This window comes from Photobacterium sp. (assembly GCF_057456235.1).
Genome location: NZ_JBVCPH010000001.1, coordinates 173,014 through 230,684, shown reverse-complemented (window position 1 = coordinate 230,684; position 57,671 = coordinate 173,014). Strand labels below are relative to the sequence as shown.

The 57,671-nt window shown below is 46.0% G+C and carries 53 protein-coding genes and 1 CRISPR repeat array (1 of these 54 running past the window's edge); of the genes, 30 read left to right on the top strand and 23 right to left on the bottom strand.

The annotated features are described in order from the left end of the window. Both AC2204_RS00900 and AC2204_RS00895 read left to right on the top strand, forming a co-directional pair. Positions 1-60: the 3' end of a response regulator transcription factor gene (locus tag AC2204_RS00900; RefSeq protein WP_318923436.1), read on the top strand. The gene continues 318 nt to the left of window position 1, outside the view; 60 of the gene's 378 nt are visible here — the last part of the coding sequence; the start codon falls outside the window, past its left edge; it ends in the stop codon at positions 58-60. Between the two features lie 222 nt (positions 61-282). Then, the gene (locus tag AC2204_RS00895; protein WP_318923435.1) at positions 283-588 is read left to right on the top strand and encodes a hypothetical protein; all 306 of its coding nucleotides are present in this window, start codon (positions 283-285) and stop codon (positions 586-588) included. A gap of 95 nt (positions 589-683) precedes the next feature. On the opposite strand, the gene AC2204_RS00890 is transcribed toward AC2204_RS00895, so the two are convergent. The 4 genes from AC2204_RS00890 to AC2204_RS00875 all read right to left on the bottom strand — a co-directional run bounded on the left by AC2204_RS00890 (position 684) and on the right by AC2204_RS00875 (position 5,344). Further along, complete coding sequence (locus tag AC2204_RS00890) at positions 684-1,334, bottom strand: LutC/YkgG family protein (RefSeq protein ID WP_318923433.1); 651 nt, start codon at positions 1,332-1,334, stop codon at positions 684-686. After that, on the bottom strand, positions 1,331-2,776 hold the full coding sequence (locus AC2204_RS00885) for a LutB/LldF family L-lactate oxidation iron-sulfur protein (RefSeq protein ID WP_318923431.1): 1,446 nt from the start codon (positions 2,774-2,776) through the stop codon (positions 1,331-1,333). The genes AC2204_RS00890 and AC2204_RS00885 overlap by 4 nt, the downstream gene beginning before the upstream one ends. A gap of 1 nt (position 2,777) precedes the next feature. Beyond that, positions 2,778-3,530, bottom strand: a complete 753-nt coding sequence (locus AC2204_RS00880) for a (Fe-S)-binding protein (RefSeq protein ID WP_318923430.1) — start codon at positions 3,528-3,530, stop codon at positions 2,778-2,780. 116 nt (positions 3,531-3,646) lie between these two features. Then, a complete protein-coding gene (locus tag AC2204_RS00875; protein WP_318923429.1) occupies positions 3,647-5,344 on the bottom strand; it encodes an L-lactate permease in 1,698 nt (565 codons plus the stop codon). 165 nt (positions 5,345-5,509) lie between these two features. On the opposite strand from AC2204_RS00875, the gene AC2204_RS00870 reads away from it, so the two are divergent. After that, positions 5,510-6,412 carry a LysR family transcriptional regulator gene (locus AC2204_RS00870; RefSeq protein ID WP_318923923.1) on the top strand — a complete coding sequence of 301 codons (903 nt, stop codon included), beginning with the start codon at positions 5,510-5,512 and terminating at the stop codon, positions 6,410-6,412. Between the two features lie 17 nt (positions 6,413-6,429). Here AC2204_RS00870 and AC2204_RS00865 read toward each other — a convergent pair whose 3' ends face one another. Beyond that, entirely contained in the window at positions 6,430-6,783 is a 354-nt protein-coding gene (locus AC2204_RS00865; protein ID WP_318923427.1) for a YcgJ family protein, read from the bottom strand. Positions 6,784-7,104: 321 nt separating this feature from the next. Between AC2204_RS00865 and AC2204_RS00860 the strand changes: the two genes are divergently transcribed. From AC2204_RS00860 to AC2204_RS00850, 3 genes are all read left to right on the top strand, one after another. Further along, the gene (locus tag AC2204_RS00860; protein WP_318923425.1) at positions 7,105-7,491 is read left to right on the top strand and encodes a DUF805 domain-containing protein; all 387 of its coding nucleotides are present in this window, start codon (positions 7,105-7,107) and stop codon (positions 7,489-7,491) included. Between the two features lie 199 nt (positions 7,492-7,690). Further along, positions 7,691-9,079: a sensor histidine kinase gene (locus AC2204_RS00855; protein WP_318923424.1), complete on the top strand. Its 1,389-nt coding sequence runs from the start codon at positions 7,691-7,693 to the stop codon at positions 9,077-9,079. Next, positions 9,079-9,711, top strand: a complete 633-nt coding sequence (locus AC2204_RS00850) for a response regulator (RefSeq protein WP_318923422.1) — start codon at positions 9,079-9,081, stop codon at positions 9,709-9,711. The genes AC2204_RS00855 and AC2204_RS00850 overlap by 1 nt, the downstream gene beginning before the upstream one ends. Before the next feature lie 221 nt (positions 9,712-9,932). On the opposite strand, the gene AC2204_RS00845 is transcribed toward AC2204_RS00850, so the two are convergent. The 7 genes from AC2204_RS00845 to AC2204_RS00815 all read right to left on the bottom strand — a co-directional run bounded on the left by AC2204_RS00845 (position 9,933) and on the right by AC2204_RS00815 (position 16,096). After that, positions 9,933-10,388, bottom strand: coding sequence for a cytochrome c3 family protein (locus tag AC2204_RS00845; protein ID WP_318923421.1), 456 nt, complete (start codon positions 10,386-10,388; stop codon positions 9,933-9,935). A gap of 45 nt (positions 10,389-10,433) precedes the next feature. Then, the gene (gene nrfD / locus AC2204_RS00840; protein WP_318923419.1) at positions 10,434-11,420 is read right to left on the bottom strand and encodes an NrfD/PsrC family molybdoenzyme membrane anchor subunit; all 987 of its coding nucleotides are present in this window, start codon (positions 11,418-11,420) and stop codon (positions 10,434-10,436) included. Continuing rightward, positions 11,417-12,094 carry a 4Fe-4S dicluster domain-containing protein gene (locus tag AC2204_RS00835; RefSeq protein WP_318923417.1) on the bottom strand — a complete coding sequence of 226 codons (678 nt, stop codon included), beginning with the start codon at positions 12,092-12,094 and terminating at the stop codon, positions 11,417-11,419. The genes nrfD and AC2204_RS00835 overlap by 4 nt, the downstream gene beginning before the upstream one ends. Further along, entirely contained in the window at positions 12,094-12,681 is a 588-nt protein-coding gene (locus AC2204_RS00830) for a cytochrome c3 family protein (protein ID WP_318923415.1), read from the bottom strand. The genes AC2204_RS00835 and AC2204_RS00830 overlap by 1 nt, the downstream gene beginning before the upstream one ends. Positions 12,682-12,779: 98 nt before the next feature. After that, on the bottom strand, positions 12,780-13,826 hold the full coding sequence (locus tag AC2204_RS00825) for an ethylbenzene dehydrogenase-related protein (RefSeq protein ID WP_318923414.1): 1,047 nt from the start codon (positions 13,824-13,826) through the stop codon (positions 12,780-12,782). Between the two features lie 337 nt (positions 13,827-14,163). Beyond that, positions 14,164-15,867, bottom strand: a complete 1,704-nt coding sequence (locus AC2204_RS00820; protein WP_318923412.1) for an FAD-dependent oxidoreductase — start codon at positions 15,865-15,867, stop codon at positions 14,164-14,166. Positions 15,868-15,910: 43 nt separating this feature from the next. Continuing rightward, the gene (locus AC2204_RS00815; RefSeq protein WP_318923410.1) at positions 15,911-16,096 is read right to left on the bottom strand and encodes a YgaP family membrane protein; all 186 of its coding nucleotides are present in this window, start codon (positions 16,094-16,096) and stop codon (positions 15,911-15,913) included. A 153-nt stretch (positions 16,097-16,249) separates the two neighbouring features. Between AC2204_RS00815 and AC2204_RS00810 the strand changes: the two genes are divergently transcribed. From AC2204_RS00810 to AC2204_RS00790, 5 genes are all read left to right on the top strand, one after another. Beyond that, entirely contained in the window at positions 16,250-16,573 is a 324-nt protein-coding gene (locus AC2204_RS00810) for an ArsR/SmtB family transcription factor (RefSeq protein WP_318923409.1), read from the top strand. Further along, a complete protein-coding gene (locus tag AC2204_RS00805) occupies positions 16,570-16,986 on the top strand; it encodes a YeeE/YedE family protein (RefSeq protein WP_318923407.1) in 417 nt (138 codons plus the stop codon). Before AC2204_RS00810 ends, AC2204_RS00805 begins: the two co-directional genes overlap by 4 nt. Before the next feature lie 35 nt (positions 16,987-17,021). Next, positions 17,022-17,483 (top strand): YeeE/YedE family protein, encoded by a 462-nt coding sequence (locus AC2204_RS00800; protein WP_318923406.1) that lies wholly within the window; start codon positions 17,022-17,024, stop codon positions 17,481-17,483. A 141-nt stretch (positions 17,484-17,624) separates the two neighbouring features. Continuing rightward, a complete protein-coding gene (locus AC2204_RS00795) occupies positions 17,625-20,996 on the top strand; it encodes an efflux RND transporter permease subunit (RefSeq protein ID WP_318923404.1) in 3,372 nt (1,123 codons plus the stop codon). Further along, positions 20,993-22,045 (top strand): efflux RND transporter periplasmic adaptor subunit, encoded by a 1,053-nt coding sequence (locus tag AC2204_RS00790; protein WP_318923403.1) that lies wholly within the window; start codon positions 20,993-20,995, stop codon positions 22,043-22,045. The genes AC2204_RS00795 and AC2204_RS00790 overlap by 4 nt, the downstream gene beginning before the upstream one ends. A 41-nt stretch (positions 22,046-22,086) precedes the next feature. Here the strand turns inward: AC2204_RS00790 and AC2204_RS00785 are convergent, their stop codons facing one another. Then, entirely contained in the window at positions 22,087-23,700 is a 1,614-nt protein-coding gene (locus AC2204_RS00785) for an NAD(P)/FAD-dependent oxidoreductase (protein ID WP_318923401.1), read from the bottom strand. A gap of 406 nt (positions 23,701-24,106) precedes the next feature. Here AC2204_RS00785 and pnuC point away from each other — a divergent pair, with 406 nt between their 5' ends. From pnuC to AC2204_RS00760, 5 genes are all read left to right on the top strand, one after another. Then, positions 24,107-24,856: a nicotinamide riboside transporter PnuC gene (gene pnuC / locus AC2204_RS00780; RefSeq protein ID WP_318923400.1), complete on the top strand. Its 750-nt coding sequence runs from the start codon at positions 24,107-24,109 to the stop codon at positions 24,854-24,856. Beyond that, the gene (locus AC2204_RS00775; RefSeq protein ID WP_318923399.1) at positions 24,853-25,584 is read left to right on the top strand and encodes a nucleoside phosphorylase; all 732 of its coding nucleotides are present in this window, start codon (positions 24,853-24,855) and stop codon (positions 25,582-25,584) included. The genes pnuC and AC2204_RS00775 overlap by 4 nt, the downstream gene beginning before the upstream one ends. A gap of 172 nt (positions 25,585-25,756) precedes the next feature. After that, complete coding sequence (locus AC2204_RS00770; protein WP_318923398.1) at positions 25,757-26,437, top strand: Crp/Fnr family transcriptional regulator; 681 nt, start codon at positions 25,757-25,759, stop codon at positions 26,435-26,437. Positions 26,438-26,913: 476 nt separating this feature from the next. After that, the gene (locus AC2204_RS00765; protein ID WP_318923397.1) at positions 26,914-28,092 is read left to right on the top strand and encodes an amino acid permease; all 1,179 of its coding nucleotides are present in this window, start codon (positions 26,914-26,916) and stop codon (positions 28,090-28,092) included. Positions 28,093-28,605: 513 nt separating this feature from the next. Next, complete coding sequence (locus tag AC2204_RS00760) at positions 28,606-29,391, top strand: ATP adenylyltransferase family protein (RefSeq protein ID WP_318923395.1); 786 nt, start codon at positions 28,606-28,608, stop codon at positions 29,389-29,391. Between the two features lie 16 nt (positions 29,392-29,407). On the opposite strand, the gene AC2204_RS00755 is transcribed toward AC2204_RS00760, so the two are convergent. From AC2204_RS00755 to AC2204_RS00745, 3 genes are read right to left on the bottom strand one after another with little or no spacing between them, the layout of a single operon-like run. Continuing rightward, on the bottom strand, positions 29,408-30,928 hold the full coding sequence (locus tag AC2204_RS00755; RefSeq protein ID WP_318923393.1) for a PhnE/PtxC family ABC transporter permease: 1,521 nt from the start codon (positions 30,926-30,928) through the stop codon (positions 29,408-29,410). Beyond that, the gene (locus tag AC2204_RS00750; RefSeq protein ID WP_318923392.1) at positions 30,925-31,575 is read right to left on the bottom strand and encodes an ATP-binding cassette domain-containing protein; all 651 of its coding nucleotides are present in this window, start codon (positions 31,573-31,575) and stop codon (positions 30,925-30,927) included. Before AC2204_RS00750 ends, AC2204_RS00755 begins: the two co-directional genes overlap by 4 nt. Next, positions 31,575-32,423, bottom strand: coding sequence for a putative selenate ABC transporter substrate-binding protein (locus AC2204_RS00745; RefSeq protein ID WP_318923921.1), 849 nt, complete (start codon positions 32,421-32,423; stop codon positions 31,575-31,577). Before AC2204_RS00745 ends, AC2204_RS00750 begins: the two co-directional genes overlap by 1 nt. A 458-nt stretch (positions 32,424-32,881) precedes the next feature. On the opposite strand from AC2204_RS00745, the gene AC2204_RS00740 reads away from it, so the two are divergent. Genes AC2204_RS00740 through AC2204_RS00725 form a run of 4 tightly spaced genes read left to right on the top strand, consistent with a single transcriptional unit; the run spans position 32,882 to position 35,036 of the window. Next, positions 32,882-33,325, top strand: a complete 444-nt coding sequence (locus AC2204_RS00740) for an Hsp20/alpha crystallin family protein (RefSeq protein ID WP_318923391.1) — start codon at positions 32,882-32,884, stop codon at positions 33,323-33,325. A 16-nt stretch (positions 33,326-33,341) separates the two neighbouring features. Further along, the gene (locus AC2204_RS00735) at positions 33,342-33,710 is read left to right on the top strand and encodes an Hsp20/alpha crystallin family protein (RefSeq protein WP_318923389.1); all 369 of its coding nucleotides are present in this window, start codon (positions 33,342-33,344) and stop codon (positions 33,708-33,710) included. Between the two features lie 54 nt (positions 33,711-33,764). Beyond that, positions 33,765-34,715 carry a DnaJ C-terminal domain-containing protein gene (locus tag AC2204_RS00730; RefSeq protein WP_318923388.1) on the top strand — a complete coding sequence of 317 codons (951 nt, stop codon included), beginning with the start codon at positions 33,765-33,767 and terminating at the stop codon, positions 34,713-34,715. Positions 34,716-34,718: 3 nt separating this feature from the next. Further along, complete coding sequence (locus tag AC2204_RS00725; protein WP_318923387.1) at positions 34,719-35,036, top strand: chaperone modulator CbpM; 318 nt, start codon at positions 34,719-34,721, stop codon at positions 35,034-35,036. A 76-nt stretch (positions 35,037-35,112) separates the two neighbouring features. Here the strand turns inward: AC2204_RS00725 and AC2204_RS00720 are convergent, their stop codons facing one another. The 4 genes from AC2204_RS00720 to AC2204_RS00705 form a co-directional block, all read right to left on the bottom strand. Further along, a complete protein-coding gene (locus tag AC2204_RS00720; protein WP_318923386.1) occupies positions 35,113-37,119 on the bottom strand; it encodes a cation:proton antiporter in 2,007 nt (668 codons plus the stop codon). A gap of 256 nt (positions 37,120-37,375) precedes the next feature. Then, on the bottom strand, positions 37,376-37,717 hold the full coding sequence (locus AC2204_RS00715; RefSeq protein WP_318923384.1) for a phasin family protein: 342 nt from the start codon (positions 37,715-37,717) through the stop codon (positions 37,376-37,378). 66 nt (positions 37,718-37,783) lie between these two features. Further along, positions 37,784-38,524: an SDR family oxidoreductase gene (locus tag AC2204_RS00710; RefSeq protein WP_318923920.1), complete on the bottom strand. Its 741-nt coding sequence runs from the start codon at positions 38,522-38,524 to the stop codon at positions 37,784-37,786. A gap of 475 nt (positions 38,525-38,999) precedes the next feature. Further along, positions 39,000-39,431: an Hsp20/alpha crystallin family protein gene (locus AC2204_RS00705; RefSeq protein ID WP_318923383.1), complete on the bottom strand. Its 432-nt coding sequence runs from the start codon at positions 39,429-39,431 to the stop codon at positions 39,000-39,002. Between the two features lie 227 nt (positions 39,432-39,658). On the opposite strand from AC2204_RS00705, the gene AC2204_RS00700 reads away from it, so the two are divergent. Then, positions 39,659-40,858, top strand: coding sequence for a patatin-like phospholipase family protein (locus tag AC2204_RS00700; protein ID WP_318923382.1), 1,200 nt, complete (start codon positions 39,659-39,661; stop codon positions 40,856-40,858). Positions 40,859-41,060: 202 nt separating this feature from the next. Here AC2204_RS00700 and AC2204_RS00695 read toward each other — a convergent pair whose 3' ends face one another. After that, entirely contained in the window at positions 41,061-41,525 is a 465-nt protein-coding gene (locus AC2204_RS00695) for an RNA methyltransferase (protein ID WP_107282747.1), read from the bottom strand. 333 nt (positions 41,526-41,858) lie between these two features. Here AC2204_RS00695 and cas3 point away from each other — a divergent pair, with 333 nt between their 5' ends. The 8 genes from cas3 to cas2e are packed head-to-tail and all read left to right on the top strand — an operon-like array spanning position 41,859 to position 50,512. Then, positions 41,859-44,543 (top strand): CRISPR-associated helicase Cas3', encoded by a 2,685-nt coding sequence (gene cas3, locus AC2204_RS00690; protein ID WP_318923379.1) that lies wholly within the window; start codon positions 41,859-41,861, stop codon positions 44,541-44,543. A gap of 21 nt (positions 44,544-44,564) precedes the next feature. After that, on the top strand, positions 44,565-46,169 hold the full coding sequence (casA, locus tag AC2204_RS00685; RefSeq protein ID WP_318923378.1) for a type I-E CRISPR-associated protein Cse1/CasA: 1,605 nt from the start codon (positions 44,565-44,567) through the stop codon (positions 46,167-46,169). Then, positions 46,169-46,750 carry a type I-E CRISPR-associated protein Cse2/CasB gene (casB, locus tag AC2204_RS00680; protein ID WP_318923376.1) on the top strand — a complete coding sequence of 194 codons (582 nt, stop codon included), beginning with the start codon at positions 46,169-46,171 and terminating at the stop codon, positions 46,748-46,750. Before casA ends, casB begins: the two co-directional genes overlap by 1 nt. 12 nt (positions 46,751-46,762) lie before the next feature. Continuing rightward, positions 46,763-47,800: a type I-E CRISPR-associated protein Cas7/Cse4/CasC gene (cas7e, locus tag AC2204_RS00675; RefSeq protein ID WP_318923375.1), complete on the top strand. Its 1,038-nt coding sequence runs from the start codon at positions 46,763-46,765 to the stop codon at positions 47,798-47,800. A 14-nt stretch (positions 47,801-47,814) separates the two neighbouring features. Next, a complete protein-coding gene (gene cas5e / locus AC2204_RS00670; RefSeq protein WP_318923373.1) occupies positions 47,815-48,567 on the top strand; it encodes a type I-E CRISPR-associated protein Cas5/CasD in 753 nt (250 codons plus the stop codon). Next, on the top strand, positions 48,567-49,265 hold the full coding sequence (gene cas6e, locus AC2204_RS00665) for a type I-E CRISPR-associated protein Cas6/Cse3/CasE (RefSeq protein WP_318923372.1): 699 nt from the start codon (positions 48,567-48,569) through the stop codon (positions 49,263-49,265). The genes cas5e and cas6e overlap by 1 nt, the downstream gene beginning before the upstream one ends. Positions 49,266-49,289: 24 nt before the next feature. Further along, positions 49,290-50,210, top strand: a complete 921-nt coding sequence (cas1e, locus tag AC2204_RS00660) for a type I-E CRISPR-associated endonuclease Cas1e (protein WP_318923371.1) — start codon at positions 49,290-49,292, stop codon at positions 50,208-50,210. A gap of 2 nt (positions 50,211-50,212) precedes the next feature. Then, positions 50,213-50,512, top strand: a complete 300-nt coding sequence (gene cas2e / locus AC2204_RS00655; protein WP_318923370.1) for a type I-E CRISPR-associated endoribonuclease Cas2e — start codon at positions 50,213-50,215, stop codon at positions 50,510-50,512. Between the two features lie 88 nt (positions 50,513-50,600). Further along, positions 50,601-52,948: direct repeats of the CRISPR family, unit length 29 nt; unit sequence GTGTTCCCTGTATCCACAGGGATGAACCG. Positions 52,949-53,109: 161 nt separating this feature from the next. On the opposite strand, the gene AC2204_RS00650 is transcribed toward cas2e, so the two are convergent. Further along, positions 53,110-55,944, bottom strand: coding sequence for an FAD-binding and (Fe-S)-binding domain-containing protein (locus tag AC2204_RS00650; RefSeq protein WP_318923369.1), 2,835 nt, complete (start codon positions 55,942-55,944; stop codon positions 53,110-53,112). Positions 55,945-56,227: 283 nt separating this feature from the next. Between AC2204_RS00650 and AC2204_RS00645 the strand changes: the two genes are divergently transcribed. Then, entirely contained in the window at positions 56,228-57,130 is a 903-nt protein-coding gene (locus AC2204_RS00645) for a LysR family transcriptional regulator (protein WP_318923368.1), read from the top strand. A gap of 137 nt (positions 57,131-57,267) precedes the next feature. Here AC2204_RS00645 and AC2204_RS00640 read toward each other — a convergent pair whose 3' ends face one another. Further along, positions 57,268-57,489, bottom strand: a complete 222-nt coding sequence (locus AC2204_RS00640; RefSeq protein WP_318923367.1) for a hypothetical protein — start codon at positions 57,487-57,489, stop codon at positions 57,268-57,270. Positions 57,490-57,671 lie beyond the last annotated feature (182 nt).

Sequence of the window (57,671 nt, the reverse complement as noted above, 5' to 3'; positions counted from 1 at the left end):
ATCCTGGAAGCGCGGACTAAAGCCATGCTACGTCGTCGTAAGACGCTGTTGCAAGTTTAATCTCTGATCGTTTTAAACGATGGGTACATATAGATCTATCTGGCAGGCCGATCATTGCTATGTATACCCTATCGCCAAACAGTAAAATAACAGACTTTTACTTGTTGTTTTAAACGATGGCTAGTTAGATTGTCTGAATCAAATATTAACCGCCCTAAAAATCTCACAGTGATATCTATCATCTATACTTTAAGTGATTCTATAGTGATCAGGGTGAGAGACATGTACGCAAAATATCGATCTTATACCTTAGCCGGAAAAGAGCATCTTCATGTACATCTTGCGGTCAACCCTACCGGGTTTATTGATGTCGAGATTATGGAGAAGCACAAACAACTAAATGCTGAGTTCGAGGATTTATGCTTTGAAGATCATGGCAATACAACCGAATTAGATTGTGTTGAACACTGCAAGCGCAAGCATAAACTTTGGCATCTTTATCTTTCTTGTAAGGATGCCGAAGAACTCAACAAGTTAATTGATGAAGCCAAAGAGGAATACGAAATTCTAATGCGGGATCTTTGTTGATTGTTCACACAACCGACAATAACGTACCTTACACAAACGCCGATCCACACCACTCGTACTGATATTCATCATACATCTGTATGATGTTTTTTTTGCTACCTATCCTCAATGACAATCACTACCAGTTGGCTTGGACCATGGGCACCGTAGGCCAGGGTCTGCTGAATATCCGCTGTTTTTGACGGGCCGGAAATCAGTACGGCATTGGTCGGCATACCATTTTGCCATGCCTGCTCTGTCATCAGTGAGGTAAAATTATCTGCGATTGTCGATTGTTTAATTAACGCAATATGGCATGGCGGTACTAATGACAGAGTACGAGGCTCGTCATATCCGGGCCACAGTACCAGTGCGCCGGTATCGGCAATGCCTGCGAGGCTATGGGTTATCCCCCCATCCACATTATCAAAGAGATCTTTTTTCCAGTCACTGATATCACGATCAAATATCACGGTATCGACATGCTGGGTGGCTTTAAGGAGATCCTGATGAAATTCCCCCCCAGTTCCCAGTGCGATACGCTGAAGTGATTTGCTGGCAATCACATTTTCAACCACATCGACCAGATGACCGTTATTGGTGGAAATGATCTCAGCATGGCTGGCAGTTAAGCAGTCGATAAATCGCTGCTTCTTGACGGTGTCTGTTCCCGAGTGCCATGACTGATAGACGATTGTTTCTTGCGGTTTCGGTTGCGCCCCGGCAGCACGCAGGCGGGATAAAATCGCATTTCTGGCGTTGCTCATGATTTGCCACCTCGTTTCTGTGCTTTGATTAACTGGTGCAAGGTATTGTCTGCAGGCTTAGGTGCTGTTCGGCATTGGGTCCAGGCACCTAAGTTTTTCGGGATCAGGGCTTTCATCTTCGTTGCCGACCAGGTGCCTACGTGATAAATCGACGGATGTGATGCGGCAAAGGCAAAGCCCTTCATGGCGAGTGATTCGATAGTGCTTGCCGCCGATTGCTGTCCGATAATGGCTTCGGTTCCCGGATTGGGCGGGTTTTTGGCTTCGTGACGTAAGCGTTGCAGCAATTCAGGGATCGGAATACGCACCGGGCACACTTCACCGCAGGCACCACACAGGCTTGAAGCGGTAACTAAGTCTTTGGTTTTATCCAATCCCAGCATATGTGGCGAAATGATCTTCCCAATCGGGCCGGGGTAGACAGTACCATAGGCGTGACCGCCAATACGGGTATAAACCGGGCAATGGTTCATGCACGCACCGCAGCGAATACACTGCAAGGTTTTTCGCATTTCTTCATCGCGATAAGCTTGAGAACGGCCGTTGTCGAGCAGCACCAAGTGGACTTCTTCCGGGCCGTCTAGTTCACTTTCTCTGCGTGGCGAACTGATCATATTGAAATAGGTTGTAATCGCCTGTCCCGTTGCCGAGCGGGTCAGGGCGCTATAGAGCGGCGGAACGTCAGTAAGAAATTCCACTACTTTTTCGATCCCGGTAATGGCTATATGCACGTTAGGCACAGTGGTACACATGCGGCCATTGCCTTCATTTTCCACCAGACACAGGGTACCGGTTTCGGCGACAGCAAAGTTAACGCCGGATAAGCCGATATCGGCATCGCGAAATTTCTCTCTTAGTTTACGGCGACCGGTTTGGATCAGCTCGTCGACATCGAGGGTCGGGGTAAAGTCATCAAGGTTTTCTGCAAAGGTGTCGCAGACTTCCTGTTTGTTTTTATGGATTGCCGGCATGATGATATGGGATGGTTTGTCGCCATCAAGCTGGACAATATATTCACCCATATCACTTTCCAAACACTCGATGCCAAGCTTGGCCATTTCATGGTTGAGTTCTATTTCTTCGCTCACCATGGATTTGCCTTTAATAATTCTTTTCGCGTGGTGCTTCCGGGCAATTGCAGCAATGATGCTGTTGGCTTCAGTGTCATTTTGTGCCCAGTGCACTTGAATGCCATTGCGGGTACAGTTGGCTTCCAGTTGTTCCAGTAAGTCGGGCAGTTTGCTCAGGCACCGCTGGCGAATGGCTTCAGAGAGATCTCGAATATGCTTTTCTTCATCAGGATCGGAAAAGGCCGCCTTGCGTTTATCTTGCAGGTAATCCATCGCGCCACGAAAGTTCTGGCGCAATTGCTGATCGGCAAGTGCTGCTTTGGCTTGCGTATGGAATAATTGTGGTGTCGACTCTGGTTTATGCGCTGCCATGTTATTTTCCTCCCGTCCGTTCCAGCAAGAAACTGGCAAGGTGACGCCCGCGCATCGGTTTGCCCTGATATTCCAGCGCGCCGTTGATATTCAGCAGGCAACCCCAGTCGGCACTGACTAGCTGGCTGGCCTGGGTGTCAGAGAGATGTCGGGTTTTGTCTTCTACCATCGCTTGGCTGATGTTGGGATGGCGCACGGCAAATGTGCCGCCGAACCCGCAGCACTCACTTTCGTAGGCTTGTTCTCGCAGCTCTACGTTGTCGAGCTGATTGAGTAGTTGAGTCGCGGTAACGTGGACATTCATTTCCCGACGGGCCGCGCAGGATGTATGCATAACGACGGAAGTGGCTTTACCGTGATCGCTGAGCTTCACCCGGCAGACATTGACCAGAAATTCTGTCAGTTCAAATACGCGGTCGCAAAAAGCATCGACTTGAGCCTGGTTATCGTCAGCTTTAAACAGGCGGCGATAGTGGTGATGCATCATGCCGCCGCAAGAACCGGATAAGACAATGACGGGCCAGTTTTCTTCAAACAGGGCCATCTGGCTGATGGCCACTTGCTTCGCTTCGTGATCGTAACCTGAGCTATAGGCGGGCTGGCCGCAGCAGGTTTGTTTTTCAATAAAGATGACCTCGATCCCTTGTTGTTCCAATAGGGTGATGGCATCAAGACCGGCTTGTGGATCGAACATGTCGATCAGGCATGTGGCGTAAAAGTACACTTTTTCCGGCTTTGCAGGGTAGATACGCATTCTATTTCTCCTGATATCTTTGTTGCTGATATCTTTGCAACAGCGCGGCTCAAGACTATTTTTTCAATTGCTTGAGCCGCTCAGTAACCATTTTTTCTGAATTATTTTTTGTCTGGTTACTTGGGTAGCATCAATGCATCAGAGATATTAAAGCTGTAAATAATGGTTAAACCAATCAGTCCCGTCATTACAAGATAGTAGAATGTCGGGATCACGGTTTTACGTAATGTCGCCCCTTCGCGCCCGAGCAACCCGACAGTGGCTGATGCTGCAACAACATTGTGAATGGCGATCATGTTACCGGCTGCTGCGCCTACCGCCTGTAGTGCTACCATTGCCGCACTGGATACGCTTAAGGTTTGTGCTACTTCAAACTGAAACTGACTGAACATCATATTTGATACAGTATTGGAGCCGGCGATAAATGCACCCAATGCACCAATGGTGGGGCTTATCGCAGGGAAGAAACTACCCACCAGATCAGAGGCGAAGTCTGCTGTAGTAACCGGCATACTGGCCAGATCCGCGGCATTGATCCCGGAGTTAATGAAAATACGCACCATGGGGATGGTAAAAATCAGTACAAACCCCGCCCCGACCAGGGTCTTGCTCGATTCATGAAAGGCTTTGATCAAAGGTGAGGCTTTACGTGATTGGAGAAGTACTGCGAGAAGGGCAACAAATACTAAAATACCGCCAGGTAAATACAACGGCTGAATAGCCGCGCTGATCCCGGTTTCGCCCAGAATATTCTTGAATGATAAGCTGATGCCGACCAAGAAGGCTTTAAAGTCTGCATTGACACGGCTGGCAACCAGTACAACGGCTAACAGAACATACGGTGCCCAGGCCAGTACGATATTCATTGGCTTTTTTTCGCTCTCAGTCAGATCCATTTTCAGAGAACCAAGCCATTCTTGTGGCCACTTATCTTCGCTTTCGAAATCCCAGTGCTTTTTGGGAACCAGAAATTCTTTTTTGGCCGCCGTTACCACGATAGCCAGACCGACCAGGCCACCGATCAGGGACGGGAATTCAGGCCCGAGAAATACACCGGTCAATGCATAAGGAATGGTGAACGCCAGGCCGGCAAAAAGAGCAAAGGGCAGAATTTCCAGCCCTTCTTTCCAGCTCTTATTTTTACCAAAAAAGCGGGTCAGCATCATTGCCATGAGTACCGGAATTAGTGTTCCTACGGTTGCGTGAATCAGGGCAACATTGGTGGTGATTTGTTGGAGGTAAACATCCCAGCTGGAACCATTTTCGATCAGGGATTGTGTGATGTTATGGGTATCGAGTCCTTTGTTTACACCGACAATAATAGGTGTACCTACCGCGCCGAAAGAAACCGGGGTCGATTGAATCATCATACCCATTACAACTGCAGCCAGAGCCGGGAAACCGATAGCAACCAAAAGAGGAGCGGCAATAGCAGCAGGCGTACCGAAGCCAGAAGCACCTTCGATAAATGAACCAAAACACCATGCAATGATAATCGCTTGTACCCGGCGATCGGTTGAAATATCGGTAAAGCCGCTGCGGATCGTGGCAATCGCCCCGGTGTGTTTCAGCGTGTTAAGCAAGAATATGGCCCCGAAGACTATCCATAACACGGCGACGGTAATGAAGAGCCCCTGAATTGATGAGGCGATGACTCGCGTTGGAGACATATCCCATACAAAAAGGGCGATGACCGCCGTGAGTATAAAAGCCACAGGCATGGCTCGCTTGGCGGGCCAGTTTAATCCCACCAGGAGTATGGCGGCGACCAAAATGGGGGAAAATGCGATTAACGCAAGTAGGGTATCGTTCATGCGATTACTTCCTTTTATTCATACAGCGTTTTCGGCGTGAAATATCGGTCTAGTATTCGTTGTTACTAGTTTAAGTTAAATGTTGCTGAAATGTGACCTTACGCCTTTCATTTTTTTTAATATATGGAAATAATGAAAAAGATTAGTTCCAAAAGTTGATGAATGATGGCTAGAGCAGATGATTTAATTCTTTTTGTCCAGGTGGTAGAGAGCGGCTCTTTCAGTAAAGTGGCCGAGTTAAATTCACTTACAAATTCGGTGGTTAGTAAGCGTATCGCCCGGTTGGAGGAAGATTTAGGGGTGCAGCTCTTGTTCCGGACAACCCGGAAACTCACGCTTAGCGAGGCAGGGAAAGTGCTTTATCAGGGTGCAAAAAATGTGAAGCAGGCAACGATTGAAGCGATTGATGCCGTGTCTGGCTACGGTGAAAGCGTAACTGGCCATGTCAAAATGTCGGTACCAACAATTTCTGGTGATCTACTACTGGCTGATGCTGTGGCTGAGTTTTGTTCCCTGCACCCGGGCATGACCGTAGATATGTCGCTTGAAAATAGTTTTGTCGACTTGGTTGAAGAAGGCTATGACCTGGTTATTCGCACCGGTTACCTGGAAGACTCCAGCCTGATAGCACGCCATATTCTTGATTCGCAATGGGTAATTTGTGCAGCTCCGGCTTATATCCGACGTTTTGGACAACCTGTGGTGCCGGAAGAATTGGTGGGTCATAATTGTTTACAATACGCCTATCAGACGACAGGTGCCAGTGAATGGGAATTTAAAAAAGCTAATGGTACCTACATTGTGAAGGTATCCGGCAATTTCTCGACTGATAATGCCACCGCCTTAAGAAAAGCGGCTCTTGGCGGTTATGGTCTTGCTTATGTACCAAGATGCCTCGTGTATCACGATATTTTACAGGGTGATTTGATTGACGTCTTTCCTGATCTCGTCGGCAAAAAACTCGGTGTCTATGCCGTGTATCCGTTTACCCGTCAGCCGCCACAGAAAATTCGTTTGCTAATTGAGCATATCCGCGAGCGTTATTTGGCAATTAAGGAATATTTCTAGTATTTTTTTCTCATCAACTACTTGAAAAGTATGTTGGTAAAAGTGACGTGTTTTTCATCGGTAAAACGAGAGATAAAACAGGCCCGCTGGAATGAATCGCAATATACGCCATTACTGAATATATAACGGGTGGCATCGAAGTTTCTGCTACCTACTCGATTGATTTTTTTCATCATTGCCGCTTGGGCCTCATCACCGAGGTATTGTTGAGTAAATGCCATCGAGATACCGAAGGTATCAACGCAAAACCCGGCGCTCTTGTCACAGATGATCCCGCTTTCTGGTGAGTAGATATTTCTCGCCAACTCAGTGCTTGCCCAGGGTGCACTCAGGACAACTGACAATGCGAGACCTGACAGGAATGGGTACATGATTGCTCCTCCTTAATTGGCAATTGATTTATTCATTGTTAAGAATAGCAGTTCAATCATCGGACAAATGTCGAATTCAGATGTTTTTAAAAGATATCTGCGGCTTATCTTTTATGAATGCAGAGTAAAGTTTCACTGAGGGCTTTATGTGACTTGCAAATAAATGCTTTGATATGCGCCATTATTTTATGGGAGCGTTTTTTTGTTGGCGGGAAACCCGGTAAGAAAAATGCATTTTTTGTAATTAGTGGCGACTTTTTTTTCCGAACAGACTAGAGTTCATGTATACCATTGATCATACTGATATAAAAAGGTGAAAGAATGAATTGGTATTTGCATGTTTTAAAGAATTACGCGGTATTTAGCGGGAGGTCGCGCAGGCAAGAATATTGGTACTTCTTTCTGTTTAATATACTCATTAGCATCGCGTTGGGTTTTGTCGACACTCTGCTGGCGACTCCCGGCACTGAAGACGGTGCGGGTATTCTTGGCACAATTTATTCGTTAGCGGTTCTGATCCCGAGTATTGCCGTAGGTGTGCGCCGTCTTCACGATACCGGGCGTACAGGCTGGTGGATGCTAATTGGTCTGATCCCCTTGATTGGTGCGTTAGTACTGATTTACTTCTTCGTGCAAGACAGCCAGCCAGGCACAAATGAATATGGCGCTAACCCCAAAAATGATGAAGAAGGCCAATTTATCGTTTGATGTTAATAAAACCATTTTAGAAACGGTCACGCATAATTGAATGACAGTTCAACCAGTCACAAGACACGGAGACACCTAAAGCAATTTGCTTTAGGCTCTGTTTTTATAGATGCAATTACTGTTCAGAGACAAAGCTCAAATAAAAGATCTTTTTAAAATGCTATATTGCTCCACTCTGTCCAGAGATTAGAGTACTTTTATGCAAGAACTTTTCGTATTTAGTCTCTATATGCTTTATGGCTTAATTTTTGTTGCTATTGGCTTTACTATTTTTTTTCGTGATTTACGATTTAGCCACCTCTCTATTGCCTCTGCGCTGCCGACATTAGCTATTTTTGGTTTTATCCATGGACTTCATGAGTGGTCTGAATTGTATTTGCATGTGTATCAAGAAGAATTGATGATGCACCAGACAGTAAAGATATTAAAAGTAGTAAAACTTTGGATTTCATTTATTGCCTTGGGTTATTTCGCGCTACAAATGCTCGCGATGACAAAGTGGCGCTTTCGGCCCCAGCTTTCGTTGATTACTCAAGCTGTCACAGCGTTATTTTTTATTGGTGTCGTTTATCGTTATTTCTCCCATGAACTTCATGACTTTGTAAGAGAAACTACATTTCAAATACGATGGCTATTTGGTTCCGGCGCAGGTATGTTAGCCGGCGCAGCCCTGATCAATTACTCCAAGAAGCTGAAGCAAGAAGAACGGAAAGCAGCAGACGCGGTGGGGTTCTTAGGTATCTCTATTATTATTTATGGGTTGTTCGCGGGGCTGTTTTATATCGAACACATAATATTTGGCCCTATGACTCGTACATTGTTAGCCCTGGTAATGCTGATTTACTTAAGAAAAACACTTGAATTGTTTGATGCGGAAAGACAGCAGCAGATTGAATATTCACTGCATCAGATCCTGCACAATGACAAATTGAGAGATATTGGTGAATTGGCATCTGGTATTGCTCATGAGATAAAGACGCCGTTAAGTAGCGCGTTGATGCGATGTGATTTACTTGAAAAACAGATGGCTATTAGTGAATACGATCAGGTTAACGCACAAAGACAGTTAGAACACATTCGCAAAGGCCTATTAAAAGCGGCTCATATTAGTCAAGAATTACTCCAATTCTCGCACAAACGCATGCCTGTTAAGCAAAGACTTTCTGTTGCTGAATTTATTCAGGACTCTCTTGAGTTGATGGTTCACCGATTAAATGATTTTCAGGTCACACAAGATATCGCGCCAGATTTATTTTTTTATGCAGACAAGGAACAGCTCGAAGAAGTCGTGATCAATATTGTCAACAATGCCATCGATGCGTCGACTGATAAGAAAGTGATTTGTATCAGTGCCAGGCAGAAAGGATTACGTATTAAGTTATCTATTACCGACTTTGGAACAGGAATTGATAACAGTATTAAGGATAAAGTATTATTGCCATTCTTTACTACTAAGGATAAAAGTACGGGGACAGGACTTGGGTTAACACTTTGTCATAAAATTCTAGAACAGAATCAAGGTAAGCTAAGCTTTTATAATACAAGAAGTGGATTGTGTATGGAAATTGAATTACCAATGGAGAGCTAATGAGCCCTAAATTACTCCTGGCTGAAGATGATTTAGATTTACGGGAAGTTATCACTGAAGCTTTAACTCTTGATGGCTTTGAAGTCACTGCATGTGAGAGTGCTGAACAAGCAATCAGCTGTGCTATGCGACACCGTTATGATATTGCATTAATGGATTTCGTAATGGGCGGGTTAAGTGGTATTGATGCTATCGCTGTGCTAAAACAAACCGACCCTAATATTGGCATCGTGATCGTGACGGCTTTTGGGACGATTGACACTGCGGTAGATGCAATGAAAAAGGGGGCGGATGAATTTTTAACGAAGCCTTTTAACTTACAGACGCTCTCTGTTACATTGAAAAAAGTACATGCAGAAAAAACATTAAAGTCCCCCCCGATCGATAAAGACAGCGATGTAGTATTTAGTGCGTTATCGAACCCGATTCGACGCAATGTTATCTATCAATTGAAAATCCATCAAAGGCTCAAGTTTATGGATTTGTGTCGTTTGGTTGGTATTGACGATCATACTAAGTTTAACTTTCATCTTCGCCAGTTAACAAAAAGTGGTTTGGTTTCTAAAGATGATGCAAAAACCTACTTCTTGACCAGAATGGGAATTGATATTGAATCACGTATTTTAATGTAGCTATTGTGGGTGAATGAGCGGTAAATCACGCCATCAACCTTGGTTGTAATAGGGCACATTGCTTTAAACACACCTTCCAATTGAACGCTAAAGTGCAAGCGCTATATCATCGAGTCGCTTGCTGTTTAACGTCGTCAAAGACAAAGCCCGTTAACAATATTATACCTGAGGCTAGAATCAAAAATCACAGTATCATTTTTCCTTTTATCATCTTTGTTAACTTATTCGCTGTGGTTCTCGGTCTTGCTGAGAGGCCGATGGTCAAACTTAGCTGAGTCTGAATAGAGGTTTAGATAGCTTTCTAATCGCATTGAATAGAAGCCCTTTAGCTCCTCATCTTCCTCTTCATGGCAGTCGGTACAAATATCTTTCGGATCAAACTCTTCGTGGGGCAAATGGCATTCGACACATTCCATCTGCTCACTATCCTGATGTTTGATATTATGCTGGCGACCCTCAAGGTTAGCCAATGTATCGTGGCACTCTACACAGCTCTGATATTCAAACTCTAGGTCCTCTGATGGTTCTTCCCCCTCGTGGCACTGACCTGCACAAGTCTCATCCAGCAAGTGGAAATTCGCTAAGTTTTCTCCATCAGAATTAGGTAATTCTTCAGACCAACTTATTGAGCAACTGAAAGCGAGCAGGGCAAACAGCATATATTTAATGATATTCATAAACATGTTCCCTAATGCATTGTATTATTTTAATTCATTGGGCGGTTAAGCGACCACCATCTGTCCAGCGTATAAGATAAACATCCGAAGCGACATAACACCCATAAGCGTAAATAGCGGTAAGATCACCATGAATGCTTTTGTCTGTTGGATATTATCAGAGCATATAACGTTGAGTGATAGTGGTAATACGATACCGATACCAATAACGCCTATCCAAAAAACATATGCCCAGAAACTGCCAAATACCGCAAGATTTATGGCGTCTTGTTCAGCTTGCACCCCGAAGCTCATCCCAATGATCAACATTATTAATAAGACGACTTCTGCAATCACCACGGGCTTCTCAATACGATGGATCAAGGCGATACCAAATGTTTCTGTATTGGCAGAAAAGAGGGTATAAGCCATCACAACAGATGCCGCAATACCGGATGAAATACCTGATGCCAAGAACAGTAAAGGCAGTATTGGCTGATTTAACATAGGGTAAGAAACCAGTGCAGAAAGCAGGAAACCGGTATAGACGCCCAACAGTATTGATAAGATGACTAATGCAATATCAAGGTATTTGTCTTGTTTCTCTAGTTGAACAAATATTGAGAGCACCGCCTTGTTGCTGGCGATACGAGGGAAAAACTTACTGATAAAGCGAAGAATTTCCGCTTTAAAGATCACCATGATCCACGCAAACACGGCCATTTGGTAGAGTATAAAGAGCGTAACCCCGCGCCCCATGACCGAATGTGGATTAGAGAATTGATAAACAATGACTTTCCAAAAATCGAGCGGCTTGCTTAAGTCGACAATCAAAATGAGCAAACCTAAGATCACCATTGATGCAGCTAAAATAACCGCACTGATTACCAAAGGGTTTTTTGAAAGTGCTGATTTATCCGGTTCAAAATGTTTGATAGTTAACCCCAAGCACATCGCACCCGATGAAACCCCAAGAACAAAGAGGTAGATTGCGATAGGCCAGTGCCATACTAGCGTGTCGAAGTGGAAGGCGTTATTCAATGATTCCATCATGACTGGACCTCGTTGAATTTATCTGGAACACGGAACATTTTAGGCTTGGTCCCTAAATACTTTTTGTAGCGGTAGACGGCTTTATTTTTCAGCGCGATGTTAATGTCACTTTGCGGATCATTGAGATCACCAAAAATGAGCGCTTGTTGTGGGCAAACCTGAACGCAACTCGGAAGTTCACCATTTGCCAGTTTTGATTTTCTGCAGAAGTCGCACTTATCTGCAGATTTTGTTACAGGGTTAATATAGCGAACTTTATAAGGACAAGCCGCAATACAGTATTGACAGCCGACACAGCGATCTGGATTGACGTCGACAATTCCTGTTTTCTTATCAATATATGAAGCGCCGGTCGGGCAGACGTTGACACAAGGCGGGTTTTCGCAATGCTGACAAGATTTTCTAAAGAAGCGATAACGAATATCGGGAAAGTCACCGACAGGGCCACTTCTAATAATTTCCAGTCGAGCCACGTCATCAGGCACATTATTTGTTTCTTTACAGGCAGTAACGCAAGCTTCACAGCCAATACAGAGTGATTCATCGTGAATCATGGCATATCGTTTGCCATTAATTTCAATTGTTTGAATAACAGTGGTGCCTGCAACGCCTGTTGTTGCAATCATCGCGCCAGCACCTAAGCCGAACATCAGTTTGCGTCTAGAGTGATCCATTATTGATCTCCTTCTAGTGCTTGGCCTTCTGCGTGACAATCAACGCACAGTTGTATTCTGATTTTTTTCTCAATGGCTATTATTGGGTCTTCATCAGTGTGGAGACTATGACAAGACGCGCAGTTGATCTGTTTATAGTGCACATCATGCGTCCATTCCGCTTGTCGGAGATCTTTTGGTAAGTGACAAGCGAGGCATTGCTCGTTCTGGGATAGGGCGCTTATATTCGAATGCTCCGCGAAGCTAATAATGCTGGCGTTATCTTTTGGATGCGCCCCCTTGTTTCCGTGGCAAGCCGTGCAGTTGTTATAAAATTTTCGACTTGTGTGGGCACCGACACTTTTAATTGGTTCAATGTCTTTCAGTAAACGTTGTTTTTTATGACAGCGAATACAACGCTTATTTTCTTTGAGCAGCAGAGCCATTTCGTCGTCATTGTTGATCTGTGAGCTGAATATTTGATCGGTTTCTTCGTGATTTATAGACTTGTTACTCATTATGTTTTCTTGCGCGTAAGAAACAGAAGATAAACAGAGAACGAATAGGCATAAAATAATGAAATTGGAAAAACGGAGTAATTTAGCCATAGTAATTCTCGTTCTTATCTTTATTCTGTCATTTAGCAAGTGTTAATCAGGCCAACATAGCGTTGGCCTAAATATTAACGTTTCAAATTGTGCTCAAGCTATTTGAATTCTAAATTTATTACTCCACGATGGAAGATGTGGTTGATTTGAGAGTTGTCAAATACCGCGACACCAAATGGATAAGCTTTACTCATATCGTTAAACTGAACATCTTGAGTGTCCGCATTACTACCAGTCGTAACAAGCTTACGTTTCATTTCCAACGTCCAAACGCCATCTTTCCATACTGCACCAACGTCTATATCACCACGAGAGCCCGTGAATGGCGCGCCGGTTAAGCCCGGAATACGGTCTGACGCATTGTAGTCGGCAGTAAATGGTTGTTTTTCGGCTTCGTGAATAAGAAGCGTATCCGCTGTTAATTCTGGTGCAACGAATGCAGGTTGACCATCTTTAATATTATTGACATAACCGCCACCGGTCTTATCATCCCCTTTACGCCCCCATCCTTTGTTCGCTTTAGGATCGGTATTGCTGTCTATGTATTGGTCATCCAACTGATTATGTGCACCGGTACGGACGCCTTTCCAGTGCCACATATCAATGTATTGGCCTTCATTGGTAAATTTACGAGCCGGATTTTTGTCTTCTCTTCCGGCAATTTTACCGTCTTTAGAACGGTGACACGCTGAGTTACAGCCTTTTTCTGCAAAATCGTCTGTGTTGATATCCCAAAATACAGCGAATTTATCTTCGTAATAGGTATTATCATGGCCAGTACTGTCTTTATTGACCATTTGCTTCCAGCTACCGTCGTCCTGCTTGATCCAAGGGAAGCGGTCAATACTTTTAGTTGGATCATCATATTGTATTAAGAAATAAACAAATTCATCATCATAGAGTGACTTTATTTCCACGGTTGTTTTTTTGATACCTTCATAACCGTTACTTGGCTTGTAGGGCAGTTTATTTAACTTAATTTCAGTTGATTTAGCATCGTTCCAAACAGTGTCTATTTGGCCATCAATAGTAATTTCTGACGTTGTCTTAGTGCTTTCTAGTGTAGTGTTTTTTGCATGAGCAAAACTTATGGGAACTGCTGATAAAGCAATTGCAGTACTCATGGCAATAATAGAAGGTCTCATATTAAGCTCCTGATGGCTCATTAATATTATTTTCATAATCATAATAGGAAATGAAGGAACTTTTCGTTTGACCAATGTCAAAAAAGTAAAAATTAGGTTGATTGCTTGGGGCGGTTTGTGATCTTGTAGTTAAAAAAGGTTAGGTGGAGTTATAGTGAATACACAAGATTGATAAATATTATTATCATAATATGAAAGAGGGCGTTATTTGATATGGCCAGGGGATCCTGTAGCGACAGAGAATAAGCTATTATCAGATCTTTAGTGTGAAAACTGAAGAATCTTATAATCAAGGCTTCTTCAGTCGTCACATGTCAACATTACGAGGTGTTAGCTGTTATGCTTGAGCAAACTTGTACGTACGATAACCACCAATTAAGTTGCGCGCTTTAAAGCCATTGTTAACGAGTTGGCGATAAGCTACGTGCCCCCGTAATCCCACCTGGCAAATGACAATGATCTCTTTGTCTTTCGGTAACTCATGCATACGGTGACGCAGGCTATCGACCGGAATGTTAATTGAACCTTTGATGTAACCGACGTTTTCAAGTTCAGCAGGATTGCGTACATCTAATAGCAATTGGTTATCAGATAATTCATCAATCTCATCAAAGTGGATCGGGGTTGCATCGCCTTTTATAATGTTGCTAGCGACAAATGCAGCCTGGTTGATCACATCTTTAGCACTGCCATAAGGTGGCGCGTAAGTCAGTTCAAGGTGTTGAAGTTGCTCAACGGTCATACCTGCACGTTGGGCAACGGCCATGATATCAATACGCTTATCAACGCCATCTTTACCGACCGCCTGAGCACCAAGGATTTTCCCTGTTTCTGGATCGAACAGCATTTTGAACGATACGATTTCAGCGCCAGGGTAGTAGCTCGCGTGGCTCGCGGTATGGACATAAACCTTCTCAAAGTTGATGCCTTCACGCTTAAGCGATTTTTCATTTTTACCGGTCGATGCAACCGCTAAATCGAAGATCTTACAAATCGCGGTGCCTTGCGTACCTTGATATGTTTCGCCGCGTCCCAGCATGTTATCGGCAGCCATGCGGCCTTGGCGGTTTGCTGGCCCTGCTAGTGGGACTAGAGTAGGGTTGCCAGTAACGAAATCGGCTTCTTCTACGGCATCACCTACCGCGTAAATAGAAGAATCACTGGTTTGCATACTTGCGTTGGTATAGATGCCGCCAAGGTTACCAATCTGTAAGCCTGCTTCACGAGCCAGTGTCGTTTCCGGGCGAACGCCGATAGCCATAATCAAAATGTCCGTGATCAGGGATTCGCCGTTATTCAGGGTTAGCTTAAGCTCGCCTTCCAGGTGCTGGTGTTCGGTCGATTCCCCTGAATCTTTGCTGGCAACCGATATCGTCGGTATATATTCAATGGATTCGAGTGCGACACCAAGACGGAGATCGATACCTTTTTCACGTATTTCGGCATGTGCAAAACCTGCCATCTCTTTGTCAACAGGCGTCATTACCTGATCGGCCATTTCAACCAGCGTTGTTTTGATCCCTAACTGGTGGAAGGCTTCCATCATTTCCAGCCCGATAAAACCACCACCAACAACCGTTGCGTGTTCGGGCTTGTTCATCTCGAGCGTCTTGATGATCTTATCCATATCTGGAATGTTACGCAGAGAGTGGGTCAGCGGATTATCAATCCCCGGAATTGGCGGAACGATAGGTGCCGCCCCAGGACTTAGCAGCAGAAAGTCGTAAGCTTCGACATATTCGCTGTTGTCTAGCGTGTTGCGAACCGTAACCGTTTTTTCAGAGCGGTTAATACTGATCACTTCGTTCATCACACGAACATCAACGTTAAAGCGAGCCAGGAAGCTATCTGGCGTTTGCAGGAGTAGCTTATTGCGATTCTGAATGTCGCCACCAATATGATAAGGTAATCCACAGTTAGCGAACGATACGAACTCGCCACGTTCAAACATGATGATTTCAGCTTCTTCGCTCAATCGACGAGCACGAGCCGCAGCAGAAGCCCCACCGGCAACACCGCCGACAATCAGGATCTTGGTCATGTATTGTTCCTTTATGATTTTGTTGTAGCTGACGATAAGTCGTTTACTTAAAGCCAAATTTACTTAATAGAGTGGCTGCAGGACAAATACCAGTAAATGCACTCTGGATCAGATTGGCTCCGATAAACAAAGTAAACCAGTAAAAATACGGGTGCACCCATAGTGTCAATGCAACGGAAATAAAGATCATGATCCCGGCAAAAACCCGGACGGCGTTCTCTAGTGACATAACGTGTCTCCTTCAGTCGCTGTAATTAATAAAAACTATAACCCTATACTTTAGCTGAGTCTAATTTATTTTTAGCTAATTTAGGCTTGACTTAATCCTATTATTTAGTAATCTCTAATTTAGTTCTTTCTATGAAACACCGTAGAGGCAGACATGATTGATGTGAATAAAATGCGTTGCCATGCTGATGAAGTGACCGAATGGTTGAAATTACTCGCCCATCCTGAGCGGTTAATGGTGTTGTGTCAGCTAACCCAAGGTGAAGTGGCGCTGACGGAGTTGCAGCAAAATTCGAATCTTGGACAATCAGCGCTTTCTCAGCACTTAGCTATCCTGAAAGCCCATCAGCTGGTGACTTTCCGTAAGGAATCACAAAAGATGTTTTATTCACTGGCAGATCAAAAAGCACGGCTGTTACTTGAGACACTGCAGGATATTTGCGGTGTTCATAAACACAATCTGGAGAAAAATAAATGATGTTTGAAATCCCGTGGTTAGCACTGGCTGGGGGGATGTTGTTGGGCCTGTCTGCATCGCTATTATTGGTGGTCAACGGGCGCATTGCTGGTATCAGCGGTATTTTGGCTGGGTTGTTAAAATCAACTAAAAGTGAGTTTTCGTGGCGTTTGCTCTTTGTGAGCGGAATGTTGGTTGCCGGCCTGATTGCACCCTGGCTGGGGTTTACATTGCCTGAATCGTTACCTGTGACTTCAACGTTATGGGTAATTGTGGCCGGTCTTCTGGTTGGTGTGGGTACTAAGCTAGGTAACGGTTGTACCAGTGGGCATGGTATTTGCGGCATGGGGCGTCTGTCTAAGCGCTCGATTGTAGCGACGTGTATTTTTATGGCGACGGCGGTAGCGACTGTTTTTATTCGTCTCCATGTGTAATTGCGGTATTTAGTTCATTGGTATAAGAGGTAACAATGTTTTCGCGATTTGTATCTTTAATTGCAGGCTTACTGTTTGGCCTGGGCATGATGATTTCAGGAATGGTTGATCCAAATAAAGTGATTGGTTTCCTGGATGTTGCAGGAAGCTGGGATCCCAGCCTGGCTTTTGTGATGGGCGGTGCGCTATTAGTGTTTATGCCGTTCTATTTTCTGGTGATCAGAAAACTGGATAAACCGGTTTGTGAAACTGACTTTCACCTGAGTAAAAATAATCAGATAGATAACAAACTGATCACCGGAGCAGTGTTATTTGGCTTAGGTTGGGGCATTGCCGGTATTTGTCCCGGTCCGGCGGTGACGTCGCTATCGGGAGGTGATTACACCATCGTCTTATTCACGATAAGTATGTTGATTGGTATCTGGCTGGGATGTAAGCTGACCAATGTGAAGCCTGATGCGCATGAAACGTTGGCAAATGAAACCATCGGGAATTAATCTGGCGAAAAACGGCTTTTATTCTGACTGCGAGCAGGACGTTCGTAGTCAGAGCAAGATTCAAAAAACGAGAGTTAATATTAAGCACAACATGTTTAAGAGATACCGGCTAATAAAAGACTATTAGAATAAGGAATCGTCATGACAGTGAACGTCAATAAAAGCCTGATCCGTACCTTTCTTAACAGTTTCTTCCCGCCTATTCTGATTTTACTGGCACTTATCGCGGGTACGGCTGCCCTGTTTCTGACGCCTCGTGAAGAAGATCCGCAGATCAACGTGCCGATGGCCGATGTACTGATTCAGGCTCCCGGGCTGTCACCTTCGCAAGTTGAAAACCAGATCACTCAGCCACTTGAGAAGTTATTGATTCAGATAGATGGCGTTGAAGATGTCTACTCGGTCTCGCTTAAAGGGGCTGCGCAGGTGATTGTACGTTTTTATGTCGGAGAGAATCGCGAAGAAGCCTTGGTGAAGTTGTACAACAAGATCTATTCCAATCAGGATCTGGTGCCGTCGGCAGTGAGTCACTGGGCTATCAAACCGGTGGAAATTGATGACGTTCCCATTGTTGTTACCGCCCTTTACAGTACCAAACCAGAACTGACCGGTAATGCTGAACTACGACGCATTGCCGAGCAGGCTGTCAATCAAGTGCAGGCGTTAGATAACACTAACAAAGTGTCTGTGATTGGCGGTCAGCCGCGTACGATTCAGATAGCCTTAGATTCGACCGCAATGGCGAGCCGAATGACAACGGTTGATGATATAAAACAAGCATTTGCATTGACCAATCAGCATCAGCAGATGGGCAATATTCATCAGCAAGGGCAAGTCTATCAGCTTGAAAGTGGCCAGTTTTTCCTTGATAGCCAAGATGTTGTTAATGCGGTTGTCAATGTGGTCAATGGCATGCCGGTTTATTTGCGAGATATTGCAAAAGTGACGGATGGCGCGGATGAAGCCGACAACCAGACCTGGTTTAGCTGGGGACCGGCTGCAAACCAATTCGGCCAGCAAGCGCCGGAACCTTACCCCGCAGTATTCATTGCGGTCGCGAAGCAAAAAGGCAGCAATGCAGTATGGGTTGCGGACGATGTGACGGCCGAACTTGAAAACATGGCCAGTACGCAATTTCCGGATCATGTCAAACTGTCCGTTATTCGCAACTACGGTGATACCGCGAACGAAAAAGTCGGCAACCTGGTTTCCAGTTTAGGTATTTCGATCCTGACGGTGGTGGTGTTTGTCGGGGTCTTTTTAAACTGGCGTTCTGCACTGGTGGTGGGAATCGCAATTCCTATCAGCTACGGCGCTGCGCTGGCGATGGATTTGGCTTTTGGTTACACCATCAACCGGGTCACGCTGTTTGCCCTGATCCTGGCGTTAGGTTTGATTGTCGATGATCCGATTGCCAGTATCGATAATATTGAACGTTTTCTGAAACGCAAAGGGCTGAGTAAAACGGATGCCATTGTGCTGGCGATGGCTGAAATTCGCAGTGCATTGCTGATGTCGACGGTCGCGATAGTGATAGTCTTTACCCCGATGTTTTTCATTACGGGAATGATGGGCCCGTATATGGCACCGCTGGCCTTTAATGTTCCCGTGAGTGTGGTATTCAGCACCGTTGTGGCCTTTTTAATTACCCCCTGGCTGGCCAAAAAGATCCTCAAGGGCGCGCAGCAGAGCGGGCAGTATCAGGTAGAAAACACACTGTTATACCGGCTGTATGAAAAAATACTCACGCCGCTGCTAAGCCGTAAGCGTAACAGTGTCATTTTTCTGGGTGGCGTTGCGCTTGCCTTCGTTGCCGCCGCAATGCTTCCGGCACTGCGAGTCGTGCCGCTGAAATTGTTGCCTTATGACAATAAAAATGAGTTTCAGCTGGTATTGAATATGCCGGAGCAAAGTAGTGTAGATCAAACTTCCAATGCCCTGACTGATTTTTCTGATTATCTGCAAAGTGTGCCTGAGGTGGTTTCTGTTTCTGGTTTTGCAGGGATTGCATCGCCGATGGATTTCAATGGCATGGTGCGCCATTACTTTATGCGCAATCAGTCCAGCCAGGGCGAGCTTCGTATTGTGCTGGCTGAAAAAAATCAACGGCGGCAGCAATCACATGAAATCGTCACTCGTTTACGCCATGATTTGGAAGCCATAGCGATCAGGCATCGGGCTGATATTCAGCTGGTGGAGACACCTCCCGGCCCGCCGGTGATAGCAACACTTGTCGCCGAGGTTTATGGCCAGCCTCAAACGTCTTACGCTGAATTACAAGCCGCCGGACAAAAGGTCGCAGCACGGCTGAAACGTGAGCCGTTTGTTTCGGAGGTCGATACTTCCATTCAGGGAGATCTGGCAAGTTGGCAATTTATTATTGATCAGGAAAAAGCGGCCCTGTCCGGTGTTTCTGTACAGGATATTAATCTGACGCTTGCGGCAGCAAATCAAGGGCGCGTTGTCAGTTATCTTCAGCACCCCCATGAGATTAATCCGCTACCGATCGAAATTCGGTTACCACGTAACAAGCGTGACAATCTCAGTGAATTGGAAAACCTGTATGTGCGAGGTATGGCCGGTATTACCAAGCGGATCGAGCAAGGGCGTCTGGTCGATGCCGGGCAACCAATTGTCCAGTTATCTGAGTTGGGATATTTTGCAAAGAGTCCAGCACCGCAGCCGATTTATCGTAAAAACTTACAGCCGGTTGTGTATGTATATGCCGAAGCTCTCGGACGGGTACCAGCGGAAGTTGTTGCTGATGTGGCCGTCGATCTGACCAATACCGACCCAAATCCGCCCGGGGGCGGAGAAATTAATCCGTTAAGTGCGCGTACGTATCTCAATAATGGCGGTGGAGATAACTGGACGTTACCCTCAGATGTCTCAGTGAAATGGAATGGCGAAGGGGAGTGGAAAATCACCCTGGATGTTTTCCGCGATCTGGGTATTGCTTATGGCGCGGCCTTGTTGGGTGTCTTCATCGTGATGGTACTGCAGACGGGGTTACCCGCGGTATCCGGCATCATTATGCTGGCGATTCCATTAACCGTTATCGGCATTATGCCGGGGTTCTGGTTACTGAATATGCTGGGCACCACAGAGATCAACGGTATTCCTAATCCGGCGCTGTTCACGGCAACAGCAATGATCGGGATGATCGCCCTGGCGGGGATTGTCGTGCGTAACTCGCTGGTCTTGATCCAGTTTATTCATCAATCCTTGCAGGAAGGCGAGCGATTAAAACAGGCGTTGTTAAAGGCCGGAGCCGTCAGAATGCGGCCGATCCTGCTTACGGCAGGAACAACATTGCTCGGGAACGTTGTTATTACCCTCGACCCGATCTTTAACGGTCTGGCCTGGGCCATCATTTTTGGTATTACGGCATCGACGTTATTTACGTTATTGGTGATCCCCGTGGTTTATCATTTGGCTTATGCCAATCGACCGGGGCACGGTCTGCCACAGCAAGACATCCGAGCTGAACAACAAAAGGAGCTGCAATCATGAAAAAGCCGGTGTTAACGATAGCCGCGTTTATCGGCCTAGCGATTCTGTTTTTCGCGATGTCCGGTGGCTTTGTGGCAAAATTGGGTACAACAAATCAGGATTTACCGGGCGAGCCGCTGGCCGACAGAGCCACGGTGACCGTGATGAGCAAGACTCTTCCTGTCTGGCAATCTTATACCGGCACTATTGTTGCCGATCAGCGGGCAACCTTGTCGGCACGTTTGACCGCTCAGGTTGCCGAGGTTTTGGTCGATGTGGGTGATGAGGTCAAAGCGGGCGATGTTCTGATCCGCCTCGATAATCTGGATCTTGATGCGCGTGTTCGCCAGACCGAGCAAGCCCTGGCCAGCATGCAGGCACAGCTGAATGTGGCCCGCAAAGATTACATACGAACAAAAACACTGATCGCGAAAAAGTTAGTCGCACAATCGAAACTGGATGATGCATTAAGTGCTTTGCAATCGGCACAAGCCAATTTCAGGAAAACCCAAGCGTCATTAGAAGAGGCACAGACAACCTATGGCTACAGCATTATTGCAGCCCCCTTTGATGGTGTGATCACTCAGAAGCTGGTCAATAAAGGGGATATTGCCTCGCCCGGCGTGGCAATGCTGAGTTTATATAATCCGCTGACGCTGATGATGGAAAGCGATATTGCAGCCAGCAAGCGTTACTTACTGAAGCTGGGTCAGCAGTGGCCGGTAAGTTTACCGGAGCAAAATATTTTGCTCGCCGGTATCATTAGTGAAATTACCCCGGCATCAGATGCCGGATCGCGCAGTGTAGTGGTAAAACTGGCACTCGAAAACCAAGATCAGCCACTTTATCCCGGATTGTTTGCCAGGGTGAAGATCAAAACAGGTGAGCATCAGGCGCTGATCATCCCGCAGGCGAGCACTTATCGCATTGGTCAGCTCGAGTATGTCAAAGTCGTCGATGGCGATCGCGTGGTACCGCGTCTTATTGAAACCCGATCATACAATGATCAGCAGCTGATTGTCCGTAAGGGGGTGACAGCTGGTACTGTGCTATTGGCAGAGCCGGGATAGGCTCTGCCTTATTTCGCGGAGTTATATCAAAGTGTTGAGTATTATGAATTCGCCTTAAGCATATCCAGCGCCACCGCTTCGGCGACTTTAATACCATCAATGCCGGCAGATAAAATACCACCGGCATAACCAGCACCTTCACCACCAGGGTAGAGGCCTTTAGTGCTGATACTCTGAAAATCTTTGCCACGTTTTATTTGCACTGGTGAAGAGGTGCGAGTTTCTACCCCTGTCAGCATTGCGTCAGCTTGGGCAAATCCACGGATTTTCTTATTGAATGCAGGCAAAGCTTCGCGTATTGCTTCAATGGCAAAATCAGGCAAGCTGGTACTTAAGTCAGTCATTGTTACTTCTGGCTTGTATGACGGCTCAACGTCACCATACGGCTTAGCTTCTGCACCCGATAAGAAATCACCAACACGTTGCGCAGGTGCTTGGTAAGTGCTGCCACCTAAGATATAAGCATTACGCTCTAACTTACGCTGTAATGCGATACCTTGCAGCGGATCATTATTAAAATCACTGGGTGCAATCCCAACCACAATCGCACTATTGGCATTGCGCTCACTACGCGAATATTGGCTCATGCCGTTAGTGACAACGGCTTCGGTTTCAGAGGTCGCGGCAACGACTACACCGCCAGGACACATACAGAAACTGTATACTGAACGACCATTCTTACAATGGTGTACCAGTTTGTAGTCGGCTGCGCCTAAAATCGGGTGGCCTGCATTCGTGCCGAAACGCGCTTGGTCAATCAGTTCTTGTTTATGCTCAATACGGAAGCCGACAGAAAAAGACTGTGCTTCGAGATACACGCCTTTATCATGCAACATCTGTACAGTATCGCGGGCACTGTGGCCAATTGCTAACGTTACATGCTTGGAATCAATGACATCGCCACTGCTAAGCGTTACACCTGTGACCTGGTTATCTTCGATATTGATTTCATCAACGCGTGTTTCAAAACGAATTTCACCGCCAAGCTCCAGGATTTTACTGCGCATGCGCTCAACCATAGTCACCAGCTTGAACGTACCGATGTGTGGTTTGCTCACATAGATAATTTCAGCCGGTGCACCAGCAGCCACGAACTCTTGCTTTACTTTTAGGCCCAGGAAATTTGGATCTTTCACTTGGCTGTATAGTTTACCGTCAGAGAATGTCCCCGCACCACCTTCACCAAACTGTACGTTTGACTCAGTATTCAGTTCACCTTTGCGCCAAAAACGGAAGGTATCTTTTGAGCGTTCATGTACCGATTTTCCGCGCTCTAAAATAATGGGTTTGAAACCCATTTGCGCAAGAATCAAGCCAGTAAACAGACCACACGGACCCATACCAATGACGATTGGACGCTCCTGCAAATCAGCAGGTGCTTGTGCCACATACTTATACGTTGTATCTGGCGACGGCTTAACTTGCTGATCACGCTCAAAGTGACTTAAGAGTGCATCTTCATCCACATCGGTCAGGGTTACATCCAGGGTGTAAATTAAGGTGATCACATTACGTTTACGAGCATCATAACCACGTTTAAATATATGAATGTCGACAAGCTGCTCTGCCGTAATCGACAGTTTATTTAAAACAAAATTGCGCAATGCATCTTCATCATGATCTAACGGCAACTTAACTTCGTTCAGACGTATCATTGTGTGTTTCACCTAACAGGATATGGTTATGGTTCATAATCTAGGCGCGCAGTTTACGTGATTTAGATCCAAATTGAAATTGGCAAGGCATCCATACAACATGCTAAAGAGCTTGGTATTTCATTCATAAAAAACGGGTTTAAAAGCCGATGTTGAGGCGAAGACAAGAATGAACGTGGAGAATGAACCTATCGTGGGTGTTAGTTGCTATTTATTCAATACCCTATGGTAACTGAATATAGATACCGCGGGTGAACAGCAAAAATGATTTTTTTATCAAAATTAATGCTCTTTATGTTGTCAAACTATGAACCAGGCCAACCCTGACAGGACAAAAGTCCTCATTACTAAATCGGTCAATTCATTACAATAGCACCATTATGAATAAGTTCAAAAAGGAACGAAAATGGACATATTGACCTGGTTTGATATCAACAATACTTTAGTAAATATCCCCATTGGTGGCGGTTACGCCATGTCGTGGATTGAAGCGATAGGGACAATCTTTGGGCTACTCTGTATCTGGAATGCCAGCCAAGAGAAAACCATAAATTACTTGTTTGGCCTGATTAATGTCGTTCTTTTTGCCATTATTTTTTATCAGATCCAGCTTTATGGGATTTTACTGTTACAGCTGTTTTTCTTCTGTGCCAATGTCTATGGGTGGTACGCGTGGACGAGACCAACTTCTGAAACCGGAGATATGCTCGAAATTCGTTGGTTAAGCAAGCAAAAAATGGCATTTACCGCCGCTGTCACTGTATTGGCAATTGCTGTAATGACTGTCTATATTGATCCTATTTTCTTTGCGTTGGCAAATGTCACTGTTGATATTATGAATCTATTGGGTGCCGATATTTCTCGTCCGGAGTTATCTCCTGATGCTTTCCCATTCTGGGACTCAGTAATGACGATACTGTCGGTTGTTGCTCAAATTTTGATGACCAGGAAGTATGTTGAAAACTGGATCTTATGGGTTGTGATTAACGTTATCAGTGTTTGTATTTATGCCGCTCAAGGTGTGTACGCCCTGTCAATCGAATACGCTATTTTGCTCTTCATTGCAGCCAATGGTACTCGTCACTGGATGAACCAGGCAAAGAAAAATCAAAGAAAAACGAATGGAATGAAAGAAGACAAAGTGAGCGCTGTATGAGTAAGCAACCGCATATAAATACTACGGCAGGGCAAATCGCAAAGCATGTTATTGTTTGTGGTGAGCCAGATCGTGTTAATCGCATTGCCGCATTTCTTGATAATGCAGAGCTTATTGCTGATAACCGTGAGTACCGTGTAATCAATGGCTTTTATCACAACCAAATGGTTACGGTTTGCAGTACAGGCATTGGTGCACCTTCTGCCATTATTGCTTTAGAAGAGCTGAATAATTGCGGTGCTAAGTTCATTGTACGAGTGGGTTCTGCTGGTGCTTTACAAGCAGATATAGGGTTAGGCGATCTGATTATAGCTGAAGCGGCCGTTCGTGACGAAGGTGGCTCTAAAGCTTATGTCGATGCTCAGTTTCCAGCTTATGCCAGCCATCGCTTGGTCGCAGGCCTGGAGGCTTCAATCGTGCAGCAAGCTTATCCGGCTCATTCTGGAATGGTTCGCTCACACGATAGTTTTTATACTGATGATGAAGATAAGATCTGCCAGTACTGGAGCGAAAAAGGTGTACTTGGCGCAGATATGGAAACATCAGCACTGTTTACTGTCGGTAAGCTTCGCGGCCTACAGGTCGCAGCCGTTTTGAATAACGTTGTACTTTATCAACAAGATGTTAAAGACGGTGTTAATCAGTATATAAGTGCTGATGAAGTTATGCTGAAAGGTGAGCGCGCGGGCATTAAAGCGGCGTTGCATGCTTTGTCATTACAGATTTAGTTCAGTAGTTCATAGCAGTGGAGTAAGCAAGGAATCCTGAGGGAAATTATTATGAACCTGATTTGCTGGTCAGCCAATGTGTGACCAGCAAAGATCCATGTATAAATTGTTGTCACATTACCCTGCATTCATTACGCTTATGCAACCATAATAAATTGGCCAGCCCATCAATATGCAATTAAAACCTCATCATACTGGACGCTTTGCTAATCATCTTTGTCATCTGTATGAAGAATTTAGAGCAGCTTTTTATCAATGCCAAAGTCATAGTCAGTATTTTCAGGAAGGTGAAGACATTCTGCGGCAGGGGCAAGCTGTTGAGAATATATACCTTGTATCGGTCGGTCGAGTATCAATGAATATCGCTGCGGTGAATGGCCGACGTTTTCAGTTAGGAGAGGTTGACTGCGATTACCATATTTATGGTGAGATGGAATTTTTTACTGGGACAGTGTGTCAGTGGAGTGTTATCGCCGAAGATGACATGGAAGTTGAGGTCATCTGTATACATGCATTAACACAGTTACTAACAGAACGGCCTGAATTTAACTTGTTCTTTTCTTGTGCGTTAGCCAGTGATTATCAGGATTCCCTTGATATCTATACTAATCGTTTATTGCACCCTATTACTTACAATATAGCCTATGACTTATGGCATCGTTCTCAAACAAATGTAGTATTAGGACGTTTTGATAAAGCTGGGATGGAGGCGGAGCGCTTTGGCACCACAAGCCGGGTGTATCGACGGGCGGTAAAAGAATTAGTGGATAAAGGGTTAGTTGATAAAGACGGTGCAGAAGTTCGAATAGTCGATGCGGCAGGGTTGAAAGCGTTCATTGACCATTTTGAATAGCGTATTCTCTCAAAGATCACCGTTAAAGCTTGCAAAAATAAAGCTTGCGCTTTAACACGTAACTTATTACTTTGCCCTAATGACCGAATATACTGTTCAGACCGGAACAGTAAAGGTGACAGAGGGATTGTCATCTGAAGAAACATGGACAACATCGTTTTTGGAGTACGATAAATGAACCATAATCCTCTCGTGCCGTTGCTGACCCCAACGTCGCTGCAGACTTCGACACAGAATAGATCACACGCTCATCTCAATTCTGCTTTTACTGCCTCTAGCCAATTTTTTGGCTTCTTTACTTTTTCAAGCTTTAGCACGTTTAGCTATTAATCGTCGCGCTTTACGCCGTCTCGGGTAATTGTCTGTCTGTTTTATCGCATCAAGCTGATTGATCTCAGTTTAAATAAGCATATTGCGTATGCAGATAACGACGATCTCTCCAGACAAAGAATCAAAAGAATTTAGAGGTAAACGTTGTGAATATGAAGTTAATGGGCAGTGCGTTAATTGTCGCAGGCACGGCACTGGGTGCCGGTATGCTCGCGATCCCTATGGTGCTGGCGCAGTTCGGCTTGTTATGGGGTACATTGCTGATGCTGGTGATCTGGCTCGGCACGACTTATGCGGCCTTGCTGTTACTTGAAGTCAGTATCAAGTCAGGCGGCGGGTTGGGTATGAATACCATCGCCAGAAAAACCCTGGGCAAAGGCGGCCAGGTGGTGACCAATGGACTGCTTTATGCGCTACTGGTCTGCTTGCTCATGGCCTACATCATCGGTGCGGGTGATTTGGTTAAGAAAATGACCGCAGGGTTAGGCCTTGAACTGAGCATGCTACAAAGCCAGATCATCTTTACACTTATTGCTGGCGCAGTCGTGGCTGCAGGTACTGCCGTTGTTGATAAGCTGAACCGTGTACTCTTTGCGACCATGGTGGTAGTGCTTGCACTTACCCTGATGTCGCTGATGCCGAGCATGTCATTCGACCACCTTTTTGAAGCGACCAATAATAGCAAAGTCGACCTGATTAAAACCAGCTCAGTATTGTTTACCAGTTTTGGCTTTATGGTCGTGATCCCATCTCTTGTGACATACAACGGTGATGCGACACACAAACAGCTGCGTAATATGGTTGTTGCCGGCTCTGTTATCCCGCTTGCCTGCTACCTGTTGTGGCTTTACGCTGTTGTGGGCAACCTAACGCCTGAGCAGTTAGTGAAATTCTCGAATGTCTCTGAACTGATCGCGGCATTAGGCGAACGCTTTACCAGCATTCAGGTTATTTTGTCGGGCTTTACCGGGTTGGCGCTATTAACATCATTTTTGGGTGTGGCGATGGCGCTGTTTGATCAAAATGCCGATACATTTAAGCAAAATCGGGTGGTAACTTACGTTCTGACCTTCATTCTGCCGCTGGCTGGCGCATTATGGGCTGCTGATCAATTCTTGTCAGTGCTGGGTTATGCCGGTTTTATCTTAGTGTTCCTGGCTATTTTTGTTCCAATGGCGATGACGATTAAAGTACGTAGCCCTGAAAGGCTGACACTTGTTGAACAGGATACTGTCGCAGAGTGCTATCAGGCTGGAGGTGGGCAGTTTGCCTTAGGGCTGAGTTTTATGTTCGGTTGTTTTTTATTGGCAGCGCAGCTTATCTAGTCCCCAGTGAGCAATGTTTAAGTAAGGCAAAATAGTCTTATAATTGATAGCAGGCGTTTATCGAAAGGTGAGCGCCTGTTTTGCTATTTCCACTACGGTAATCGCGCATGAACGGGTGGGGATATTGTTAAACAGATGGGAGTAACAGGGGCACTCAGTTTGACCGAACTAAGTACACCCCATTAGTGGTAAAGCTTTAAATGACCGAAAAATAAAGGCTTACCTTTAAGTGATACCGTTTTCCATTGGAGTACGAACAGGAATTCGGTGGAAAACAGCACCTCTTAACTTGCAGCGAATCATACAAACTTTCATTATTGGCTGCCACAAAACAGGGTGTTTAAGTCGCGGGACATTGCACCAAAAGTGTAAAGTAAATAATACAGCCACATTTCTCTACTATGATTCTATCAATGAAAACGTCAGTTAGGTGATGGAACCAGTGACAGGGGGGAGGTATATCCATTATCGTATTGATAAAGTAGGTTGGAGATGTCACCACAAGGAAAAATCATGTTCTGGACTAAAGCTGAACAGGTCGTCGAGCGAGCTTTGGAAAATGGAAGCCTGCTGCCAATTGCAACGGAGGCGACAACCATTGTTGAAAACGGTATCGAGTTTTTAGGCCATGTCGTTACAAACAATGCGGCCAAGAAGTTTACTTCAGCCAATAAACAGGACAATCCCTTTCTTCCCTATGAAGAAGAAATGTATGTTGCCGATGCCGGCAAGGGGCATGTCTGCCTGCTCAATAAATATCCGGTGCTGAACCCGCATTTGCTTATCTGTTCTCGTGAATTTATTTCGCAAGCGGCCCCGCTGGAATTACAGGATTTTGTCGCCTGGATAATGGGATTTGATCATGACCAAGTACTGGGATTTTATAATGGTGGCACCCTGGCGGGGGCAAGTCAGACACATCGACATATGCAGTTGGTGAAAACACCTATTCCTTTGGAAGGTGCTATTCTCAGCGACTCTCTTCCATTTAGGCACCGTTTATACCGCTTTGACTCACTGAACAGTGAACACCTGTATTTGTGTTACCTCGCCGGTTTGAAAGAACTCGGTTTATCAGACATACAGAGCCTGAACGTGGACCAGGAATGCAAACCCTATAATCTGATACTGACTAAAAAATGGATGCTGTTAGTGCCACGGGTAACCAATAATATCCATGGCGTGTTTGCCAACGGTATAAACTACAGCGGTCGCTTTCTGGTAAAACAGCCTGAACAGCTAGCGTGGCTACAGCAATATGGCATTATGCGTTTTCTGGGGGAGTGCAGTCAGGGCTGAAGCGATTAGCTTTAACTCAAACCCGGATATTCAGTTGCTGGCGAATATGACGTGACAAAGTATCAATGCCGATGCAGAGCAAGGCGGAAATAACAATATAAGAGATAGCACGGTCAAAGCGCATATCTTCAAATGCGGAGTCGATATAAAAGCCCAGCGTCGTGACACCGAGTACCCCTAGTATGGCGGTTTCACGCATGATGACTTCCCAGCGATAGAAGATAAAGGCAAGGAAGCTACTGTATATTCTGGGTAAGACTTCATACAGATAAAGGGAAATTGCCTGCCCACGATTTACCTTTCCTCTGTGAACTCCATGATGTTGTAGCGGCGCATCGGGACGCAGTTGTAAGGTATTGGCTAATTCGGCAATTAAGAAGGCAATTAACCCGCCATTGTGGATAGCGAGCGCTAACACTGCGGGCAGCATTGAAGGCCCCAATAGCAGCAGGAAAATAAACGCCAGGATCATCTCGGGGGTTGAACGCAATACCACCAGTATTCCCTGACCAACCATTCGCCCGGCGAACCCGACAAAGAGTTTGACCGCCAGCGGAAATGCGATGAGGGTGATCACCCCGGTGGCGACGAGCGCCAGATGAGAGAGGATCAGCGTATTGATCAACCCTTCATAGAAGTCACCGGTTAATAACGACCAGTACCAATGCAGTGTTTCCGTTGCGACCTGAAGGTCGATTTCTGTTGCGTGCCGCAAGGGACCCGGCCAAATATCCGAGCCGAAGAAGCGGGCAACGTTATCCCAGTTAATGTGTCCGAACTCAGGGAGATAGAGCCACGCGGCAGCAATATAGGCCGGTAAGAATCTTATTTTGAGCCAGACATTGATTGAGACGATCAACAGGTAGAATAACAACAGTAAAGCACCGGCCTGGGAGTAGTTACCCTGGCTAAAAGCGCTTTCTAAGTGGAATCCGAGCGTCGGCAGGCCAACAAATCCAAGTATGGTGCTGGAGCGCAGAGCACATTCAAAACGATAACGGGTATAGCTGAACAGCTGATCCCGGACCAGAGCCAGCTTGGTATAAATAAAGACACTGAGTACATCGGCTGTGCGAGAAACCGTCAGTGCCGGTGTGTTGTCTGCCTGCTCAAATATTTCGGCATAAACCTTGGCAAAAGTACATGTGTAGGGAATGGAAATGGCGCATAAGGCAGTCAGAGGGGTTAACCCAAAAATCTGCAGAAAGATCAACGCCCAGAACAACTCGTGGATCGATCGAAAGAACGCACAGAGTATTCGTACCGGTCGGTGCGTAAACACCAAGGCAAGAAAAAAGCCAAAGAACGCCCCGAAAGTGATCCCCAGCAAAGCAATGCTCAGGGTAAAGAGCAGGGCGTCGAACAGGTATTCGGTCGCGAAGAAGTCCGGTGTTACCAGACCTGTGAACATTCTTCCCATTTCGGTCCACGGGTCGAGTGTCGAAATCTCCAGGTCGGCCGTCAGGGTCAACGCCAGCGCGATAAGGATAAAAATAAAACTCAGCTTTCCCCGAGCATGACCAGAGCTTTGCATCATGGCTGGTAAAGCTGATTTAGCGCGATGATATCGAGCTGGCTGGTGGGTTTGTCGAAAGCAATCTTGCCATGTTTAAGGCCAATGATACGATCAAAACAGCTCAGTGCCAGCTGTCTGTCGTGAATGGCAACGATAAGCGTGCGGTGTGACTCGCAGATATGCATAAGAAGACGTTGTGCCTGTAGCGGATCGAGGCTTGAAACAGGCTCATCTCCCATAAAAACAGGCTTATTGCGGTACAGGGCACGCCCAATCGCAACCCGTTGTCGTTGTCCGCCAGAAAGCTTATCTACCGATGTCTTCATTTTATCAAGCAGGCCCAGCTTGCTGGCGATTGCGGCAACGTCATTCCACCGCTGTGGCCTGATTAGGTTCCATAAGTTGCCGAAGGCACTGAATTGTTCCAGCCGGGCCATATAAATATTGTTATACAGGCTCAGCGGCCCGACTAAGCCGTGGCTTTGCGGGCAGAACGCGGTCTGATCATGAATAAGCGCGTGGAGCCTGTTGAGTAAGGTCGATTTTCCGGCGCCACTTGGCCCGATCAATGCGACTTTTTCTCCGGCTTCAATTGTCAGGGAGATATGATGCAGAACTGGGCTATTGTCATAGCCTAGTTCTGCATCATTAAGTTCTAATAACACCATTAATCAATCAGGCCGATCGAACGCGCAACATCTTCAACCGGCTCAAAATCTTTGTTGCTGGCTGGCACGAAGCTCTGACGCGGGAAGCTGGCTAATAGCGCAGGATCTTTCATCTCAAGCAATGCCCGAGTCAGCTTTTGCTTTACGTTCTTACCGAATTGAGCATCGACATCGCCACGTATTGTCCACTGATAATCAGGGTAGGCTGGTGTTTCCCAAATAACCGAAACTTTGCTGTTATCTATCTTTCCTGCTTTTAGCTCGTTTTCCCATACTTTATAGTTAACGGCACCAATCAGGTAGGCGCCGGATTGTACCTGCGCGATGGTGCGGCTGTGATCGCCAGAAAAACCGACACGTTTAAATATTTGCTTTGGTGATTTGTCGAAAAAATCACGTAGGTAAAATTCAGGCATCAGGCGGCCTGATGTTGAACCTTTAGAGCCGAAGGTGAAGGTTTTATTTTCGATCTCGGCAGGAAAAGTATCGGACTGTTGTAGCCTGGTAGAAGCATGGGCGATGAAGTAGCTTTTGAAAAACTGATCTTCATAGCCTTGTGCAATGGCTTCTGCCCCCGGGACTAGCTGGCGAGCACGGACACCAGAAAGCCCGCCAAACCAGGCAAGCTGAACCTGGTTATTGCGAAATGCAGTGACTGCTGCAGCGTAAGATTTGACGGGTATATATTTTACTTCAACCCCTGTCTGTTCAGTTAAATAAGTGGCGACTTTATCAAACCGTTCACGTAACCGGTTTTCATTTTCATCAGGAATTGCCGTAAAAGTGAATGTCTGGGCATAGCTTAAGCAACTCATCGTGAATAAAAAAACAGCAAAGATGGCTTTCATCACTATTGGTCCTTCTGATTTAAAATGTTGATGATGATACACAAGGTTTTACCCAACACATAATCAAAGAGATAGATTTATGAGAGGGCATCATGCTGTAGAACAGTGGCCTTGACTGAAAGCCATTGAATTTAAGCTGAACTCCACACCCTGGTTGGTTTGGTTGCGCGTTACCCGGAATAGGGGGTTGGGATAACCTCATAATATCGTCATCGCCATTGTTACCATTCTATTCATTAAATAGGGCCCGCCACGATAGTATTCTTTTTGCCGTGTTTCTTCACAGGTTGACTATAATGGTTATCATACCGTTCCAGGTTTTTGATGCGCATAGCTTTTTCTGCTAGCGTAGCATATCAGGTAAGAGCAAAATTATGTAATAAAGGCAGAAGTGCGGCAGAGGGAACTAAATAAGCCATTCGTTATAGCGGTTAGACGAAAAAACAGAGGAGAAAATTATGTCCCGTTCGCTTATTGATATTGATGACAGCTTTTATGAGCCATTGCACCGTATGCAGGAAGAGCTGACAAGCAATTTCCGGGATTGGCCATTTACCAGTATTCGCGCAACCGGTCATCGGAGTTATCCACCGGCAAACCTCGGGCATACCAACGACAAGGTTATTGTCTACCTGTTTGTGCCCGGACTTGATCTGGCAAGTATCGAATTGAACGCCCGCCATGGTTTGCTGACTATTTCTGGTCAACGTCCAATACCGAAATCTGAAACAGGCAAGTATTACGCCAATGAACGCTTTTCCGGAGAATTTCACCGTTCAATTAGCCTTCCTGACTATGCCGATCCGGATCAGGCCGATGCCAATTACCGTGATGGAATATTGACCGTTAGCTTTCGCCGAAACGAAGATGCGTTGTTACCGAAAAAAATAGAAATCAAATGACAGAACGGAGGTTGCTATGAGTAACGAACAATACACTTCAGAGCAGAAGAATCGGCATTATATCAGCCCTCGCGTCGATATCAGCGAAGATCCGGATGGTATTAGTCTGTATGCAGATATGCCCGGAGTGACACGTGACGGACTTTTTATCGAGGCGCTTGAGAATAAGCTATCCATCAAAGGTGAAATCAACCTTGAGCCTGAGGTAAACTATACCCCAATTATGAATGAAGTACATTATAACGGCTACTCACGTGAGTTTACATTGAGCAAAGAGTTTGACAGTGCAAATATTTCTGCCAGTTTCAACGATGGTGTGCTTTATCTGCATATACCTAAGCGTGAAGAGCTAAAACCGACACGAATCAAAATCAGTGTCGACTGATTGGGGTAAATATCGGCTTAAAAAGTCTGACGTTCATCACTGAAGAAAGGTGCTATGGAATATCGTGATTATTACGCGACCCTTGATGTTCCCCGCAACGCATCTCAGGCGGATATTAAGCGTGCTTATAAAAAATTGGCGCGCAAATACCATCCGGATGTCTGTAAAGAAGCGGATGCCGATAAAAAATTCATGCAGGTTCGTGAAGCTTATGAAGCGCTAAAAGATCCTAAAAAGCGTGCGGCCTATGATCAGCTTGGGGACAGTTGGCGCTCCGGGCAGGAATTTACATCGCCGCCTAACTGGGAGCGGAACTTTCATTTTTCGGGTGACAATTTTACCCAGGGAAATGGGGCTGCGTTTTCCGACTTTTTTGAATCCCTGTTCGGCAATCCGTTTCGACAGGCATCTGCCAACTCTCACCAGGCGTTCCGCGGGCATCATCGCTTCACGACCAAAGGGGAAGATCAGCATGCCAGAATTCAGATCGATATTGAAGATAGTTTCCATGGCACGACACGAACACTGACGCTGCAAGATCCCTCATCTGGCGGGCAACAGGTTCAAACAATTAGCTTGCGCATTCCTAAAGGGATCCGGGAGGGGCAACAAATACGCCTGAAAGGTAAGGGGTTACCGGGACAATCGGGTGGAGCCAACGGGGATCTATATCTTGAAGTCACTTTCCGGCCCCATCCATTCTACAAAATGGAGCAAAAAAACCTCTGCCTGCAGCTCCCCATTGCCCCATGGGAGGCGGCATTGGGTGCTAAAGTAAAGCTGCCGACCCCAACCGGCCCGCTTGAGGTTACCATTCCGGCCAACTCCGCATCCGGACAGACATTACGGCTTAGTGGGCGTGGCCTGCCCGGAAATCCTGCCGGCGATATGCTGGTCAAGCTGAATATAGTGTTACCCAAGGTGGACGATGAGCAGTCTAAGGCGTTGTTCCGAAAGATGAAAGACATGATGCCCTTTAATCCACGCAGTAAACTGGGAGTCTAGCCAATGACTGAGCGACGTACTCCAAACCAGCTGACCATTACCATAATAGCAGAACATGAGCCGACACTGACTCTGGTCGAGTTATGCCGAGCCTGTGGCACGCACCCCGAGTGGGTGATTGCTTTGGTTGAGGAAGGAATACTCGATCCTCAAGGTGATCGGCCAATACACTGGCGGTTTGAAACGACTTGCCTGAGGCGCGCCCGCAGTGCCCAGAGAATGGAACGTGATTTAGGGTTGAACCTGCCGGGTATAGCCGTCGCATTGGATTTGCTGGATGAGGTGGAGCGCTTGCAGCGTAAACTTGACAGTCAAATGTAAAGTTTATTGCCAGGAGAAAAGCAATCCCGGAGCAAACAATAAATAAAGGGACTGAAGATGTTCGCTCTTATCGTCGCTAGGTTTCCATTGTTCTTAATAATTCTTTGATCTGCTCTGCATCAGCTTCAGATATGAGGTACTGCTGGATGTATTGCTGTAAATGCTCAGATTGTGCTGTTCGCAAATAGTTTCTTATCAATCGCCGCTGAACCCGCGCGGAAATAAGAGGTTGTTGGCGCTCAATGGTTTCGATTTTTGTTTCGCTGCTATCTAGCCAGCCTTGCCATATCTTCGCGACACTTTCGGCGACGGCTGCTGGAATTTCTTCATCTTCGGTCCATACCTTTAACTCGTCGAGTACATTATTGCAGCTGAGAAATCTAGCCCAGGCCATCTCGTATTCTTGCTCTATAAATTTTTGCGAGGAGCTTTTAATATGTGTTTTTACGCGATGAAGCCAGCCAGATAACTCTTTAGGCAGTAGAGAGAATTTCGGCCTTTGGTATTGGTGGCGGATCGCTTCCATTTGTTCATCAAGCGAGTTTTTCAGCTCTTCAAAGATAACACCTCTAATCAATCCTTGGTCAAATAGCCGATATAAGTAACCTATCTCAATACTCGCGCAACGTAGCATGAGACGATTCCATAAGCCGATCGGGCCCACTTCAACGCTAAACCAGTGCTGCAACTGTTTCTCCTGAGCGTCAATCATAGGGAGCAGCTTGAGGGAAAGTTCTTGCGGAGCGCCTGTTTTGGCGAATGCCGAATTGAGCAAGGGCTGCAATGCTTTCCGGCTATGATGAAGTGTTGACAGGGTGAGTTCCGCACAGGCAATACTGTCATTAATGTCTCGTTCTTTTAGGCCTAAATGAGAAGTAAGCGGGCCAATAAGTAGTCCTTGGAGCAGTGTGGTGAAAAAGACCACGTTGATAGCGACAGACAATATGGTTTCATTTCCGAACAGAGTCACCAGTCCCATAGCCAGGGCCATGGTCACAGCCCCACGCAGTCCGCCGACAAATATAAGGTGGCGGAACTCAATGGGGATTGCTTTAGCCTGGCGCTGCAGGTGACCGATTTTGGGGATCAGGCCGTAGGCGATAAATGCGCGTGACAGCCACAGCGCAACAAGTACAATCAGCGATATGGCGGCATTTTCCCAAATCAGGGCTAAATCCATCCAGAGCCCCACAATCAGGAAAATGCTGGCCGTTGTAATAAAAGAGAGGTAAGACCAAAAGTGATTGAGATACTGCTGGGATTTACGCGAAATGGGGAGCGGTGCCTTGCTTGCTAGGGTAATGCCGGCGGTGGTTGTTGCTACTATGCCACTGGCATTCAGAATTTCTTCAGCGAAGAGATAGCTACCGAAAGCTAAAAGCAGGCTGAGGCTGATTTCCAAAAAGGGATCATCCGGCATCTTCTTTAACAGCTGAAGCAAGAATAGGGCAAGTAGCCAGCCACAAATAATACCGCCGCCGAGTGTCAATAGGAAAAGACCGCTACCGTTCCATAGGGTCGGCCAGAATCCTTCTGCGAAAGCAAAACTCACCACCAGTATTTTAGTCAGAGTAATGGCGGTGGCATCGTTGAACAGGCTTTCGCCCTCAATCAGCATGATCAAATCTTTGGGTGCCCCGAGCTGGCGAAAGGCAGTAATGACTGCGCTGGGATCAGTGGCACTTAAGATTGCCCCGAGCAGCAAGGCTACGTGCCAGTCAAGGGTGGTAAATCCGCTAATAAATGCTGCAACCACTAACGTGGAAATGAGTACTCCAGGTAGAGCCAGCACAAAAATGGCCAGCCTGTTTGCGGCTAATTTACTGATATCCAGATTGTAGGCTGTTTCGAATACGAGGGTGGGCAAGAGTACAAAAAGGATAATGTCGTGTGCAATCTCTTTTGTTGCCAGCGCCTCCAGTGGCAGGGCGAGTAAATCCTGCGTTTCATGGAGAAAAAGCCCGGCCAGCACTAGCAACACGGAGTAGGGAATCCTGGTCAGCTTAGCCAGCGGTTTAGTAATGGCCGACGCGAACAGCAAGATGAACATGGCCATTAAGAATTCTGAGATAGAATAAACCACTAAAGATGACCTCCTGAAGGGAACATGTCACGACATTTAAAGCACGTATTAGTGAGGTAACCTTACACATACCAAGGAGAATGGAATGGATACTATTGACAATAGCTCATTTTAGGTCGGAAGTGATCTGACAGAGTTTTTGCTGTTCAATCATTTATGATGGGGAAGCAATAAAATAACCCTAAGAGCCTCGTTGAAACGAGCATCTTAAGGTTACTTAAGTAGAATGTAACTTGGTTGATAGTCAGAAGAGCCGCTAAAGCGATGCTTTTGCGTTTTCAGCAATTAAGTGATCGACGTCCTTTATGAATTTCTGTGTCATGGCTGTCAGCTTATGGCTGTCATCATTCATTTGCTGAGAGAGTTTAGTCAGGTTTTCTAACTGTTGGTTATTGCAAGCGGCTAAAGACTGAACATCCTTGACTTCACCAGTCGCCTTTAGCTGAGATAAGCCAATATCTCTATATTTTTCCATTGCGGTTAATTGAAGTTCTACAATATCTGCAATATTTTTAGTGATGAGTTGATTGAACTTCACATATGGGGCAAATGCTTTTTCAGTTTTTTCGATATATGTTTCAAACATTTCCGGGTACATATTGTGACTCCTCATTGGGGATTATTAGCCCGCTCATACGGCCAAATTGGTCAAAAAGACGAAGGCTTATTGCATGTATAAACCACCGTTTATCGACAATGTTTCTCCGGTGATATAGGTGGCGGCGTCGCTTGCAAGGTAGGCAACTGCACCTGCGACTTCATCTGGTGTCGCCAGGCGTTTCAGCGGTATTTGTGCTTTGATACGTTCCAGTGCGGCGGGCTGAATTTCTTCTACCATCGGTGTACCAGTATAACCAGGTGCAATCACGTTAACAGTTACCCCAAAACGTGCGCCTTCTGCAGCAAGGGCTTTAGTAAAGCCGATCATGCCAGCTTTAGCCGCTGAATAGTTTGTCTGACCGAACTGACCTTTTAAGCCATTGACCGATGAGATATTGATGATGCGGGCATTTCCGCGCTCACACATGGAAGAAAAAAGAGGTTGGGTGACATTAAACAGACTATTGAGATTAGTATTAATCACCTCATGCCACTGCTCTACGGACATACGTGTAAAGGTTGAATCGCGCGTTATCCCTGCGTTATTCACCAGAACATCAATATGACCTTCATCCTGAAGCAAAGACTCAAGAGATTCTCGGCAAGATTGAGTGTTGGTAATATCAAGGGGGAGTAAGCGTACCTGATTGTCTGAATAGTTATTTTTTTTAAACCATTCAATAGCATATTCTTTATTACCTGGAGAGTAACCGGCAATAACACGATAACCTGCATCAAGAAGAACATTTGTAATTGAAGACCCAATTCCGCCCTTTGCACCCGTTACTAATACTTTCTTTTTCATTGAAGTTAATTCCCTGTCGTTATCTCGTGAAATACCAATATGAACATTAATTATTAAGACAGTTCTCATTAATAAGATTACTGCCATAATTAAAGAATCATACTTCCAGTATTATTTTTGTTGATAAATACAGTCAGGCTACCCCTGACTCAGCTATCTGAAGCCTTAGTTATTCCTTTCTGGTTAATGTTTTAGTAACAAGTCGGATGACTGACCACACTATTACTGTTGATATATTGGATTATAGAACAGATAAAATGAAATGCATTGCAGATGCGTCAAAATTCACCGAATCTTAATTGGTGTCGGCAATGGCGGGGGACGCCGAGAGTCGATTATGCCTGACACAAGAGAGAGAGGTCGGTGGGTAAAATGTGAGGCGCAATATTACAAAGGTAAAAAAAAGTACTCCTTAAATGTGAAAAAAGGCTGAAAACAGCATCAGCCTTTTTCTTTATCTTCATGATATTAATGTTTATTTCACTTCTATTTGAATTGGTTTAGGTTTGCTCGATTCAAGTTTTGGGACTTGAATTTTCAGCAAACCATTGTGAAACTCAGCGTGAATATCTTCTTGCTTGGTATCTTGACCCACATAAAAACTGCGCATGAATTTACCGGTATGGCGCTCCTGACGAATTATTTTACCGCCCTCCTTTTCTTCGACTTCTTGTTGCGTGCTCGCTTTAATTATCAGTGAACCGTTCTCTATCTGTAAAGATACATCTTCTTTATTTACACCTGGTAGTTCTGCTGATATTTCAAAGTTATCTTCATTTTCAACAATATCGACTCTTGGTGTCATTGTTTCTGCACTCAGTGTTTGCTTCAGCATAGGGAATGCACTGTCAATATCGTCAAACATATGAAAAAGGTCACGCCATGGATTGCGAGGTACTATGTTCATAATATTCTCCGTCAAATTTCATCATCGCATCATCGCATCATTGCATTTATATGTTAGTCCAACTTTGTTGGAATGTAATATAGGATGTAAGAATGAGATTTAAATTTTATATTAGGTAAAGTGGTTTGGGTATACAATGAATTACAGGCTTAGTCCGAAATGTTAATAAAATCATCATTTAGTACGCCGATTTGAGATACAACCTAAATTTTTAATGCGAGTAAACTATGGCGAGTCACTTACTGTTAAATACAGGTATGATTGAGCGACAAGTTGCAATGCAATTCTTGTCTCAAATCGATCAGGCTCAGAAAAAAAAGTTAGCGCTAGTGGTTCAAGGTGGCGGGCAGAGGGGCATATTCACCGCTGGTGTATTCGATACTTTTCTTGAGGCTGGTTTTGACCCCTTTGAGCTATATATCGGTACCTCTGCCGGTGCGCTCAATCTATCATCTTTCATCAGCCGTCAGTGTAGATTTGGTTATAATTTTATTGTTAATTACACCACCGATGATCAATTCTTCAGTCTCTATAAATACCTGAGCCAACAAAAACCGCTTAACTTAGATTGGGCGTTAGATGCCGTCTCAGCAAAGGGGCCGATGCCACTAGATATCACGACTGCCCGGAAAATTTTACGGTATCGTCAGGCCTTTGCCTGCGCAACTCGTAAAGATACTCTGCAAGATATTTATCTGCCGTTGTATCAGAAAAACTGGAAAGAGGTTCTTCGGGCAAGCTGCGCAATTCCTGTTTTGTACAATCAAAAAGTCAATTTTAACGACCTGGAATGGGTCGACGGCGGGGTGAGTGCAGCGATTCCCGTGAAGGAAGCATGGAAACGCGGTGCCGATCTGGTTATTGTTGTGCGAACCGAACCGGTTGAAAGTGGAAATAACGGGGTAGGTGTATTAGATGACTGGCGGGGAAAAATTGAATCGAGATTGCCGCAATATATTGAAAAACTTAGCCTGAACCAGTCGTTAGATAAAATTAAAGCGATTCACGATGATCTTACTCAGCGTTTTGACTTATGGAAGGGAAATAGGAGTAATAATAAAGCTCCAATGAATCAAACTCAGGACGACGATCTAATGAAGAGCGATAATGGTAGTTGGAAATGGTTTACTGCCGATAACTTCGACCGTTTTATTGCTATTACCAGCAAGGGTAAAAATAATGAGGTGGTCGAAATGCTAACGAACTATTATCAGTCACATCGTAAGTTAAATGACTTTCTGACTCACCCTCCAGAAGGATTGATGGTCATTCAAATTGCACCAGAAAAAAGCTTGCGCAGCAGGGCATTGCTGAGTGACAAGGATGACCTGGAAGTTGATTATCGGGAAGGGAAAGAGATCGCACATCATTTTATCAAACACTTTGCAGAGATCCTTAATGAAAAAACAACATTGAGGCAGCGCTGATCTGTTTAACGAGTCTAGCCATTGAAAAATATTGTTTTTTTCATGCACGCTCTACTAAAAAGCGTGCATGATCTCTGCTAGTGTTTTGAACAACCTCAAAAGAATCCACGCCCGTAATTTTGTGTGCCAGTAACCGAACACAGCGTTATAAGGTGCGCACGACTGACTGTTGTGGCTATCTTCTATTTGTCAGTGATTGTTTCTAGTGATTTGAGAACTCTACACCATTTTCGATTTTTGCCATGCGATCATACAGAATCACGTTTACGGCGGCCGCAAGGTTCATGCAACCTTTGGTGGGGACGTAAATGGTGTCGCGACAAAATGCAGTAATTTCTTTTTTCAGCGTGCCGTCTTCAGGGCCGAAGATGTAAAACGCACGCTCTGGGTGTTTGTACTCAGGAAGAGGTTTAGCCCCTTCAATAAGATCAACGGCAACAGGGGTACAACCCATCGGGATGATGTCTTTAAGTTCTTCGACACCAATTAGCGGAATGCTGCGGTGAACATCTTTTGTATCGGTACAGAACTGCTTGGCCATATCATAGCGTGTCCCGGTATAGAATACAGTGTTGACACCGTAGCAGCCCGCAGCTCGCATTACCGAACCGACGTTTTCAGGAGTTTTAGGGTTAAACAGCCCCACACAAGAGTAGCCTTTGCTCATTACTGTACTTCTTCGATAAAAAATTGAAGCGGGATTATATACCCAAACCCCATCAAGATGCGAGGTTCAGAGAGTCTCACGAAGGGCGAGGTTCATTGGCTTTTATTCTGTGTTAGCCATTCTCTAAATAGAACCACTATTCATTCAGATGACTGTCTTGCCTAAAAGCCAATGAATTCTCGCTGAATTCTTCATCTTGAGGGGGGATACGTGTTTTTATAAAAAATCAGGTAGGAGTGATTCTGATAATAAACAAAAAGGTGATCACAGGCTCAGCCTATAAGGCCGTGATGAAGGCATAATATGAGAATGGTTGACTATGGCATAATCACAGTGAAAAATTATTTTTGTTATTGGGGTAAAGCAGACAAATCAGATGACAGTGACATTTTCCATTTGTTGCCATATCACAGCTTAGATGTTGCAGCGATTGGCTGGGAACTATTTGATGAAAATAGTCACTGGTGTAAAGAGCTGGCTGAGTTTTTGTCTGTTAATCCAGTGCAGCTGCGTCACCTAATCACATTTACGCTGGCATTGCATGATTTGGGTAAGTTCTCTGGCGCTTTTCAATCGCTCAAAACATTTGAATCCCATCAGTGTGAAGCATTAAAAACAACACTTGATTATAACAGCGGCAGTGGCCGCCACGATAAGTTAGGGCACTATTTTTGGCACTGTTTTGAACAGCAAGAAGCCTTTCAGTCTGTTTTAAATACTAACGGCGTTGAAGTATCTCAGAAGAATTTTGCGCGGACCTTAAAAATTATCATCGGCGTATCACTGGGGCATCATGGCAAGCCCGTAAATATCGGCAGTAATGAAATTCTGGCATTACAAAAATATTGCCATAACCAGAATACGCTTGATGCATGGGATTTTGTTTCTGACGCTGCAGCCTTATTTCAACCCTGCTGGCCTGCGCATTGGTTTACAGATAAACAACGACAACAGAACTTGAAACAGATCAGTTGGCATTTGGCTGGTATCGCAGTGATTGCCGACTGGCTCGGTTCAAACTCGAAATTATTCACCTATCGTTCAGATGTGATGCCGCTATCAGAGTACTGGCTGCAAGCAAAGAAACAGGCGAAGAAAGCCATTGCACAAACCGACTTATTCAAATCGTATATGCCACGTCCTTTTCATTCGATTAAAGATCAGTTTGGTTTCGACTCCACGCCGCTCCAACGATGGTCAGAGTCGGTTGATTTAGGGCAAGGCCCGCAACTGTTCATTTTAGAAGATGTGACAGGTTCGGGGAAAACTGAAGCCGCCTTAGCACTGACTCACCGTTTAATGGCTAATGGCCAGGCAGACGGCTTTTATTTTGGGCTGCCTTCTATGGCGACATCCAATGCCATGTATCAACGTATTGCCGACCATTATCATTCTATGTATCAGGATGAACAGAGACCGCCGAGCCTTGTTTTAGCCCACAGTGCGCGAGAAATGAATGATGGATTTCGCCAGTCTGTTATGACCGAAAATTCCGATTCTGACTATAGCAAAGGCGACGCATCAACCTCTGCAACCTGTAATCAGTGGCTGGCTGATTCACGTAAAAAAGCCTTATTAGCCCCCGTGGGTGTCGGCACATTAGATCAAGCACTGTTAGCAGTGTTACCGCAAAAGCATCAGGCATTGCGTATGGTGGGGTTGCATCGCAAGATTTTGATCTTTGACGAAGTGCATGCCGCCGATGAATTTATGCTGGTACTGCTAAAAGATTTGATGGCATTGCATGTCAGGCAAGGGGGAAGCGTAATTTTACTGACGGCCACCTTGTCGAACGTTCAGAGGCAAGCATTGGTCAACACCTGGCAGCAAGCCCTGCAAGTGGAAGAAAGCTCACTCAATGATCAGTCATTCCCATTGGCAACCCAAGTCAATATTAATGGTGCTTCTGCAACGCCGCTGACTTCCCGTAAAGAGGTGAGTCGAGAAGTGGGCGTTTCATTTGTTCACACCTTTGACGATTGCGTAACAAAAGTGCTCGATGAAGCAAAAGCGGGCCGTAGCGTGGTCTGGGTGCGCAACTCTGTTGATGATGCAAGGGCCGCTTATCAGGCTATTTCTGACCATGTGGGCGATCACGAACGTTGCCTGTTATTCCATAGCCGTTTTGTATTAGCAGACAGAAAACGGATTGAGGATCGCGTTCTCAAACATTTGGGTAAACGCTCAACCCATCAAGATCGTAACGGTTTCATTGTTATTAGTACCCAGGTATTTCAGGAAAGTCTCGATGCAGATGCCGATGTGATGCTCACGGATATCTGCCCGATTGATGATCTGATCCAGCGCGCGGGACGTTTGCACCGTCATACCCGAAATCAGCAGGGTGTGGTGGAACAAGGCATTAAAGATGGGCGGGCGAAACCTGAATTGACCATTTATGCGCCAGAATGGTCAGCCGAGCCCGGTATCAATTGGCTGAAACAGGATTTCCCCAATACCGAGGCGGTATATCGCTCACCAGCAAAATTGTGGCTCGGAATGAGAATCTTAAAACAACTTGGGGCGATCCGGATGCCGGAGCAAGCAAGGGATTTGATTGAAGCGGTATATGGCAATGGGGCGAATAACCACATTCCTGATGCATTGTTTGGGGCAGATGCCATCGCAAAAAGTGAAGGACGGCATAAACATACTCAGGCCAACCAGCAGACCATTAACTGGGGAAAAGGCTACTGCACAGGCAGTGCTAAACAGTGGCTGGATGATGAAGTGGAAATAAGTACCCGATACAGCGAATACGAAACCGTAGAAGTTGTTGTGCTGAGCCGTGATGAAAACCAGCAGCTAGTACCGTTGGTGCAAGATAACCAATTTGCCATTCAGCTCAGTACCCTCAAATTAGCCAAAATAAAATTTGCCGACAAGTTACACCAGCTCAGTGAAGACGACGAGCAGCAATTTAAAGCCCGCCATCCGCAAAGTCGCTATAAGCAACTTTGGCTCGCAGAAGATGATGAAAGTTATCGCTATTCTGCTACGAAAGGATTTCAAAGCTAATCACATAAAGGTAAAGGATTTATGAACTTACTCAACGATCCATTCCTTACCGTCAGGTATCGAAATGGCGATCAACAACGCATTGTGCTGGCTGATATTATTGACCCTGATATTGTCGACTTTGCTTTTCCTCGCGCCGATTTTACCGGGGCCGCCTATCAGTTTGTGATCAGCGTATTGCAAACCGCCTTTGCCCCACAAACGCTTGATGACTGGGAAGAGTTGTATTCTGAGCCACCAGAGAAAGACGAATTGCAGCATGCGTTCAACCAGATTCAGCATGCGTGTAATCTTTGCGGCGATGGTCCGCTGTTTATGCAGGATTTTGAATCGCTCCAGGATGTGAAAAAGCCGTCGCCGGTTTCTGGCCTGCTCATTGAAGCGCCGGGTGGAAATACCCTGAAACTCAATACCGATCACTTTATAAAACGGGGTGGGTGTGAGCATTTATCGTTGCCTATGGCTGCAATGGCACTGTTTACCTTGCAGGTTAATGCGCCATCCGGTGGGCAAGGGCACCGAACGGGAATTCGTGGTGGTGGGCCATTAACCACCCTGCTGATGCCAAATAATAAAGAAGCGTCTTTATGGCAAAAATTTTGGCTGAATACATTAAGCCGAGAGGAGTGGGAATATGACGATCCCGATTTTCATTCCGAGCGGCTGTTCCCCTGGCTAGGCGCAACGAAGCAAAGTAAAAATAATGGAACAGAGGTCTATGCATCCGACGTTCATCCGTTGCACCAGTATTGGGCTATGCCACGCCGTATCCGTTTGCTAGTCGATGAACAGCCAGAAATATGCGCATTAACCGGAGAGCTAAGCTCAGTTTCTGTGAGTGAGTACCTGACCCAAAACTATGGCTATAACTACAGCGGTAGCTGGTGGCATCCCTTAACGCATTACCGCACTAATCCCAAAAAGCCAAATGAAGATAACCTCTCAACTAAAGGTCAGCCCGGCGGAATAAGCTATAAGCAATGGCAGCCACTGACATTAATGGATCAAGAGAATGGCAGCCACCCCGCTATGGTTGTTCAGGCCTATACCCAAGATCGGTTTGATTATCTTGCTGGTGAAGAAGGTTTCACCCCAAGGCTATGGGCATTTGGCTACGACATGGACAACATGAAAGCCCGAGGCTGGTATTCGGCTGAATTACCGTTGTTTCATTGCCCTAAGGCATTAAGAGATCAACAGCTGACCCATGTGAAGCAAATCCAAAATATTGCCCTTGAAATGGTATGGCACTGTCGAACCCAGGTTAAAGCCGCCTGGTTTGAAAAACCAGCTGATGCCAAAGGGGATATGAGCTATATCGATCAGATGTTTTTCCAGCAGACTGAAACAGCTTTTTATCAACTGATCCAGGCTTCAATCAGTCATAGCACCAGCACCGAATTCATTGTTCCAGCCAAAGATGCCAAAAGATGGCTTTCCTGCCTGAGGCAGACCGCTCTTGAGTTGTTTGATGAACTGGTCTTATCCGGCTTAGAAAACGGTGAAAGCAAAAACATGAAGCGCATCGCCAAAAAGCGCCGGGAATTAAGCGGCTGGTTGTATACAGGGAAAACAGTGAAAGCCTTCGAAAAAGAATATTTATCTCGCGATAGGGAGACCGTGTAATGACAACGCAAGAGAGAAAAAGTCGCCGTGATGAAGTGATTGAACAGTGGTGGAAAAAACTGCATCTGTCGCCAAAACAACTGCAGGCCGAAAAGTTAACGCCATGGCCAACTAAATACAAAGCCGAACTGAAACGTTGCGGGTCGCCCGATGCGGCCATGCTCACCGAAGGGTTTCGCAGTTTATGGCTGGCGTTACCGGAATCCATTCGGGAAAGAAAAGATCACACCATTATCGCCTGGGCAACTATTGCCTGCGCATTGGCCAATGTCAAAGATAAAACGGCGAAATCCTTTGCATCATCTCTGGGGGAAATCGCTCCCGCGACGGATAAGCCCGTCGTGAGTGAATTGCGGTTCCAGCAGCTGCAAAATGCCAAAAGTGTCGATGAATTTTTTACCCGCCTGCTGCGCATTATTAAACAGATCAAAGGCGTTGCCGAACCGGTCAGTTTATCAAAAGACATTCTTGCATGGTTCGATGAACATCATAGCCGGCAACCGAGAAAAGCCGACAAGCGCATTGCGGTGAAATGGGCGATGGATTACTACGTGCCGAATAAATCAAATAAAAAAGCTTAATTGGAGAAAAAAATGATGAGTAAATTTATCCAGTTACACCTGCTAACCTCGTATGCGCCATCCAACCTGAACCGTGATGACTTAGGCCGTCCTAAAACCGCCCGTATGGGGGGCAGTGAGCGTTTACGTGTCAGCTCTCAAAGCTTAAAACGCAATTGGCGTGTATCCGATCTTTTTCAAGAAGCGTTAGCCGATCAGATGGGAACGCGCACCAAGCGTTACGGAATCGAAGTCTTTGACCGCCTTGTGCAAGGTGGCATAGATGATAAAAAAGCAGCCAAGTGGGGCGGCATGATCGCTGCGGAATTTGGCAAATTAAAGAAAGACTCACTCGAAATAGAACAGCTCGCGCATCTCAGCCCGGCAGAAAAGAAAGCGGTTATGGCACTGGTTGAGTTACTTATTCAAGAACAGCGCGAACCCGTTCAAGACGAACTTAACTTGCTGCGTAAAGACACAACAGGTGTCGATATTGCCTTATTCGGCCGCATGTTAGCGTCAAGCCCAGAATTTAACGTCGAAGCGGCCTGTCAGGTAGCGCATGCGATCAGTGTCCATAGCGTAGCGGTTGAAGATGATTACTTTACCGCAGTCGATGATCTTAACAATGGTGCCGATGATATGGGCGCGTCTCATATTGGTGAGTCCGGCTATGCGGCGGCACTTTTCTATAGCTACATTTGTATCGATAAAGAGTTGCTGGTGAGTAATTTAGGCGGCGATTTGGAATTGGCGAATACAGCCATTGCCGCATTAACCGAAGCGGCGGTGAAAGTGTCCCCGAAAGGGAAGCAGAACTCGTTTGCATCAAGGGCGTATGCGTCTTATGTCTTGGCTGAAAAAGGCGATCAGCAGCCGCGTTCACTCTCTGTTGCTTTTTTGAAACCAATTTGGGGCGACGATCAGGCCTATGAGGCGATCACCGCACTGGAAAAGCAAGTGAAAAACTTCGATAAGGTCTACGGGGCCTGTGCCGATGCAAGGCAACATCTTAATGCCATCACCGGTGAAGGACGTTTTGAAGATTTCATCGCCTTTGTGGCTGACTAAGCAAGGGGAACATCATGGACTTCCTCGTATTTAGATTGTACGGCCCCTTAGCCAGCTGGGGGGAAGCTGCGGTGGGCGGAGATCGGCCTTCCGCCTGCTATCCTTCCCGTTCTGCCATTTTGGGATTGTTAGGCGCAGGGCTGGGGATCCGCAGAGCGGATCACCAACGTTTGGAGCAACTACGCCAAGCGGTGATGATAGGTGTGAAGCAGTACACCAGTGGTACTTTGCTGCGTGACTATCACACCACTCAAGTACCCTCGCAAGATAAAAAGCGTGTACTGCGAACCCGTAAAGATGAGCTGTCAGACGCTTTAAAACTTAATACGGTGCTTTCTACGCGAGACTACCGAAGTGATGGCATGTGGGTTGTTGCTATTTGGCTCAATGACGGGTCTGAATTGGATCTGCAGACATTGCAGCAGCATTTGATCAAACCGAAATTCGTTTTATCGATGGGGCGTAAGAGTTGTCCTTTAGCCGCGCCTTTAGTGCCGGTTATTGTCGAGCGCAGCGATCTGAAAAGTGCATTAGAGACTAAATTCCCACCACTTTTAGAGACCATCAGCGAGGATGTAATGTGGTTGAATGTTCCCGATACCATGACCTACTTCTGGCAAGGGGATAGCAGCTTACTGAAGCTGTCATCAGAAGATGCCCAAAAAGTGCAATCCCATACCCGCTGGGATGAGCCTGTTCATCGGGAACGCTGGCAATTTGCTAACCGCTTAGAGCATCAGGTCGTGTTATCGCAGGAGGACAACTAATGTATTTATCCCGCGTGAGATACCGTGAAAATGGTACTGCGAGAAAACAGCTACAGCATGTATTGAGAAATGGCAGCTATGCCAGCCATCAGTTGCTCTGGCAGTTATTTGGCGAACATGACGAGCGTAATTTCCTATTCAGGGAAGAACAAAGCCGTGGTTTTGAATCGTTAAAAGGCACGCCGGAATATATGGTGTTATCTGCCTGCAAGCCCGCGAGTTGTTCAGACATATTGCAAGTGGAAACCAAGCCATTTCAGCCTCATTTACATGAAGGTCAGAGGCTGGCATTTCGATTACGCGCCAATCCAACTGTTGATATTGCCAACCCTGAGCGCACCAGGCGGAGTAAACGGCATGATGTGATGATGCATACCAAAAAGCAATTAGCCGCAGAGGGACAAACCGATCCAATTATTGTGAAATCTGCAATGGATCAGGCGGCCATTGACTGGCTATGCAATACAAGGCGTACAGAGAATCTCGGCATTCGGTTTGATGTCGCCCCGACAGTGTTGGCTTCAGTTCAGCAGAAGACGATCCAGAAGAAGAACGATCGTATGATCAGTTTTACCGCGGTTGATTATGAAGGAATTCTCACCGTGGTAGAGCCAGAAAAATTGATTAATTCTTTGCACAAGGGCATAGGCCGTTCAAAAGCATTCGGGTGCGGCATGATGTTAATTCGGCGGGTTTGAACCGCCATTTTTTCTGGGGGCAAAATGGCTTTTATTCCGCTCAAACCCATTCCGTTGAAAGATCGAAATTCCATGATCTTTATTGGAAAGGGGCGTATTGATGTACGCGACGGGGCATTTGTCGTCATAGATGAAGTTAATGGCGAGCGCATGCATATTCCAGTGGGCTCTGTGGCTTGCTTGATGCTCGAACCCGGCACAAGGATCTCCCACGCCGCCATCAAACTGGCATCTGAAGTCGGAACCTTGATCACCTGGGTAGGGGAAGGCGGTGTCAGGTTTTATGCCTCCGGCCAACCTGGCGGCGCACGATCCGACAAACTGTTATATCAGGCGAAACTGGCACTTGATGAGCAGCTTCGTTTAAAAGTGGTACGCAAAATGTTTGAGCTGCGTTTTGGTGAAGAGGCTCCGAAAAGACGCAGTGTGGATCAACTCCGGGGCATTGAGGGCGCACGGGTTCGGAAACTGTATACCACCTTCGCAAAGCAACATGGCGTGAAGTGGAATGGTCGAAACTATGATCGGGAAAACTGGCAAGGTAGCGATGTGGCAAATCAATGCATCAGTGCAGCAACGTCCTGTCTTTATGGCATCACCGAAGCCGCAATTCTGGCCGCAGGTTATGCGCCTGCAATTGGTTATTTGCATACCGGCAAGCCGTTAAGCTTTGTTTATGACATCGCTGATGTGATCAAGTTTGAAACTGTGGTTCCCCTGGCCTTTAAAGTGGCAGCCAAGTCACCGTTACGACCAGACAGAGACGTGCGCCTTGCTTGTCGGGAGTTATTTCGAACAGACAAGACTTTGAAGCGGCTGATCCCCCTGATTGAAGACATACTCGCGGCAGGTGAAGTTGAACCACCCAAACCTTATGAAGACGCGCAACCACCCGCGATACCAGAGCCGTCTTCCATTGGTGATATAGGCCACAGGAGTCACTAAGCATGGCAATGTGCATGGTTGTAACAGAAGCGGTTCCGCCAAGGTTAAGGGGTCGGTTGGCGGTATGGTTGCTTGAAATCAGGGCTGGCGTCTATGTCGGCAATGTCAGTCGGCCGATTCGCGAAATGATCTGGGAACAGGTCGAGGTGTTGGCGGAAGGCGGCAATGTGGTGCTGGCGTGGGCAACCAATACTGAATCGGGGTTTGATTTTATCACCTATGGTGAGAACCGCCGCCAGCCTATTGATTTAGATGGCCTCAGATTGGTGACGTTTTTACCTGAAAAAGAGCGTGAAAAATAGGTGATTTGCTCTTTAAAAAACAGAGGAAATATTTGGTAGAAAAACAGAGGGTCTTTTTTCTATTTAAAATCAGTTATATAATTTTAGAGTGTTCCCTGTATCCACAGGGATGAACCGTTGGCCACACTTACGTTGACGGAAGCATCATCGTGTTCCCTGTATCCACAGGGATGAACCGCGTAAAGCTAAAGAGTTGGCTGAAATTGAAGACGTGTTCCCTGTATCCACAGGGATGAACCGGTATTGTAGAACGCGAACTAGCTTGGGGTATCGTGTTCCCTGTATCCACAGGGATGAACCGAAACTCGTAAATGCTCTGTAACTTGTGAATTGGTGTTCCCTGTATCCACAGGGATGAACCAGAAGGATGGTGGCTTAACCGTCTTAAAAAAGCGTGTTCCCTGTATCCACAGGGATGAACCGGTATCATTGTAATATGGGTTAACACTTGTCGGGTGTTCCCTGTATCCACAGGGATGAACCGCGCCATGTAGGTTCTATGTTCGTTTGATGTGAGTGTTCCCTGTATCCACAGGGATGAACCGGGACGCTAACGTCGGGGATACCGGATTAACTAGTGTTCCCTGTATCCACAGGGATGAACCGAACCAACCTTTAGGTTATGCTTATGCGTAAAAGTGTTCCCTGTATCCACAGGGATGAACCGCCTGATTTTATATTTTGGGGTAATAACAGGAAGTGTTCCCTGTATCCACAGGGATGAACCGCAAGAAGCCGAAAGAACAGATAGTGAAGGTGTGTGTTCCCTGTATCCACAGGGATGAACCGTAACAATGATAACGGCATTAGACTCTGGCAACGTGTTCCCTGTATCCACAGGGATGAACCGCAGTCGCTATTGTTTTTAGCGATGTTAGTTAAGTGTTCCCTGTATCCACAGGGATGAACCGGTGTTTCAATTAATATTGATAGCTTAGGTACTGTGTTCCCTGTATCCACAGGGATGAACCGCACTGTGTGACTATATGCATGTGCTTGAGATGGTGTTCCCTGTATCCACAGGGATGAACCGTCGAAACGGTCCGTCCAGATGGTATTGATACAGTGTTCCCTGTATCCACAGGGATGAACCGCGGAAATACAGGTAATCCCATTGTTGCCCTGCGTGTTCCCTGTATCCACAGGGATGAACCGGTTAGCTGGCCATGGGGTTGCCGCCGCCGCAGGTGTTCCCTGTATCCACAGGGATGAACCGAAATTAAAAATTAAGGGTAATCAATGAAATTCGTGTTCCCTGTATCCACAGGGATGAACCGGGTAACGTGTGCGCCCATAACCGATCGTCTGCGTGTTCCCTGTATCCACAGGGATGAACCGTGGGTTTCCTTTGTGGTATTGCTGATTTTAGAGTGTTCCCTGTATCCACAGGGATGAACCGCTGAATATTTCTGCTGAGCTAGCACAGCGCTTGTGTTCCCTGTATCCACAGGGATGAACCGCGTTTGTCTACTTTGCGGGTGAATATTCAGTAGTGTTCCCTGTATCCACAGGGATGAACCGGTGTCATCGTCGTGTGGCGGTACACCTGTGGAGTGTTCCCTGTATCCACAGGGATGAACCGGAGAAAGTGACCCAGTTTGAAGCAGGTGAACGGTGTTCCCTGTATCCACAGGGATGAACCGTATTGTAATTGCCTTTAACAAACCAAACGCTTGTGTTCCCTGTATCCACAGGGATGAACCGAATGTCTTGCGCGGTAATGTTCTTGATTCGCTGTGTTCCCTGTATCCACAGGGATGAACCGAGAAGTCGCCAGAGCAAATCATTGATGTAGACGTGTTCCCTGTATCCACAGGGATGAACCGTTTACATTCCGCGGTGTGACAACTTCCGTTAAGTGTTCCCTGTATCCACAGGGATGAACCGAAACATTGAATAACGATGATATTAAAAATCTGGTGTTCCCTGTATCCACAGGGATGAACCGGCATTAGCAGCACTAATAGTTGTATCACCTTCGTGTTCCCTGTATCCACAGGGATGAACCGTCGTCCTTGGTCCAATGGTATTTATCTTAATGGTGTTCCCTGTATCCACAGGGATGAACCGTTCACTAACACGTAACTCTGGTTTATCCATAAGTGTTCCCTGTATCCACAGGGATGAACCGCAAGGGCGGTCTGTCTTGATTTATATCCTGACGTGTTCCCTGTATCCACAGGGATGAACCGAGTGATGGCCCGTTGTGATCGTTCGAATGTAGGTGTTCCCTGTATCCACAGGGATGAACCGAAACATAGTAATCAAACAATGAACACGCATCAGTGTTCCCTGTACCCACAGGGATGAACCGAGTGGCTATCGTGCCAATCCGACCCACTCAAGGTGTTCCCTGTACCCACAGGGATGAACCGTAATACTTATCTCCGTTAGCTAATGCTTGCTGGTGTTCCCTGTACCCACAGGGATGAACCGCTTCAGGAAGAACTTAAGGGGATTGATTGTCTGTGTTCCCTGTACCCACAGGGATAAGTGATTGTGAAGATTATAACGTTGTATTAATAAGCAACAAACCCACCGTACTGAAATGCCGGTGGGTTTATCGTGATTAGCCTGTTTGTCTTGATCTGTAATAATTAAGCCTGTGGACGGCTTACTTTATCAACCAAATACAGTATTGAGCGGTATTCAATACCACTGTGTTCAGAAAGGCCAATTTCACACGTACGGCTGTTGGAGTAGCCTTCTTTGCAGTTGGCTGGAACCTGCTCTTTAAGCGGGGAAAGAGCCGAGGCGTTAAGCTCTGGTGTGGTAAAGCCTTTATCACCGGCAAAACCGCAGCACTGAATATCTTCCGGAATGATCACCTGTTTGGCGCACGTCTCTGTCACTTTCTGCATTACATCGGCCAGCCCTTTGCGGCGCGAGGTACAGGTAATGTGCAGCATTACCGGTTCATCTTGCGCCTCAATATTAATCCGTGGCATCACAAAATCGGCGATAAACTGAAAGGGTTCATAGATAGTGATATCGTTACGCATCACATCTTTGCTTAAGCTTGCGCAGGGGCTGGTATCCATCAAGATGGGTAGCTTGCCTTGCTCAGAAGCCTGCCACAGGGTCTCTTCCAGTTGCTTAGCCTTGCTGTTTGCCGCATCGACAAAGCCTTTGCTCTTATAGGGCATACCACAGCATTGGTTATCAAGCTCGCCGGGCATCACCACTTCAAAACCGGCTTTCTCAAGTAAAGAAATTGTCACTTCTGCCAGCGGTCGGGAATCCATTGCCCTTTGCTCGGTGCCCATATTACGGGATGCACAACTGGGGAAGTAGACGATTTTTTCCCGGGCAATATTGAATATTTGCGGCGCTTTCATTTTACCTGCCGGGCGCGGCATGTGCTCTGTCCAGAGCGGAAGCTTTTGACCGCTCAGTTTATAAGCCGCCTTACTCAGCTTTTTCATATTATTGCTGCCAAGCAGTGAATGCATGCCATCAGCGGCACCTAGCCCCAGCTTTGTTGCAGTGGTGATTGTCGAAAAATTATCTGCTGTCCAGCGAGCGATAGATTTAGCCAGCGGAGAGTGTTCTTCACGTAATTTGCGCATCAGATCGCCAGTATTAATCCCAACCGGACACCGGTCTGCACACAGCCCTGTTGCCGCGCAGGTATCGATACCCTGATAGCGGAAGGTTTTTTCCATCTCGGCAAGACGTGCCGGATCTTCATCAGTACGGCGCAGGCGGCTGATTTCGCGATATACCGTATTACGCTGGCGCGGGGTCAGTGACAGCTTGCGTGACGGACAGACCGGTTCACAGAAACCACATTCAATACATTTATCGATCAGGGTATCAGCCGCCGGCATTGCCTTGAGATTTTTAACATGGGCATGGTGATCGTCATTGAGGATCACCCCCGGGTTCAGAATGCCGGTGCGGTCGAAAATCTGTTTGATTTGTTGCATCAGGGCAAAGCCGTCCTTGCCCCATTCAAGCTCGACGTACGGAGCCATATTTCGTCCGGTACCGTGCTCAGCTTTTAATGAGCCCTGGTAATCGACTGCGACCAACTGGGCAACAGCGTCCATGAAAGCACTGTATCGATTGATCTCTTCTTCGGTATCGAAAGCCTGGGTAAAAACAAAGTGGAGGTTACCCGCCAGGGCATGGCCGAAGATAATGGCCTCGTGGTAATGATACCGGGTAAAGAGCTGTTGTAATTCGCGAACGGCAGGGGCCAGTTGCTCGATAGGGAAGGCGACATCTTCAATAATGACGGTTGTGCCTGTTTCGCGAACAGCGCCGACGGCAGGGAATAAGCCTTTACGGATAGCCCAGAGTTGCGCGCAGACTTTGGTATCAGTACTGAATGAGACCTGATGGATGGGGGTGAAGCTGTCGATGATGGCTGAAATAGCGTTACTTTGTTCGAGTAAGCCGGCAGCATTATCGGCGTGAATTTCAATCAATAGTGCGGCGGCTTCGCTATTGCCTTCTTTCCCGAGCCGGGCAATGAAGTCAGGCATACCAGCTTCATTGGCAACGGAGGCCAGCGAGCGGCTATCCATCAGCTCTACCGCAGCGGCACTGGTCTTACCCAGTTCACTTACCGCCAGGCACGTTCTTTCAATATCACCAAACACAAAGAGACCTGATGCCTTATGGGCATGGTCAACGACGGTGTTATAGGTAATATCAGCAATAAAGCCTAACGTGCCTTCAGAACCAATAAAGAGGTGTTGCAGAATGTCGATGGGATCAGTGAAGTCAGTCAGGGAGTTAAGGCTGTAGCCGGTGGTATTTTTCAGGCGGTATTTATGGCGGATCTTGTCCGCAAGCTCGGTGTTGTCTCTGCACGCCTGAGCCAGTGTTGTCAGATCAAAGAGCATTTCGCGATGGGTTTGTTTAAACAGGCTGACGCTATCCGGATTTAGGGTATCAAGCACCGTGCCGTCAGCCAGTACGACGGTCATGCCTGCCAGGGTTTTATAACTGTTTTGGGCGGTGCCGCAACACATCCCTGAGGCGTTGTTGGCGGCAATACCACCAATTTTACAGGTATTGATAGAGGCGGGATCCGGGCCAATTTTACGGCCATATGGGGTCAGTAATTTATTGGCTTCGGCTCCAATAATGCCAGGCTGCAGCCAGATCTGTTCGGCATTATTAAGAATTTTGTGATTACGCCATTTATCGGTCAGGGTGATCAGTACTGAATCTGACAGAGCCTGCCCGGAAAGGCTGGTACCAGCAGCGCGAAACGTAACAGGAATGTGTAAGTCGTAACAGGTTTTCACTGAAGTGACGACTTCATCTAAAGAGTCCAGCTGAAGAATGACTTTAGGGACAAGGCGGTAGAAACTGGCGTCTGTTCCGTAAGCCAGTGTCAGCGTTGGATCGGTAATGATGCGTTTTGTATTGATATTTTTTTTAAGCTGTTCAATCAGCATGGTGTAGGGATGTTCCATTGCTCAGTGCTCCATGATGATGCCTGTGCTGAGAGTAAGCAGCGACAGGAATATGCTGAATAAACGCTTTTATTGTTATGGCTTATTTTCATCATCATTACTGTTAGGGTTGCCGGTTTTGAAGTAATACATCTGATGTTATAGGTATTATGGATCACTTCACTCAATTTAATATTTTAATAACATTTCTTTGGTTGATATACTGCCATCAATACATAAGTTTGTTGCAAAAAGTGTACTAATACCAAATCATTAATGATCTGTTCAATTCAGCGAGAGTAAAATGCGAAGTACTGATGACTTTCTGGTTTTTTACCATCTGATAGAGCAGGGCTCTTTCAGTAAAGCCGCCGACCAGGTTGGGCTTACCAAGTCGGTTGTAAGCAAACGCATCACGCGACTGGAAGAAGATCTCGGCGTGCAGCTTATCTACCGCACCACCCGCAAGCTGACGTTAACCGAAGCGGGAGAGGTGTTTTTTGGCCATGCCCGAGAAGTGCATCACTCTGTTCAGAACGCAGAGGATGCGATGGGTGGGCTTGGTGAAAGACTTTCAGGGGCGATTCGTTTAACGGTGCCAACCATTTCCGGCGAGTTAATTCTGCCTCAGGCAATTGCTGAATTCAGTGCCAAATACCCGGATATTCATATTGATATGGAGCTGGATAATCGGTTTGTTGATATCGTCGAAGAAGGTTTTGATCTTGCTATTCGAACAGGGGCATTGCCGGATTCGAGCTTTATAGCAAGGCGACTGACAGATGCGCATTGGGTGATTTGTGGCGCACCGGAATATTTTGCCAGGCATAAAGCGCCAGCGAATTCAGCGGATTTGGTCGATCACAATTGTCTTGCTTATAGTTATCAGGAGACAGGGGCAACTGAGTGGTTGTTCAAAGGAAAATCAGGGCCTTGCACCGTGAAAGTCAAAGGCAACTTCAGTACCAACAATGCCTCAGCCTTAAGAAAAGCGGCGCTATTCGGCCAGGGGCTGGTGTATGTGCCGAAAGTGCTGGTGGCAGAAGATTTACAGGCGGGAACGCTGGTAGAGGTACTGCAACATCAGGTGGCAAAGTGCTTGGGGATTTATGCGGTTTACCCGTACACCCGCCATCAACCGGCGAAGGTAAAACTCTTTATCGAGCACCTGTATCAGTGCTATCAAGGCCATAAAGATAAGTTCTGATGAGTCGTTAACGACCATGTTTTCAATATGGTTCAGCAGAGATCTGATGCTGAATAACGGTGGGATATAGTCCTCCCAAACGCTAAGTTAACTGAGTGGGAGGCTGATCAGGTAAGTCGACATGGGAGTGGTCTAGCTCAAAATGTTGAACTATGTAGAAACAAATTCAGTGCCTTGAGTTCGCAGCTCAAGTTGTGGATCCGTGAAATAATTTCACTTTCTAAATGGGCTAAATGTTTTGGCGGATCAAGTTCTGCCAATTCAGGGTGAGCATCCCTGATCCTTTGTAAATCAAAGTAATTTTCATTGATTTCATTCAGCAGTACTTGCCGGTTGGTTAATGAGCTTTGTTCTTCCATAAACACCTCACTAAGCATTATAAATGACTTATTGGGATAAAATATTGAACGTATCTTACAGTACTAACGGTTATCTGGAATGTAAAGTCCGACCACTGAATAATTTACAATTTTTCGCAAATTCATTAACAATGGCGCATTAAAAAGCGAGATGATGTTTTAACCATCATCTCGCTTTTTTT

Bases quoted from the DNA above. Each gene is read 5' to 3' on its own strand.
- AC2204_RS00820 (WP_318923412.1), bottom strand. From the start codon at position 15,867: ATGACCAAGATCCTGATTGTCGGCGGTGTTGCCGGTGGGGCTTCTGCT.
- AC2204_RS00860 (WP_318923425.1), top strand. From the start codon at position 7,105: ATGAATTGGTATTTGCATGTTTTAAAGAATTACGCGGTATTTAGCGGG.
- AC2204_RS00890 (WP_318923433.1), bottom strand. From the start codon at position 1,334: ATGAGCAACGCCAGAAATGCGATTTTATCCCGCCTGCGTGCTGCCGGG.
- cas2e (WP_318923370.1), top strand. From the start codon at position 50,213: ATGGCAATGTGCATGGTTGTAACAGAAGCGGTTCCGCCAAGGTTAAGG.
- AC2204_RS00870 (WP_318923923.1), top strand. From the start codon at position 5,510: ATGGCTAGAGCAGATGATTTAATTCTTTTTGTCCAGGTGGTAGAGAGC.
- AC2204_RS00750 (WP_318923392.1), bottom strand. From the start codon at position 31,575: ATGGTGTTATTAGAACTTAATGATGCAGAACTAGGCTATGACAATAGC.
- AC2204_RS00855 (WP_318923424.1), top strand. From the start codon at position 7,691: ATGCAAGAACTTTTCGTATTTAGTCTCTATATGCTTTATGGCTTAATT.
- nrfD (WP_318923419.1), bottom strand. From the start codon at position 11,420: ATGATGGAATCATTGAATAACGCCTTCCACTTCGACACGCTAGTATGG.
- cas5e (WP_318923373.1), top strand. From the start codon at position 47,815: ATGGACTTCCTCGTATTTAGATTGTACGGCCCCTTAGCCAGCTGGGGG.
- AC2204_RS00775 (WP_318923399.1), top strand. From the start codon at position 24,853: ATGAGTAAGCAACCGCATATAAATACTACGGCAGGGCAAATCGCAAAG.
- AC2204_RS00735 (WP_318923389.1), top strand. From the start codon at position 33,342: ATGAGTAACGAACAATACACTTCAGAGCAGAAGAATCGGCATTATATC.
- AC2204_RS00805 (WP_318923407.1), top strand. From the start codon at position 16,570: ATGATGTTTGAAATCCCGTGGTTAGCACTGGCTGGGGGGATGTTGTTG.
- AC2204_RS00715 (WP_318923384.1), bottom strand. From the start codon at position 37,717: ATGTACCCGGAAATGTTTGAAACATATATCGAAAAAACTGAAAAAGCA.
- AC2204_RS00740 (WP_318923391.1), top strand. From the start codon at position 32,882: ATGTCCCGTTCGCTTATTGATATTGATGACAGCTTTTATGAGCCATTG.
- AC2204_RS00640 (WP_318923367.1), bottom strand. From the start codon at position 57,489: ATGGAAGAACAAAGCTCATTAACCAACCGGCAAGTACTGCTGAATGAA.
- AC2204_RS00830 (WP_318923415.1), bottom strand. From the start codon at position 12,681: ATGGCTAAATTACTCCGTTTTTCCAATTTCATTATTTTATGCCTATTC.
- AC2204_RS00705 (WP_318923383.1), bottom strand. From the start codon at position 39,431: ATGAACATAGTACCTCGCAATCCATGGCGTGACCTTTTTCATATGTTT.
- AC2204_RS00845 (WP_318923421.1), bottom strand. From the start codon at position 10,388: ATGAATATCATTAAATATATGCTGTTTGCCCTGCTCGCTTTCAGTTGC.
- cas6e (WP_318923372.1), top strand. From the start codon at position 48,567: ATGTATTTATCCCGCGTGAGATACCGTGAAAATGGTACTGCGAGAAAA.
- AC2204_RS00825 (WP_318923414.1), bottom strand. From the start codon at position 13,826: ATGAGACCTTCTATTATTGCCATGAGTACTGCAATTGCTTTATCAGCA.
- AC2204_RS00800 (WP_318923406.1), top strand. From the start codon at position 17,022: ATGTTTTCGCGATTTGTATCTTTAATTGCAGGCTTACTGTTTGGCCTG.
- AC2204_RS00645 (WP_318923368.1), top strand. From the start codon at position 56,228: ATGCGAAGTACTGATGACTTTCTGGTTTTTTACCATCTGATAGAGCAG.
- AC2204_RS00760 (WP_318923395.1), top strand. From the start codon at position 28,606: ATGTTCTGGACTAAAGCTGAACAGGTCGTCGAGCGAGCTTTGGAAAAT.
- AC2204_RS00745 (WP_318923921.1), bottom strand. From the start codon at position 32,423: ATGAAAGCCATCTTTGCTGTTTTTTTATTCACGATGAGTTGCTTAAGC.
- AC2204_RS00695 (WP_107282747.1), bottom strand. From the start codon at position 41,525: ATGAGCAAAGGCTACTCTTGTGTGGGGCTGTTTAACCCTAAAACTCCT.
- AC2204_RS00730 (WP_318923388.1), top strand. From the start codon at position 33,765: ATGGAATATCGTGATTATTACGCGACCCTTGATGTTCCCCGCAACGCA.
- pnuC (WP_318923400.1), top strand. From the start codon at position 24,107: ATGGACATATTGACCTGGTTTGATATCAACAATACTTTAGTAAATATC.
- cas1e (WP_318923371.1), top strand. From the start codon at position 49,290: ATGGCTTTTATTCCGCTCAAACCCATTCCGTTGAAAGATCGAAATTCC.
- AC2204_RS00795 (WP_318923404.1), top strand. From the start codon at position 17,625: ATGACAGTGAACGTCAATAAAAGCCTGATCCGTACCTTTCTTAACAGT.
- AC2204_RS00710 (WP_318923920.1), bottom strand. From the start codon at position 38,524: ATGAAAAAGAAAGTATTAGTAACGGGTGCAAAGGGCGGAATTGGGTCT.
- AC2204_RS00815 (WP_318923410.1), bottom strand. From the start codon at position 16,096: ATGTCACTAGAGAACGCCGTCCGGGTTTTTGCCGGGATCATGATCTTT.
- AC2204_RS00875 (WP_318923429.1), bottom strand. From the start codon at position 5,344: ATGAACGATACCCTACTTGCGTTAATCGCATTTTCCCCCATTTTGGTC.
- AC2204_RS00650 (WP_318923369.1), bottom strand. From the start codon at position 55,944: ATGGAACATCCCTACACCATGCTGATTGAACAGCTTAAAAAAAATATC.
- cas7e (WP_318923375.1), top strand. From the start codon at position 46,763: ATGATGAGTAAATTTATCCAGTTACACCTGCTAACCTCGTATGCGCCA.
- AC2204_RS00725 (WP_318923387.1), top strand. From the start codon at position 34,719: ATGACTGAGCGACGTACTCCAAACCAGCTGACCATTACCATAATAGCA.
- AC2204_RS00880 (WP_318923430.1), bottom strand. From the start codon at position 3,530: ATGCGTATCTACCCTGCAAAGCCGGAAAAAGTGTACTTTTACGCCACA.
- AC2204_RS00895 (WP_318923435.1), top strand. From the start codon at position 283: ATGTACGCAAAATATCGATCTTATACCTTAGCCGGAAAAGAGCATCTT.
- AC2204_RS00865 (WP_318923427.1), bottom strand. From the start codon at position 6,783: ATGTACCCATTCCTGTCAGGTCTCGCATTGTCAGTTGTCCTGAGTGCA.
- AC2204_RS00790 (WP_318923403.1), top strand. From the start codon at position 20,993: ATGAAAAAGCCGGTGTTAACGATAGCCGCGTTTATCGGCCTAGCGATT.
- casB (WP_318923376.1), top strand. From the start codon at position 46,169: ATGACAACGCAAGAGAGAAAAAGTCGCCGTGATGAAGTGATTGAACAG.
- AC2204_RS00785 (WP_318923401.1), bottom strand. From the start codon at position 23,700: ATGATACGTCTGAACGAAGTTAAGTTGCCGTTAGATCATGATGAAGAT.
- casA (WP_318923378.1), top strand. From the start codon at position 44,565: ATGAACTTACTCAACGATCCATTCCTTACCGTCAGGTATCGAAATGGC.
- AC2204_RS00835 (WP_318923417.1), bottom strand. From the start codon at position 12,094: ATGGATCACTCTAGACGCAAACTGATGTTCGGCTTAGGTGCTGGCGCG.
- AC2204_RS00700 (WP_318923382.1), top strand. From the start codon at position 39,659: ATGGCGAGTCACTTACTGTTAAATACAGGTATGATTGAGCGACAAGTT.
- AC2204_RS00770 (WP_318923398.1), top strand. From the start codon at position 25,757: ATGCAATTAAAACCTCATCATACTGGACGCTTTGCTAATCATCTTTGT.
- AC2204_RS00755 (WP_318923393.1), bottom strand. From the start codon at position 30,928: ATGATGCAAAGCTCTGGTCATGCTCGGGGAAAGCTGAGTTTTATTTTT.
- AC2204_RS00810 (WP_318923409.1), top strand. From the start codon at position 16,250: ATGATTGATGTGAATAAAATGCGTTGCCATGCTGATGAAGTGACCGAA.
- AC2204_RS00850 (WP_318923422.1), top strand. From the start codon at position 9,079: ATGAGCCCTAAATTACTCCTGGCTGAAGATGATTTAGATTTACGGGAA.
- AC2204_RS00885 (WP_318923431.1), bottom strand. From the start codon at position 2,776: ATGGCAGCGCATAAACCAGAGTCGACACCACAATTATTCCATACGCAA.